The organism is Thiomicrolovo sp. ZZH C-3, assembly GCF_054862725.1.
On sequence record NZ_JBTKXX010000002.1, the window covers coordinates 115344 to 170635 of the forward strand.

The window sequence follows — 55292 nt, forward strand, 5'->3', positions numbered from 1 at the left end:
CTTGCCTCCAGTGTCGTAGCATTCCTGTCCGCTTCGGTGATGTCACCGGAGTTGATAATGCCCTTGACCGTCGTCGTCTTGCCCGAAGGAAGCACGGTCACGGCATCGCCGACCCTTATAGTTCCCGAAGCGATCGTCCCGCAGAAACCGCGGAAGTCGAGGTTGGGACGGTTGACGTACTGGACGGGGAAGCGGAAACTCTCCATCCCGCCGTCGTGGGAGAGATCCATGGTATCGAGCTGTTCAAGCAGGGGTTTTCCCTGATACCACGGTGTTTTGTCACTCTTGTCGACGACGTTGTCGCCGTCCAGGGCACTCATCGGGATATAGATCGTCTCCGGGCGTTTGCCGCCGCCCATCGGCAGCTGTGCCAGGACCTCCTCTTCATAGGCCGCCTTGATCTCGTTGAAACGCGCTTCGGAGAACTCTACCAGGTCCATCTTGTTGACGGCAACGATGATATGCCGGATACCGAGCAGATTGACAATGTAGGTATGGCGGCGTGTCTGGGTGAGGATCCCTTTGCGGGCATCGATGAGAATGATCGCGACGTCCGCAGTCGAGGCGCCGGTGACCATGTTGCGCGTGTACTGTTCATGGCCCGGCGTGTCGGCGATAATGTATTTGCGCTTGTCGGTGGCAAAGAAACGGTAGGCGACGTCGATCGTGATCCCCTGCTCCCGTTCGCTCTGCAGCCCGTCGACGAGCAGCGCCATGTCGATCTTCTCGCCGGTCGTACCGTACTTCTTGCTTTCGCTCTCTGCCGCGGCAAGCTGGTCTTCGAAGATCATCTTCGAGTCATACAGCAGCCGCCCGATCAGCGTACTCTTTCCGTCGTCTACGCTGCCGCAGGTCAAAAAGCGGAGCATATCCTTGTTCTCGTGCTCTTTGAGATAAGCTTCGATATTTTCTGCCGGTGTATGCGCCATTAAAAGTACCCCTCAATCTTTTTCTTTTCCATCGCCCCTTCCTGATCCTTGTCGATCAGGCGGCCTTCGCGTTCGCTGCTCTTGGAGAGGAGCATTTCGCGGATGATCTCCGGCAGGGTGCTTGCCGTTGAATTGATGGCCCCCGTCAGCGGGTAGCACCCCAGGGTCCGGAAACGCACCATCTCATTCTTCGCCTTGGCTTTCAGCGCTTCGGGCACCCGTTCGTCATCGACCATGATCTTGGTCCCTTCATACTCGACCACCGGGCGCTCTTTCGCGAAATAGAGCGACGGGATGGGGATCTGCTCAAGATAGATGTACTGCCAGATATCCAGTTCCGTCCAGTTGGAAATCGGGAAGACCCGGACGCTTTCGCCCCTCTGAATCGCCGTGTTATAGACGTTCCACAGCTCCGGGCGCTGGTTTTTCGGGTCCCAGCGGTGCTGCTTGTCGCGGAAGGAGAAGATGCGCTCTTTCGCACGCGACTTCTCCTCGTCCCGGCGTGCCCCGCCGATGATGGCATCGTAGCCACCCATGTTGAGCGCCTGCTTCAGCCCCTCCGTCTTCATGACGTCGGTATGGACCTTGCTGCCGTGTTTGAAGGGGGAGATATCCATCTTCTCCCCTTCGGGGTTGGAGTGCACCACGAGGTCGAACCCCAGCTCCTTTGCCCGGCGGTCGCGGAATTCGATCATCTCGCCGAACTTCCATTTCGTATCGACATGCAGCAGCGGGAAAGGCACCTTGCCCGGGGCGAATGCCTTCATTGCCAGATGCAGCATCACTGACGAGTCCTTGCCGACAGAGTACATCATCACCGGATTCGTAAATGCGGCGGCGACTTCGCGCAGGATGTAGACCGACTCCGCCTCCAGCTGTTTCAGGTGGGTCAGACGCTTTTCATCAATCATACTAATTTTCCTCCAGAGAAGTTAGTCATATTTTTTTCACTTAATCTTGTTAAACATATATTATTCATCATTTTTCCTTTCCCACGCCAAAGCCGTCTTACAGATAAGTAACAGGTCATCATAACGCGCATGCCACTTCAGCACGTTCTTGATACGCTGATTGTCTGCGATAAGTAGTGCCGGGTCACCGGCTCTTCTTTGGCCCTTTGCAACGGTGAAGTCGACACCGCTTACCTTCTTCATGGTCTCAATCACCTGCTTCACGCTGAACCCGTGCCCGTAGCCGACATTGAAAATGTTGGGTACGCCATCCTCTCCGTCCGTCGCACCAAGGTACTCAAGAGCTCGAAGGTGTGCCGCTGCGAGATCCTCAACGTGGAGGTAATCACGGATACAGGTCCCGTCTTCGGTATCGTAATCCTCGCCGTACACCGTAATGCTGTCGCGTTTGCCGAGAGCCGTTTTGACGACCAGCGGAATGAGGTGGGTTTCCGGTTCGTGCCACTCTCCGATGCGAGGCGTCTCGTTGCTCGTAGTTACGTCCGCACCGGAGACGTTGAAGTAACGCAAAATGACATAGTCGAAATCGTCTTTTACCGCTGCCGTGTCGCGGATAACCCTTTCGCTCATCAGCTTGCTCATGCCGTAGGGGTTGATGGGATCGGTCGGTGTGGTCTCTTTCACCGGTACTTCCCGGGGCTCGCCGTAGACAGCCGCGGTGGAGGAGAAGATAAACTTCCCGATACCCGCTTCGACACACCGGCTGACAAGGTGCGTCGTATTGACGGTATTATTCATATAGTATTTGAGGGGGTTTGCAACCGATTCTGAAACGATACTGCTCGCTGCGAAATGCATGACGGCATCAAACGTCTCTGTCATAAAGAGTTTCGCCACGGCTTTGAAATCGGCCAGGTCCATCTTGTAAAAACGCAACGCACCTCGGTTCGCCTCATGGGCAATGCTTTCAAGCGTCTCCACCGTCTCAAGATGGCCGGTGGAGAGGTTATCGAGAATGCAGACATCGTGGTCCGTCTCTTCCAGCAGCTGCTTGACGACATGCGAACCGATGTAACCGGCGCCGCCGGTGACCAAAACCTGCATTACATCCCTTTATTTTTGTCTTGCAATCATACCCCGCGGGGGGTAAACCCTCTATTAAAATGTGTTACAAATTACTAAAAAAATGGAATATATTCAAGTGTATATCTGATGCTTTATTCTACATAGTTGATACATATTCTATGGGCGTGCATAAAAAGTAGTGTCCCCACGAGGACTCGAACCTCGAGCTAGGCCTTAGGAGGGCCCTGCTTTATCCTGTTAAGCGATGAGGACATAAACCCGTAACAGGCGGCGGAGTTCACCGAATCTGCCTCGATCATTGCCGCATCGAATGCTCTGCAAATTTTCTTGAATTGCACTTATGCAGTCCTTCGAAAATTTACAGAACCTCGCTACAGCAAGCACCGGCGCACCTTCGGCACCCCCCACCGCCTGTTACGGGTTAACCCGAAAAAAGAAGAATTGTATTGTATCGAACGGAGCTTTCAATACTGGTAGACGCACTCTTTGTAGATGATCTTGACAACGGGCTGGACGTTGTTGACGCGCCACTGCTCTTCGATGACGCTCTGGCGCAAGCCGCTGCGTTCGCGGTCCGCCGCGCGGAGTTTGCGCACGATCTCCGTGTACTTGTAATTGCGCGGGTCGTTACGGCACCACGCCATCAGTTCGCTCCCTTTGGCGATGTAACGGTAGTAGTAGTCATAGCGCGACGTCGGGGACTGGATGCGTTTCGCGGCGCGGTACTGCTTATCGAGGGCACTAAAGTCGTTTTCGAGTTTTTCACACAACACCGCACCCAGCAACACCGGAAAGAACATGAGGACAATGATAGATATTTTCATGATGTTCACCTCGGCAAAGGGTGGATGCCCTGCTGAATCGTGCCGCAGCGCACCTCTGTCACCACCGGCGGGTGGGTAATGGCGTAGCGTTTCAGCTCTGCAACATTTTCCAGGTGGAAAGCGGCGACGTCGGCCTTTTCGGGAGAGATCTTTTTGCCGAGCATATACCACTTCGTCGTGCTCATCCGGTCTTTGCATGCTCTATAGATCTTCCCCCCTTCGCTCCTGAACTGCCGTATCACCTTTTCGCTTGTCGGAGAGGGTATTTCGGCCTCCATCACCGCATCATATGCCTTTTCAACCGGTGCGAAGGCTGCAAGCATCCGGGTACACTCCTGCCGTGTCGCGGCAAAGAGCAGCATGGGGACGATCAGGATAAAAAGTTTCATGCGAAGCCTTCTTACGCACGTTGCCGGCAGCGGGGTGTTTCACCCTTAGCTACGCGCTATAATGCCGTTATGTGGTACACCTTCGATAACGACGACCTTATTCTGCAGTTGCGCATCCAGCCAAAAGCGAGTTCCAACGAACTGGCTGAAATTATGGGAGAAGAGCGCAAACTGCGCATTACCGCCCCGCCCGTGGACGGCAAGGCCAATAAACACATCATAGCACTGCTGGCAAAAATGTGCAAGGTTGCCAAAGGGGACGTGACAATAGAGTCAGGTGAACTGGGAAGAAACAAGAAGGTCCGGGTCAAAAGCCCCCGGCTACTGCCTGAGGGCGTCGAACCGCCGGCGCCAGTGTGACTCGCACTACATCTCACAAGAGCTTCGGCACGCCGAAGCGCATCCATCAATAGGCGACCTGTCGTTAAGCGTGCCTTGAAAACCGCTGCGGAGGCATAAAGCCGGGAGCAGCGTGCGATTCGCGCAACGACGATTTTCTTTTGTTTCTTTTCTTTGTAAAAAGAAAAGATAGAGCAGACTGTTCATGCCACTTTTTTAAAAAAAGTAGCGCAAAAAGCGGCCTTTCGCGAATCGCTCATCCCTCCCGGCTTTATGCCTCCGGGATGGCTTACAAAGAGCGCTCAAGGCCAATTTCCAATTTATTGAATGCGCTTCGACGTGTCAAAGCTTTTTTTGAAAAAGAAAGGAATTAGTGGGTACGAAAGTAAGCGCTTGGCTTACTTCTCGTCGGCGACCATCCGGTCTTTGGCCGTGATCCCCATCAGGGAGAGGCCCGTGCGGATGGAGAGGGCGACCATCAGGAAGAGTTTGAGCAGTTTCGCCTCCTCCTCGGTCCCCAGAACGCGGTAGTCGTAGTAGAACTTGTGCAGACGGGCCGCGAGGGACTTGAGGTACTCCGGCAGCTTCTGCACCTGGCGCGATGCGAAGGCGTCCTCGATCACCTCGGGCAGCAGCAGCGCCTCGAAGAGCAGCGCGTCGGCATCGGCATTGAGCCCTGTGAGTTCCGCCGCCATGATCTGCTCTTCGCTCAACTCGCTCTTGGAGAGGATCGTCTGGATCCGCGCATGGGCGTAGTTGATGTAGTAGACCGGATTCGAGTTATCCTGCTTCTTGAGCGTCTCGACGTCAAACTCCAGCGCCGTATCGCTCTTCTTGCTCGCGAAGATGAAGCGCAGGGCGTCTGCGCCGATCTCCTCGACGATGTCGCTCATCAAAATGACGTTGCCGGCCCGCTTGCTCATCTTGTACGGCTCGCCGTCTTTGAGCAGGCTGACCATCTGCGACAGAAGGATCTCCAGCTTGTCGGCATCGTACCCCAGGAAGCGTGCCGCCGCTTTGACCCGGGCAATATAACCGTGGTGGTCCGCGCCCCAGATGTTGATGTAGTGGTCAAACCCCTGCTCGAACTTGCGGTTATGGTAGACGATGTCGCCGGCCAGGTAGGTCGGACGGCCGTCTTCGCGCACGACGACGCGGTCTTTCTCGTCCCCGTGCTCCGTCGAACGGAGCCAGAGCTTCTCTTCGCCTTCGTAGACACCCTCGCCGAGCTTCTTCATGACCCGGTCCCAGTCGTCGTAAAGCGACGCTTCGCTGACGAAGGTATCGAAGTGGATGTTCGCGTCGCCCAGGTCGGAGACGATGAGATCCATCACCTTATCCTTCGCCCAGAGCGCGAGCTCTTTCTGGCGGTCGGCGTTAGTGAGAATGTCGCTGCCGAAGGCGCCGAGCGCCTCTTCGGCCAGGATCGTCATGTATTCGCCGCGGTAGTACTTCTCAGGCCACTCGACTTCCATGTTGAGAACACTGTGCTGCCCTTCAAGCTGCAGGCTGACGCCAAGAAGGTCGATCTGGTTCCCGGCGTCGTTGACGTAGTACTCCGCCGTGATGTCGTAGCCCAGGCGGCGTCCGAGACGCAGGAGTGTGTCGCCGTAGACCGCGCCGCGGGCGTGGCCGATGTGCAGCGGACCCGTCGGGTTGGCGCTGACGAACTCGAGCAGGATCTTGCCTTCGCGGTCGGCATGCCCGAACTGTTCGGGGTTCTGCAGGGCCCAGCCGGCGTACTCGTCCATGAATGCTTCGGAAAGGCGGAAATTGATGTACCCCTTCGTTGCTTCGACCGCGGAGAACATCGCATGTTCGCCGAAGGAGGATGCCAGTTCGTCGGCGATCACCATCGGCGATTTGCGCAGCTCTTTGGCCAGTGAAAAGGCAATGGGGGTGGCGTAGTGCCCGAAAGAGCGGTCTTTGGGCTTTTCGAGCACGACCTCGCGCTCAAATTGCGCTTTGAGAAGCGCCGATACACGCTGTTTCAAATCGATTACGCCTGTTTTTCGGTTTCTTTGGGTGCTTCGGAAGCTGCCGTTGCGTCACCGCCCTCGACTTTTTTGGGGGCCTCGCCGCTGGCGACCTCTTCGGTCCCTTCGTCTTTCATCTCATTCTTGAAGTTCTTGATTCCCTTGCCGATACCCTTGGCAAGATCCGGAATTTTTTTCGCACCGAAGAGCAGGACGATGATCCCGAAAATCAACAGCAGTTCAGTTCCGCTTGGCATACCCATAGTAAATCCTTAGGTGGTTTTTTTGGAAATGTAATAATAGCGAAAAAATGCAGGGATATTGGTTAGTAAAAGCGTTTGCAGCGGCGGGAGGGGCGCTAGTGCGCTTCCCACGCCTGTACGAATTCATTGATCGTGAGGGTCGGGACTTTCAGACGGGCGGCCCTGGCCACGGAAACGAGCACTTCTGCCGCCTCATCGAGATCGTCGTTGATGATAATGTAGTCGTACTCGCTCATGCGCTGAACTTCACGTTTCGCCATATCGATCCGGCGTTCGATCACCTCCGCCGCATCGGTGGCCCGCGCCCGCAGACGCTGCTCGAGTTCGCTCAGGCTCGGGGTCGTGATGAAGGCCGAAGTCGTAATGTCGCCCATGCGGTTCTGGACCGCATCATGCCCCTGGACGTCGATGTCGAAGATGACCAGTTTCCCCTCGGAGAGGGCCGCTTTGACGGGCTTGAGCGAGGTGCCGTAGTAGTTGCCGTGCACGACGGCATACTCAAGGAAGTTCTCCTCCTCGATGTCGCGCTTGAAGCTCTCCTCGTCGACGAAGTGGTAGTGCACGCCATCCACTTCCCCTTCACGTATCGGACGCGTCGTCGTCGAAATGGAGAAGTAGTAGGGCCCGATCGCCTCCGCCACCTTTTTGATCAGGGAACTCTTCCCCGCACCGCTTGGGCCCGACAGGACCAGGATCGCTCCGCCGTTTTTGTTCATGCCTTCTCCCCGAATGAAATATCGATTCTGACGCCCATCGCCTTAAGCGCCTGCGCGACCGATTCGTCGCTGAGGATCGCCATCAGGTCCTGCAGCGCTTCGACGCCCCGGGCATGCAGGTCGATGTCGCTGAAATCCGTCTCTTCCGATGTGCGTTCCGGGGCATCGGCATCATAAAGGACTTCTTCGACCGGCTGTTCCCACTCCCGCCGGTCGAGGTGTTCCATCGCCGCCTCGATCTGCTCGCCGAACGACGGCCCTTCGGCCTCCTCGCCCTCGACGGCATCGAGCAGCTCTTTGAGCTCATCGATCTCGGCACTGTTGAAGACCGGGGTTGCCGATTCCGCTTCCCATGCCTCTGCCGCTTCGTCGGCATCGAAAACGTCGCTGCGTTCGACCAGGGCGCTGACGGCCAGCTCCGCATCATCAAGGGCCTGCCCCAGCTCTTCGGGCAGGAACGGTTTGCCCAGTACCGCATCATACCCCTGGGGCATCGGGTCGAACCGTGAGCCGATGAAAATGGCATAGTGCCCGCGTGCTTTCGCGGCAGCCGCATCGTAGGCTGCTGCGACGCTGTCATCGACGATGGCGACATCGGCCCGCTGCCCGTCGGCACTGTCCGGCTGCAAAAAAGCATCCCCCCGTTTTTGTGCCAGACGTTCGACCAATTTAGCAACAATGGGCGTGGTGTTGAACAGCGCAATGGTCATAACGTCCCTTGAATGCGGTATGAAAATACCCGTAAAAGTGTGTTAACATTGTAACAAAAAAGCATCCCAAATCGAATGAAACCCCTCCTCATCGTCGGCCTGATCCTCAACACCCTCATAGCGGACAGCGCACTTTTGCTTCCGCACCGCTGGCAGGATGTCAGGCACACCCTGGGTGTCATGATCCGCAGCTCCGACGCTCCGCTTCTCATTGTGACTGCAAGTCTGGATGACCCCTATCTGCGCCGCGCCCTACGCCGCGTGCTCGAAGACGGAAAAGCGGTGACGCTCATTACCGGCTCGGAGGAGACCGCTTCGCAGTGGGCCATGTACCGTACGCTGCACGCCTGCCTCCTGCCGAAGGGAACTTCCCTGACTTTCAGCCTGCTCCGCACGCCTGAAAAGGGCTGCATGGTCAGCAACACCCTCGAGACCGACAGGCTCCGCACCGACGACGCTCTGATGCTCTGCGGTGAGCGTACAATGTTCGATGAAACGGTTCGGCTGCTGCGCCAGGAGTGCAAAGGGTATTTCGAACGCTGAGAGACTATTTTACCTGGACCAGTTTGTGATCCTCAAGCTTGTAGACCCGCTGGCAGCGGTCCGCCAGCTGCAGTTCGTGGGTGACAAGCAACAATCCCGCATCATGTTGCTCGATATAGCGGTCGAACAGGTCCATCACTTCGCAGGCCGTCTCCAGGTCCAGGTTCCCCGTCGGTTCATCCGCGAAGATCAGGCGCGGCTTCTTCGTCAGCACCCGGGCGACGGAAAGGCGCTGCTGCTGGCCGCCGGAGAGCTCCGTCACCTTCTGACCCGCAACATGTTCGATCTTGAGGGCCCGGAGCAGTTCGGGTTCGACCGGCTCGTTCGAGAGGATGGAAGCCACCTCGAGATTCTCCGCACCCGTAAAGCCTTTGAAGAGATAGTGCGATTGGAAAATGATCCCCAGCTGCTTCCGGCGCAGTTCCACCAGGCCGCGGTTGGAGAGCCCCTGCATCGGTTCGCCCATCAGCACCACGCTACCGCTGTCGGGAGTAAGCAGGGTGGAGAGAATATGAAGCAGGGTCGATTTCCCGCTGCCGCTGACCCCGATAATGGCCACAGACTCGTGGGGCGCGATCGAGAGGTCCACGCCGGAAAAGAGCGGGTAATCAAAATGGTGGGCAATGCCGCTGGCTTCTAGCAGTTTCATGAGTGCAATGATAGTGCGTTTTGCGTTAGTTCTGGGTTAGTTTGGGGTCATGGGAAAGAAAAGCGGGCGACGGTGTCACCCGGAGGGGGGCAGCAGAGGGCTTACGCCATCTGTGCAGCGACTTCGGCAGCGAAGTCGTCTTGTTTCTTCTCGATGCCTTCGCCGACTTCGAGGCGGACGAATGCGACGACTTCAGCGGTACCGCCGACAGCTTTTGCCGCTTCGGCAACTGCTGCTGCAACCGTTTTCTTGTCGTCAAGAACATAGTTCTGATCCAGGAGCGCCTGCTCTTTGTCCAGGGTTGTGTTATCTTCGATGTAGCGCGCGATTTTACCCGGCAGGATGTTCGGAATGATCTTCTCAGGCTTGCCTTCGGCGATCAGTTCCTCTTTCATCTTTGCTTCAGCCGCTGCCAGGACATCTTCAGTCAGTTGGGACATGGAGATGTACTCCGGCACGTTTTTAAGCGGCTTTTTGAGACGGGCAAGCTCTTCGTTCTCTTTTTTGATCGCTTCGATACGGCCTTTTGTCTCGGCAGCAACGAAATCAGCGTCAAAATCTTTGTAGCTCAGTGTCGTCGGTTTCATCGCAGATGCGTGCATAGCAACCTGCTTCGCCACTGCGACCATGGCGTCAGCCGTTTTCGCAGAGTCACACTCGATCGCAACGATAACACCGATGCGCGTGTTGGAGTGGATGTAACCGTTGACCGCGACATTTTCGCTTCCGCTCAGTGCCGCGATGCGGCGGAGTTCGATCTTCTCGCCGATCTTCGCAACCGCTTCGTCGAAGTAAACGCTGAACGCTTTGCCTTCGTACTCAGTCTCGCGCAGCGCTTCAGCTGTATCCGCTTCCGTCGTGAATGCCTGCTCAACGGTCGTAGAAACGAGGTTCTGGAAGCCTTCGTTTTTCGCAACGAAGTCTGTCTCGGAGTTAACCTCGACCAGGGTAGCACGTTTGTTGTCTGCAGAGATCTTCAGACCGATAGAGCCTTCAGCAGCAACGCGGTCCGCTTTTTTAGCGGCCTGAGCAATCCCGCGTTCACGCAGCCACTCTTTGGCTTTTTCCATGTCGCCGTTTGACTCGGTGAGCGCCTTTTTACAGTCCATCATCGGTGCGTCAGTTGCCTGACGCAGCTCTTTTACCATTGCTGCTGAAATTGCTGCCATGCTTATGCTTCCTCTGTCGTTGTTTCTTCTGCTGTTGCTTCTGCAGTTTCTGCAGCCGCTTCTACCTCTTCGCCTTCCGCTTCCGCGTTGTCGGCGATCATCGCTTTACCTTCGTTGACCGCTGCCGCCATCTCTTTACAGAAAAGCTGGATGGAACGGATCGCGTCGTCGTTGCCCGGGATCGGGAAGTCGATCAGGTCCGGATCACAGTTTGTATCGAGCGGTGCAATAACCGGGATACCGAGGTTGCGTGCTTCTTTGACGGCGATGTGCTCTTTGACGGCGTCAACGACGAACATCATATCCGGCAGTGTTTTCATGTCGCGGATACCACCGAGGTAAGACTCGAGCTTCGCTTTCGTACGTGCCATCATCAGCGCTTCTTTTTTGGTCAGCAGGTTGATCTGGCCGCTCTCTTGCATCTGCTCGATCACTTCGAGCTTGCGCAGAGATTTCTGGATGGTCGGGAAGTTGGTCAGCATACCACCGAGCCAGCGGTTGTCAACGTAAGGCATGCCACAGCTCTCTGCCGCTTCTTTGACAGCGACGCGCGCCTGCTTCTTCGTACCGACGAACATGATCGTCTTGCCTTCGGCAGTAGCATCAACAACGATCTGATACGTGTTGCGGAAGTAGCGCAGTGTCTTCTGCAGGTCGATGATGTAAATGTTCTTGCGGACACCGAAGATGTATTTTTTCATTTTCGGGTTCCAGCGGCGTGTCTGGTGGCCGAAGTGGACACCGCACTCGAGAAGGTCTTTCATAGTTACCATAATAATGGTCCTTTCAGCATCGTGCCTCGGGGCACGATTAAATTAAAAAATACCGGTTCGCTTCAATGCCCCCGGCAGTCCTCTTCTATTTTTTCAGATGAGGCTGCACCGGTTTTTGGGTTTGGCACCTGAGATCTTGTTCTCCGGCAAATGAGTGATATTGCATGGAGAAAATCGCGGAATCTTATCTTATATAGGCTTAAGAGTATGTTAAGCATAGATGTTGCCCCATCATCCCGTTTCCCGTCTGTTCATTTCAATTCCGATTTATATTACTTCTGGTAGGCTGTGTAATACTATTGTGATTAATTTGTTTTTCTTATGTTAAGGATTAGCTGTCCGGAAAAACAATTCACATGTTCAAGGAGATAATAATGAAAACACCGTTGATCCTTTCCGTTGCCGCCGCGGCGATACTGAGCGTCGGCCTCCAGGCCGATGAAACCACCGACCGTATGGAGGCGATGGAAACACAGATCGAAGCCCTTCAGGCAGAGCTTTCAGCCATGAAAGATGCCAAAGCCGATGAAGCGGATGCAGCTGCTGCAGACGATGAAGAAGGCGGTGATGAAGAAGAGGATGAGACCGAAGAACGTCTGACCGACCTCGAAGAGCAGATCAGCACCATCAATAGAAACACGTCAGGAAGCCACCTCAAATTCGGCGTCGATTTCCGTACGGCCATCGACAACCTGAACTATAAGATGGCCGGGAAAGCCTACAACCCCGACACGATGGCCTTTGACGGTGATGATACCCAGAGCAACGACGCCTTTCTCACCAACCGCCTTTGGCTCAACATGGAGTGGCTGGCAACGGAAAATATGAGCTTTACGGCCCAGCTCGCCTATAACAAAGCCTACGGATACCGCAGCGGTTTTGCCGGCGGCTACCCGGGCTTCGAGACCTTTGACTGGATCACGAACGAGAATGCCTACGATGACGTCCTCCGCGTCCGTTCCGCCTACTTCTTCTACCGCAACGACACCTTCCTCGGTGCGGAGATCCCCTGGACCTTCAGCATCGGCCGCCGCCCCTCCACCAACGGCCACCTCATCAATCTGCGCGACGACGACCGCCCCGCCTCACCGATGGGGCACAACATCAACGTCGAATTTGACGGGATGAGCTCCAAGTTCAGCTTTGAAGACCTCACCGGCATCGACGGGATGTACATCAAGTTCTGCGCCGGCCGCGGCGGCACGAACGCCAACGCGAAGTTCTTTACGATTAATATGGAGAACAACAATACCCTGGGCATCGCAGCACCCTATGTCAAGAACGATGCCGACCTCCCGGACATCGACCTCGGTGGCCTGATCTTCGTCCCCTACGATGACGGCCAGTACAGCCTCGGCACGCAGTACTACTATGCAGCGCACCTTATCGATGCTTCCGTCACCCCGACTCCGGGCGGCTATGTCTTTAACGGCATGGAGGACGTCGGGAACATGCACGCCGTCACGGCGAACTTCATGATCAACGGTATCGGCAACGGCTGGAGCGACTTCCTCGACGATACGATCTTCTTCGCCAGCGGTGCGATGAGCATCACCGAACCGAAAAAGAACGGCCAGGGGATGCTCGGATCCACCGACAGCAAAACCGGTTCCTCCTATTGGGTCGGTCTCCAGGTCCCGACGATGTTCACCGACATGGGGCGCATCGGCTTCGAATACAACCACGGCGACAAATACTGGCGCTCCATCACCTACGCCGAGGATACGAACATCGGTTCCAAGGTCGCGGCGCGCGGTAGTGCCTACGAAGCATACTACACCGACTACCTGATCGAGGATGTCTTCAGCTTCCAGATCCGCTATACGTATATCGATTACGACTATGCCGGCTCGAATGGCTTCTTCGGTTCAACGACCAGTGGTTTCTACGACGGCGACGGCGATCCGATCAAGATTGCCAATCTTGCGGCGCCGGAAGCATCCATGACGGTCGACAAAGCCCAGGACATCCGCTTCTACCTGCGCTACCGCTACTGATGCCTGCGGGCATCATAGCGTTAAGCGTAGGATGAGAAGAGGTCATCCTTCTCTCTTTCTTAGCGCTTTCTGCTTAACGCTTGGCACTAATTACCCTGCAATTCCGCCAGCTTCTTCTTGACCTCTTCGACATGCACGATCTCGTATTTGACACCCTGCTTTGAACGCTTCTGACGTACTTTGACGTTCCCCCATGCCGCGGCGACTTTGCCCTCCGGGTCGATAATATAAGTCGTACGGACAATGCCCATGTACTCTTTGCCGTAGTTCTTCTTCAGGGCCCAGACGCCGTAATCTTCCATCATGGTGTGCTCCGGGTCGCTGAGCAGGGTGATCTTCAGCGACTGCTTCTCGATAAACCCGCGGTGGACCTTCGGCGAATCCGCACTGACACCGAAGATCGCGGCATTGAGCCCTTTGAATTCGGGCAGCTGCTCGGTAAAGTCGCACGCTTCGGTCGTACACCCGGGCGTATTGTCCTTGGGATAGAAGTAGAGCACGATCCACTTTCCTTTGAGATCGCGCGAACAGATCTCCACCTCATCCTGGTTTTCCAGGCAAAAATCCGGCGCAACGGTTCCGATTTCAAGCATTATTTTGTCCTTTTCATTTTTGGGGAATCATAGCATAGGTACCAAGTGCAGCAACCATTCCTTCCCCCCAACCCAATCTAATAAGCTTCGGTTCCCGAAGCGCATCAAATCGATAGGCAGCCTGTCGTTAAGCGTGCCTTGAAAGCCGCTGCGGAGGCACAAAGCCGGGAGCAGCGTGCGATTCGCGCAACGACGATTTTCTTTGGTTTCGTTTCTTTGTAAAAAGAAAGGAAAAGGAAAAATGTTCATGCCACTTTTTTCTCACAGAGAGTGCAAGCACAAAGAAAAAGTAGCGCAAAAAGCGGCCTTTCGCGAATCGCTCATCCCTCCCGGCTTTATGCCTCCGGGATGGCTTACAAAGAGCGCTCAAGGCCAATTCCTGATTTGATTGAATGCGCTTCGATGTGTCGAAGCTTTTTTCCAATCGGTTTTGTTTCTTTGTAAAAAGAAAGGAAACGCGCAACGGGACCTATATACTATTCTCGTCAACGATACTGATGTCGGGGAATGCATGCAACAGCAGGTCTGCCGCCACCCCGTTGCCTTTGGCGATCTCATTGCCCGCTTCATCCAAAACAGGCGTCGTGCCGATCCCGCAGCTAGGGGATTTGGACTTGAGAATGATCCCTGTCGCATCCGGATGCGCCTTGATCAGCGCTTCGGTCTGCTCGATGAGCGCATCGGTCACATCCGTACCGTCCGCATCTTTACGGACCCGCAGGCCGTGATCCTCCGTCGCGATGACGCTGATCCGCCCGCGGGGTGTCCCCAGAACCGGGGCTTCGGGACAGAAGGGGATCACCTCTTTGTCTGCAAGAGAGGCGAGAACGCCGTCATCTTTTTTAGTAGCTCCATCATATCGGCATTTTTCGCCCAGCAGACAGGCAGAGACAATCACCTTCTCTTTTTGCATACTGTCTACGCGATAACGACGGATTTGAGTTCCGTCATCTCCTCAATGGCAAACCGCGGCCCTTCACGACCGACGCCGCTCAGCTTGACCCCGCCGTAGGGCTGGATGTCGAAACGCAGGGTCGGCATATCGTTGATAACGACGCCTCCCGCCTCCAGCTCGCTGATCGCACGCTGCGTCAATGCCAGGTCGTTGGTAAAAATGGAGAACTGCAGCCCGTAGGGCGAATCGTTCATCCGGGGAGCGGCGTCGTCAAAACCGTCAACCTTGACCAGGGAGACAATCGGTGCGAAGACCTCTTCACAGACGATCGCCATATCATCCGTAACGTCCGCCATGACCGTCGGGTAGAACATCGTGCCTTCGCACTTCACCTCCGTCATCGGCCGGGCCCCCTCGTCGATGGCGCTCTGTACCCATGAAAGTGCCCGCTCGGCCGACTCTTCGTTGATCAGCGGCCCCATGAAGGTGTCGTCGTCGTAAGGCGAACCGACCGTAAGCTTCTGCGTCGCTTCGGCCATTTTCTGCGCAAATACGTCGTAGACGTCGGCATGGACATAGATGCGCTGCAGCGAGATGCAGACCTGCCCGGAGTTGACGAAGGCCCCGAGCGCACAGCGCTGTGCCGCCAGATCAAGGTCGGCGCTCTTGTCGATGAAGGTCGCCGCGTTGCCGCCGAGCTCCAGGCTCACCTTTTTGATCCCCGCACTCTTGGTGATGATATTGCCGACGGGAACGGAGCCGGTGAAGCTGATCTTGCGCGGGATGTCGCTGCCAACGAGCGTACTGCCCACTTCGGCATCGCCATAAACAACGCTCAGGGCGTCCTTGACCGCGTGGGGGCTTTCGATAAAGAGCTTGGCGAACTTGTAAGCCGTCAGCGGCGCCTCCGGCGTCGGTTTGAGGACGACCGTATTGCCGGCGACGAGGGCCGGGGCGAGCTTGTGCGCCACCAGGTTCAGCGGGAAGTTGAACGGCGTGATCGCCGCGATAACGCCGACAGGTTCACGGATATAGAAGGCCGTCGTTTTGCGGCCGCTGGGCATCGCATCGGTGTTGATCGTTTCCCCGTGCATGGTGCGCATCGTCTCGGCGGCGAGGGTCACCGTTTCGATGCAGCGCTCCACCTCGACCCGGGCGAAAGCGATCGGTTTGCCGACCTCATCCGTGATCGTCCTGGCAATATCCTCTTTCTGCTCCCGCAGCTTTGCCGCCACGTCGTGCAGCCAGTCGCAGCGCTGTGACAGCGTCGACGCTTTGGCCGCTTTTGCGGCCGCTTTGGCGATCTCCAGTGCCCGCTGTGTCTCTTCCGCACCGCAGTGCGGTGCTTGTGAGACCACCCTACTGTCATAGGGGCTGCGGCGCTCCGTCCAGCTCCCCGTCACCGCTTCGTTTGAACCGAAAAATACCTTTGCTTCCATCCTCTGCTCCCACATGTAAAGAGTGTTTCCATTATACAAAGCGCCCCGTTAAGCCATGGATTCTTCCCGGCCTTTACGCTGATTTTAGAAAAAACCTTTTACAATCGAAACAAAAAATGCGGCATTCACAATATGCCGCCGATAGGAAAATGATGCTTAACCTTGAAATCATCCCCGGCCAGCTCGGCGTCCGTCCCCCGGTAACCAAACCCCATCCCGGCTTCTACCCGCAGGTCGGCGAAGATCGCTTCCGCAAGCTCGTCGACGACCACTACGAACTGATCCGTAACAGCGATATCGCCTTTTTGTTCCCCGTCAACGACGAAGACGATTTCCAGCAGGCCAAGAACAATGCCGCCGACTTCTTTATCCAGATCTGCGGCGGCCCGGACTACTTTAACCAGCACCGCGGCGAACCCCGTATGGTCGGCCGCCACGCGCCGTTCCGCATCGATGAGGCCGCCCGCCGCCGCTGGCTGGAGTTTTACGCCCAGCTGCTGCCCCAGCTCGTCGAAGAGGGCATAGACGAAGCGTACGTCCAGTCCTTCTGGGACTACATCAACGTCTTCTCCGCCTGGATGATCAACACCCCCTCTGCCTAAGCGCTACAGATACTAAAAGTAACCGTTTCTTCCGTCAGGTCAGAAACGGTACTTAGCGTGTCAGCCGGATCACCGGGGAGTGGCATGTCCCGAAAGCGGCAGCCTTTTATCCTTTTTTCTTCCCGGTTCGGCTTCTTTTTTGGATAAGCAAAAAAGAAGGGGAACAAAACACCAACAAGAAAACGCCTACTCCTCAAGTAATCCCCCCTTTATCCCATCTATGCAAAAATGTATTCGATTGAAAAGAGGTGCAAAACCATGGTCATCGAATCCAACTACGTCGATATCCGCCGCCGCGAGATCTACCCCGCCAAAATCATCATTAAAAACGGCGTTATCGATTCCGTCACACAGATCGACACCCCCTGCCCCACCTACATCCTCCCCGGCTTCATCGACGCGCATATCCACATCGAAAGCTCCATGCTTCCGCCAAGCGAATTCGCCCGCCTCGCCGTCCTTCACGGTACGGTCGCCACCGTCTCCGACCCCCACGAGATCGCCAACGTTCTCGGCATCAAAGGGGTGGAGTTTATGCTCGAAAATGCCGGGAAAGTTCCTTTCCATTTCGCCTTCGGGGCCTCCCCCTGCGTCCCGGCGACCCCCTTTGAGACAAGCGGCGCGACCCTCGGCGTCGGCGAGGTGAAAACGCTGCTGGCAAACCCGAAGATCGGCTACCTCAGCGAAGTGATGAACTTCCCCGGGGTTGTGAGCGGAGATGCGGAGATGCTCGCCAAGATCGCGGCCGCGAAAGCGCTGGGCAAACCCGTCGACGGCCACGCCCCCGGCCTGCGGGGTGATGACCTGAAGCGCTACATCGCCGCCGGCATCACGACCGACCATGAGGCCTTCACCTACGAAGAGGGGCTGGAGAAGGTGCAGTCGGGAATGAAGATCCTCATCCGGGAGGGCTCCGCCGCCAAGAATTTCGAAGCCCTTGCCCCGCTGATAAAGGAGTACCCCGACATGCTGATGTTCTGCAGCGACGACCGCCACCCCGACGACCTCCGCCGCGAACACATAGATGCCCTTGTGCGGCGTGCCGTCGCCAAGGGGTATGACCTTTTCGACGTGCTGCGTATCGCCTGCCTTAACCCCATAGATCACTACGGCCTCGGCGTCGGAACGCTGCAGCCCGGGGAGAGCGCCGACCTCATCGAGGTCAACAACCTGGAAGATTTCACCGTCCTGCGCACCGTGATCGGAGGCCGCACGGTTGCCGAACAAGGCCAAAGCCTCATCCCCTCCGTCCCGCTGCCGGAGCTCAACAACTTCCATGCAGCGCCTAAGCGGCCGGAGGATTTTGCCCTCCCGCCCTGCGACACCGCGGAGGTGATCGAGGCCGTCGACGGCGAACTGGTCACCCACGAGATGGTTGCCCCGCTGAAAAACGTCCCTGCAGACCGCATCGGCGACCCGGAGCACGACATTCTCAAGATCGCCGTCGTCAACCGTTACGAAGACGTCCCGCCCGCCGTCGCCTATGTGAACGGTTTCGGGCTCAAAGCGGGGGCCATCGCTTCCAGCGTCGCCCACGATTCGCACAACATCATTGCCGTCGGCTGCAGCGACGAAGCTATCGCCAAAGCCGTGAATCTCGTGATCTGTGCCGAAGGCGGCATCTGCGCCTTGAACGCTTCCGAGCAGCATCTCCTCCCGCTGCGCATCGCCGGGATCATGAGCGGGGAGGACGGCTTCAAGGTGGCTGAGCAGTATGAAGCCCTGGACCGCTTCGCCAAAACGGTGCTGGGTTCGAAATTGCATGCGCCCTTTATGACGCTCTCGTTTATGGCGCTGCTCGTCATCCCCGAGCTCAAGCTCAGCGACAAAGGCCTCTTCGACGGGCGGAGCTTCCACTTCATCAAAGGGTGCAGAACAGAACCATGAACCTCTTTCAACTCCAAGACCATGGCACGGACTTCCGCACCGAGATAACGGCCGGATTTACGACCTTCCTCGCCATGCTCTACATCGTCCCCGTCAATGCCGCGATCCTCAGTGCGGCGGGCCTCCCCTTTGATGCGGTCATCACCGCGACGGCGGTCATGACGATCATCGCTTCCGTCCTCAACGGCCTCTGGGCCAACACCCCGATTGCCATGAGCGTCGGCATGGGCCTCAACGCCTATTTCAGCTTCGGGCTCGTCAAGGGGATGGGGCTGGCGTGGCAGACGGCGCTGGGGATCGTTTTCCTCTCCGGTATCCTCTATATTCTTATCAGCATCACCCCGCTGCGGCGCTGGATGATCACGACGATCCCCATGGACATTAAACGCGCCGTCAGCGCGGGGATAGGCGCCTTCATCGCCTTTATCGGGATGGAGCAGCTCCACCTTATCACCGACAGTCCGGCGACGCTGGTCACCTTGGGCAACCTCAAAGACCCCCACCTCCTCATCGGTCTCTTCGGCCTCGCCCTGGCGATCCTCTTTGTCATCAAGAGGGTCCGCGGGGCGTTTATCCTCTCCATCACGCTGACCGCCCTGCTTGCTTGGGTAACGGAAGTAGACCCGATGCCTGAGGCCTTTTTCTCCCTGCCCGCCTCCATGGCGCCGATCGCCTTCGAACTCGACATTGCCTCGGCCCTGAGCCTCTCGATAGTGCCGCTCATCCTCATCTTCCTGATCACCGACCTCTTTGACACCCTCGGTACCCTGACCGGGGTCGGCATGCGCGCAAATCTCTTTCAAAGCAAGGATTCCGTTCCCCTGCAGCGCACCATCGAGGCCGACGCCGCGGCGACGATGCTCAGCGGCCTCGCCGGGGTGACCAGCACGACCGCGTTCATCGAGAGCGCGGCGGGGGTCGAGGCGGGCGGCCGGATGGGGCTGACCGCCGTCGTTACCGGGCTGCTCTTCATATTGCCGCTCTTCTGGCTCCCCTTTTTCCAGGCGATCCCCTCCAACGCCGTCTATCCCGTTCTTATCGTCATCGGCGTCATGATGTTCGGCGAACTGCAGCATATCGACTACAGCGACGCGGCGGTCAAGTACAGCACCTTCCTCATCGTCCTGGGGATGCCCCTCACCTACTCCATCACCGACGGACTCCTGCTGGGATCACTCGCCTACGTCTTCGTCCGCTGCATCCAGGGGCGCTTCAGACAGATCGATATCGCGATGGGCGTGCTGGCCGCCGTTGCCCTGCTCGTGTTCTTCGTCCTCTGACCTGAGGAGGTTTATAAAGATGCCCACTACCCGAAGATGCGTCTGAGCGCTTCGTCCGTATTGGCGTTGAGCGCCACCTTCGGATCGTCAACGGCAACGGCCTCCGCGATACCGGTGGCCTCGATCCATGCATCGAGGCGTCCCGCGTCCGAGGCGAGCAGATCGCTTTTCATCACGGCGCTGATGCGCTGCGGCGGGGCGCGGTGTCCCTCGAAAAAAGCCGTTGCCACGGGGCTTTTGCTGCGGGAGAGTGCGTCAAAGACGCGTTTGTCCGGCACGGGGCGGTCCACCTGGCAAAAGTAGAGCTCCGGGGCATCGAGCGTCTCGAACGCCCTCTTGATCGAGGAGAACATCCCCTCCCCGTACGCTTCATTACGGATCACCCTCACCCCTTCGGGAAGCACGGCGCTGATCCGCTCATAGGCATATCCCAGAACGACGGCGACATCGTAGCCGTAGCTTTGCAGCTGCCGGATCTGCCGGTTGATAAGGTACTCCCCCTCCACCCTGTACAGTGATTTCAGATCAGAGGTGCGGGAGGATCTCCCGGCGGAGAGCAGGACGACCGTCATCTCTCCTCCGGCTGCGAAAGGGCTTCTTTGATCATGTTGAACGCCACCCGGAGCCGGTACGCTTTCGTCGAACGCTGCCCGCCGGAGGGGTCCGTATCGCTCTCAAGGGCTTTTTTGATCGCCGCGTCGTCGTACACGCCTCCGTCCAGCAGCGTCTCGAGGGTTCGGAAGCGGACGGGGTTGGGGCCCAGCGACGCCCCGCTGATGCGGAACCCGCCGTGGCCCTGCGTCAGGGCGATGCTCACCTTCGCAATGTTGAGCCGCTCCCTCATCCCCGCTTTGCGGTAGTACCAACGACCTGTTTGCAGCGGAACGGTAACGGCGGTAATAAGCTCATGGTCAAGTTTCGTGCATTTGTAGCCGCAGAAGAGCGCTTCCAGCGGCACGCTCCGCTCCCCGTCCTGCGACGCCAGCGTCACCGTGGCCTCCAGCGCCACGAGCGCGGCGGTCAGGTCCGCCGCGGGCGAGGCGTTGGCAATATTGCCGCCGACGGTGGCGAGGTTGCGGATCTGGTGCGAACCGAAGGTTTCGGCGCATGCCGCAAGCAGCGGCAGAGAGCTCCGGACCGCACTGCTGCCAAGCAGCTCGTTGAGTGTCACAAGCGCGCCGATCTGCATGGACTTCCCTTCGATGTTGATGCCTTTCAGCTCCTCCAGAGCGTGGATGTCGATGAGGGTGGCGGTGTCTGCAGCCTGCCGCAGCTGCAGCGCCGCGTCGGTACTGCCGCAGAGCAGTAGCGCCTCTGGATACTCTGCCAGCAGCGCCGTTGCCTCATCCAGGTTTGCCGCACGCAGATAGTTCACGACTTCACCTTTGCGATCGCCTCGACGATCTTCTTGTACCCGGTACAGCGGCAGAGGTTGCCGTCCAGGGCCGCCTTGATCGCCTCTTCGCTGCGTTCACCGCCGCGGCTGAGATAGTCATAGGCGCGCAAGACGAAGCCCGGCGTGCAGAAGCCGCACTGTACGGCACCGTGTTCGGCAAAGCTTTCGCGGATCGCCGCCGTCTCCTCCTGCAGCCCCTCCAGCGTCACGATCTCCGCGTCCTGTATCTGCGGGGCAAGCAGCAGGCAGGCGTTGACGAGTCTGCCGTTCACAAAGAGGCTGCAGGCGCCGCACTCCCCTTCGCCGCACCCCGCCTTGACCGACGTCATCCCCGCGTCGCGCACCAGGTCGAGCACCCGGGTCTCCGGGGCGCACTCAAAGCGGTGGATGCTGCCGTTGATCCTGCATGTTATCTGCATGCTTCCTCCACGGCTTCCGGGGTGATCGGCAAAGCGTCGAACGCGCTTCCGAGGGCGTGGGCAAGCGCATTGGCGACGGCGGCGGCCGGACCGTCCATCGGCAGCTCTCCCAGGCCCAGCGAAGGGCCTTCCAAACCGAGGAAACGCACCGAAATTTCCGGCAGGTCAGGTGCCATCGGCAGCGTATAATCGCTGAAACGGGGGCTTCGGACCCGCCCCGCTTCGTACACCAGGCGCTCGAAAAGGGCGTAACCGATCCCCTGGGCCACGCCCCCTTCGACCTGCCCCTCCGCCATCATCGGGTTGACGACCTTCCCGACGTCGCTGTAGGCATCGAACCGGACGACCCGGACGCGGTAGTCGACGGGGTCCACTTCCACCTCGGCGACGTAGCACCCCAGCCCGTACCCCTCGTAGCCGTTGCCGTAAAAGAGATCTTCATCCCAGAGGATGTCGGCGGGCTGTTCATAAGAGGCACCGAACTGCAGCGGGCCGCCGCTTTTGCAATAGTCCGTAACCGCCTCCCGGTACGTATCCGGAGTGTCGTAATCGCCGAGCGCCCTTTTCAGCTTGCCCGCCGCCTGCACGAGCAGGCGCCCGACGATCATCACGGTCCGCGAAGCGACCGTCGGCCCGCTGTCGGCAACCTCGGCCGTATTCGGGGTACGGCAGGAGACCATGCCGACGGGAAGGTCCAGGACATCGGCGACGATCTGCGGCAGCGCCGTCAGCGTCCCCTGCCCCATCTCCACGCTCCCGACGCGGATCTCGATACTGCCGTCCGCCTCCAGGGCGATCGAGACGCTGGAGGCCAGCATGCTCTCCCCCACGCCCGTATACCCGGCACCGTGCATAAAAAGCGCCATCCCGATCCCCCGGTGCGGCGCCGGGGCGTCGTAAAGGAGATCGAAACCGCTCTTACGCCGTGCGGTCTCGAACAGGGCACGCAGCCGGGCATGTTCGACGATCGGCACCCCCGAAACGCTGACCGAGTCCGCACCGGGAAGGTTGCGTTCGCGCACAACTGCCGGCGAGAGGCCGAGTGTGTGGGCGATATCGTCCATATGGCGCTCGATCCCGAAAAGCACCTGCGGGGCGCCGAAACCGCGGAAGGCCCCGTTGGGCGGGGTATTCGTCGCCACGGCGCGGGCGTCGACCCTGAGGTAGCCGCAGTCGTAGAAGCCCGCCGCATGCAGAACGCAGCGCGCGAGGACGACGGGGGAGAGCGTCACATACGCTCCGCCGTCGATAAGAATCTCCACTTCCAGGGCATGCAGTTTCCCCGTCTCATCGAATTGGCTCCGGTAGCGCAGCTGCGCGGGGTGGCGCTTCGTCGTAAAAGCGATGTCCTCTTCGCGGTCATAGACGATTTTGACATCCTGACCCGCCTTTTTGCAGAGCAAGTAGGCGTAACCCGCGATCAGGGAGGGGTAATCCTCCTTGCCGCCGAAGCCGCCCCCCGTCGGGGCCTGCTCCACCTCGATCTTTTCGCCGGCCAGCCCCTCCAGCGCCGCCTCGACAAAGAAGGGGCACTGCATCGAGCCGATGATTTTAATCGTGCCGCCGTTGTAGCGCGCCACCATGCTCTGCGGTTCCAGGTAGGCCTGCTCCTGGTGCGGGGTCGTGTAGGTCTTCTCCAAACTGTACAGCCCCGCCGCTTCCGGGACGCTTCCTGTGACCGTATGAATGGCTTTGAAAACGTTATCCTCGCCGTAGAGCCGCTGCTTGAGGGCCAGGGACTCCGCTATGCTCAGGACCGGCTCCTGCGCGTCGTAGTCGATCATGATATGGGCCGCCGCCTCTCGGAGCCGCCGTTTTGAACAGTGCGCCAGCAGCAGGATCGGCTCCCCGATATGCCGGACCCTTGCCTCCGCGAGGAAGGGCTGGTCGTCGGTGAGGATGACGTTGGCGTTACGCCCCTCGATGTCGGTATGGTCGACGATGACGATGTCGGAAAAGTCGAAAGCGGGGTCAAAGGTGATCGTACGGATCTTTCCGTACGCAATCTCTGAGCGGACAACCGCCCCGTACAACCCGTCAAAAGCCAGATCGTCGGTATAGCGCAGCGTCCCGTCTGCTTTCGATGCGGCATCGACACGAACGACACTCTCGCCTACGACTCCCATCGCCTCCTCCTCGCACATACTGCTCCCTCGGGAGCCACCTTAAACCATTATGCCGAAACATTCGCGAAAGCCCCATTAACGCAGCATTAAACACCTCTTGGATAAAATATCCGACTTTCGTAGAATTACCGATAATTTGGAGAACCAATGAACGAAGCCAAGTACATCTGGATGAACGGCGAATTCCTCCCCTGGCAGGAATCAAAAGTCCACGTACTGTCACATACGCTGCACTACGGCAACGGCGTTATCGAAGGGACCAAGGCGTACAAGACCGACAAGGGGTACGCCATCTTCCGCCTCAACGACCATACCGAGCGTCTGATCCAGTCGGGCAAGATGGTCCTGCTCAACATCCCCTACAGCGTTGAAGAGCTCAATGCAGCCCAGGTCGAGCTGATCCGTAAGAACGAGTTTACCGGCGACAACGTCTACCTGCGCCCCTTCGCCTTCCTGGGCTACGGCGTCATGGGCCTCTACCACAAGGATGCGCCGGTCGAGACGGCCGTCGCCGCATGGGAGTGGGGTGCCTACCTCGGCGAAGAGGGGATGCGCAAGGGGATCCGACTCAAGATCTCCTCGTTCACCCGCCCGGCCAACACCTCCAACATGGGCAAGGCCAAGGCAGTCGCGAACTACCTGAACTCCCAGATGGCCAAGTTCGAAGCAGTGGAGTGCGGGTACGACGAAGCGCTGCTCCTCGATGACCAGGGGTACGTCGCCGAAGCAAGCGGCGCGGGCTTCTTCATGGTCCGAGACGGAAAGCTCATCTCCCCGCCGAATGACAACTCCCTCGAATCGATCACCCAGAAGACGGTGATCGAGCTGGCCCAGGATATGGGCTACGAAGTTGTCCGCCGCCGCGTCACCCGCGAAGAGGCCTACATCGCCGATGAAGCCTTCCTGACCGGAACCGCCGCGGAGATCACCCCGGTCCGCGAGATCGACGCCCGCGTGCTTGGCAACGGTGCCCGCGGTCCGATCACGGAAAAACTGCAAAGCGCCTACTTCGACGTCGTCTTCGGACGCAACCCGAACTACACGCACTACCTGACTTACGTCTAAAAGGAAAGCAAGCATGGCAACAGACATGAACGACTACTTCAACAAGAAAAAAAGCAGCTCCGGCGGCAGCGGCGGCGGGTTCACCCCGCCCAAGCCTCCCAAGATGGAGTTCAATATGGGCAAAGGCAAATCGGCACTGCTCCTCCTCGGCGTCGTGATCGTTGTGTTCCTGCTGCTCGCCAAGCCCTTCGTCATCATTACCGAAGGCGAACGCGGTATTCTCGCAACCAACGGGAAGTATGAGCCCAATGCCCTCCTGCCGGGCCTGCACTTTATCATCCCGGTGATCCAGAAGGTCTACCTCGTCGACACGAAGGTCAGAATCATCAACTACGCCAGCCGCATCGAGCGCGCCGGGGCCGAAGGCGAAGGCCTTGAAGTCCGTCCGGCGATTACCGTCCTCGACAAGCGCGGTCTGCCCGTCTCCATCGAACTGACGGTCCAGTACCGCCTCAATGCGCAGTACGCGGCACAGACGATCTCCAACTGGGGCTTCAGCTGGGAGGAGAAGATCATCAACCCCGTCGTGCGCGACATCGTGCGCAACGTCGTCGGCCAGTACGAGGCGGAGTCCCTGCCGACGAACCGCAATACCATCGCGAACCAGATCGAACAGGGCATCCGTCAGAGTATCGAAGGGCAGGAGAACTCCCCGGCCATCTTCCAATCGGTCCAGCTGCGTGAAATTGTCCTGCCGCAGAAGGTCAAGGACCAGATCGAAAGCGTCCAGATCGCCAAGCAGCAGGTCCAGAAAGCCGAGCAGGACGTCCAGCGCGCCAAGCAAGAAGCCCTCAAACGTGCCGCCGAAGCCCAGGGTAAAGCCAATGCCGTCCGTATCGAAGCGGAGGGTAAAGCCAACGCGATCAAGATCGAAGCCGACGCGACGGCCCAGGCCAACCGTGCCATCAGCGCCTCGCTGACCGACAAGCTGCTCCAGATGGAGCAGATCAAGGTCCAGGGGCAGTTCAACGATGCCCTGCGCGAGAACAAAGACGCGAAGATCTTCCTGACACCGGGCGGCTCCACGCCGAACATCTGGGTCGACATGAAAGATCCGCAGAAACAGAGCGCGATCCGCTAAGCGCTTCCCTCCCCCCCGGAGGGTTGAATCAAGCCGGAGCACTTCCGTTTTGATTCAATCCTTTTTCCTGGAAAAAACATGCAAGAAATACTCAACCGGGTCGACTGGCAAAAACAGGAACTGCTTCCCGTCATCGTACAGGACGTCCATACGAACGAGGTCCTGATGATGGCCTACATGAACCGCGAAGCCCTGCAGCTCTCCCTGGAGACAAAGCTCGCGCACTACTACTCCCGTTCCAAGCAGCGGCTGTGGAAAAAAGGCGAGAGCAGCGGCCACCTGCAGCACATCAAGCAGTTCCTGATCGACTGCGACGACGACACGCTGCTGCTCAAAGTCGAACAAGACGGCGTCGCCTGCCACACCGGCCGCAAATCTTGCTTCTTCACCGAACTCGACAGCGGCAGCGAGACGATGGCCGTCGAAGTCGATACGACCGCGGCCTACGGCGTCATCGACACCCTCTACCACACGATCCTCGAGCGCAAGAACGCCGACCCGGAAACCTCCTGGACGGCCAAGCTGCTGAGCAAAGGGGAGAACACGATCCTCAAAAAGGTCGTCGAAGAGGCCGGGGAGTTCAGTTTCGCCGTCAAGGACGACGACGAAGAGGAGATCGTCTACGAAGCCGCGGACCTTACCTACCACGTCCTCGTCGCTCTGGGCTACAAGAACATCTCCCCCGACCGCATCAAGCAGGAGCTCGCCCGCCGCTTCGGCATGAGCGGCATCACAGAAAAGGCCTCACGCCCATCCTAGCCAAATGGCTATCCTACATCTAAAGTAGATACTGCAAAAATCAATGCCAGTATCTACTTCTTCTATCTAGTCTTGTATGATCATTAGCGTATCGAGAGGATTACCGGGGAATGGAATGCCCCGAAAGCGGCAGCTATTTATCCTTTTTTCTTCCCGGTTCGGCTTCTTTTTTGGATAAGCAAAAAAGAAGGGGAACAAAAAAAACTCAGTATTTCAAGCCGATCTGTTTCAACGCCGCATTGATATGCCGCACCTGCGTATTCCGGTCCCGGCACCACGCCGGCGCAATAAGGGTATCGTTGTCGATCCCAGCGGTAATGCGCTGTACGGAGACACGCTCAGGCTTCATCTCGATCGCCTTGAGCAGTGTATCGAGGTACTCCTCCTCCGTAATCGGCGTAAACTCGCCCCGGGCATACTCATTGGCCAGCGCCGTGCGCGTCACGACATAGAGGGGATGGTACTTCACCGAATCGATCCCCCACTCGTACGCCCTCATAGCCGTCTCCAGCATCATTTCCTGCGTTTCACCCGGCAGACCGAAAATGAGGTGGCCGCAGACATGCAGCCCCGCCGCCTTGCTCTTCTTGATCCAGTGTTCGACATTGGCGCTGTCATGACCGCGGTTGATCCGCTCGAGGGTCTCGTCGTAGACGGACTGGATGCCGTATTCGACCCAGATCTCCTTCGTTTTGGCCAGCTGTGCGAGGTAATCGAGCGTCTCGTCGGTGATACTGTCCGAACGCGTCCCGATGCTGAGCCCCACGACGTCATCAAACGAGAGCGCCTTGTCGTAGAGTGCCTTAAGGGTCTCGAAGGGGGCATAGGTGTTCGTAAAGGACTGGAAATAGACGAGGAACTTCGTCGCGCCGTATTCGCGGCGCAGGCGTTTTGAGAGAACATCGAACTGTTTTTCAAGCTGCTCGAGCTGTTTGGGGAGGTAGGGGTTCTCTTCACTCTGCAGGTTCAGGTGGAAGCCCTTGAGCGGCTGGACCTTGTCCAGGCTCGGGCTGAAGGAGTCGTTCTCGCAGAAGGTACATCCGCCCCGGGCGACGGTACCGTCGATATTGGGGCAGGTAAAGCCGGAGATGGAGATGGAGACTTTGAAAACCTTCTCGCCGAATTTCTCCTGGAGGTAGGTCCCGAAAGTATAGATCTGCTTCGGCTGCAAACGCGTCCCTAGACGATGTACTCGCCGGTAAAGCAGGCGGTACAGTATTCGCTGCCCTCGGCGCGTACCGAACGCATCAGCGCCTCGGTGCTGAGGAAGCCCAGGGAATCCGCCTCGATGTAGTGGCAGATCTCTTCGATGCTCATATTTGCCGCGATCAGCTTCTCTTTGTTCGGCGTGTCGACGCCGTAGAAACAGGGATCCGTCGTCGGCGGGCTGGAGATACGCATGTGCACTTCGGCCGCGCCCGCCTCTTTGAGCATCCGTACGATACGGCGGCTCGTCGTTCCCCGTACAATGGAGTCGTCGATGACGATAAGGCGTTTGCCCTCGATCAGTTCGCGGATCGGGGAGAGTTTCATCTTGACCTTGAGATCGCGCATCTCCTGGGTCGGCTCGATAAAGGTACGGCCGACATAGTGGTTGCGCATGATCCCCATTTCATAGGGAATACCGCTCTGCTGGGAGTAGCCGATGGCCGCCGGCACGCCGCCGTCGGGGACCGGTACGATCATGTCCGCATCGATCGGCTGCTCTTTGGCCAGCTCCATGCCCATATTCTTGCGCTTCTGGTAAACATTCTTACCGAAAACTTCGGAGTCGGGACGGGCAAAGTAGACGTACTCAAAGATACAGTGTTTCGGTGTGCCGTCAAAGATCTTGAGCGACTGCGGCGCCTTCCCTTTTTCGAAAATGAGCATTTCGCCCGGTTCGACGTCGCGGATATAGGTCGCGCCGATCAGGTCGAAGGCGCAGGTTTCGGAAGCGACAACATAGCCGTCGCCGATACGCCCCAGCGCCAGCGGACGGAAGCCGAATCGGTCGCGCACCGCGAACATCTTGGTGCGGCTGAGAAAGACGAGCGAAAAGGCGCCCTCGATCTGCTTGACGGCGTCGATAATGCGGTCTTTGAGTTTGCCCTGGGTACTTCTGGCGATCAGGTGGATCAGGTTCTCCGTATCCATGGAGCTCTGGAAGATCGCCCCCTCTTTGATGAGCTTGTTGCGGACCTCCTGGGCATTGGTCAGGTTCCCGTTATGGACGATGGAGATCTGCCCCAGGTCGTAATTGGCGTGGACCGGCTGCGCATCGAGGATGGAGTCATCCCCCGCCGTCGAGTAACGGGTATGTCCGATAGCCATGTGTCCTTTGAGCGTCGCCAGTTTCTGCTCGTCAAAGACCTGCGTGACGAGGCCGCGGTCCTTGATGGTGTGCAGGCGTTCCCCGTCACCGGAGCTGATCCCCGCCGCCTCCTGGCCGCGGTGCTGCAGCGAATGCAGGGAGAAATAGGCGAGCTTGGAAGCCTCAACATGGTTGAAGATACCGACAACGGCACATTTTTCATTCAGAGATTGACGCATATGACTCCTTTTACTTACAGCCCGAGGCAGTCGGCGATGGAATAGAGACCGCTCGGTTGCGTATGCAGCCACTTCGCCGCGCGGATGGCACCCTTTGAGAAGGTGTTGCGGCTGGTAGCGGTGTGGTTCAGTTCGATAAACTCGCCGTCGTTGTAGAAGCCCACGGTGTGGCGTCCGACGATGTCACCGCCGCGCAGCGCCATGACGGCGATCTCATCAGCCGTCCGTTCGCCGATATTGCCGTTACGGCCGCTGACGCGGACCTTGTCAAGGTCGAGGTCGCGGCCCGCGGCCGCCGATTCGGCCAGGGTCAGCGCGGTACCGCTCGGGGCGTCTTTTTTGTGACGGTGGTGCATCTCCACGATCTCGATGTCGAACCCTTCGAGGCTCTTGGAGGCGAGGTTCACGAGCTTGTTCAGCAGGGCCACGCCCAGGGACATGTTCGTTGCATAGAGCACCGGCGCCACGCCGCTGAGCTCTTTGAGCAGGTTGAGCTGGTGTACGTTCAGGCCCGTGGTCCCGCTGACCAGCGGTTTGGGGGTTTTGAGCAGAGTTTCGAGCAGCGGCTGGGCCGCTTCGGGCAGGGAAAAGTCGATAATAATATCCGATGCCGCGACAAAAGCCTCCACGTCATTGGTCACCAGCGTCCCCTCCGGCAGGGAAGTCTCCAGAGTGTTGCGCACATAGACCGCGGAGAGCTTCAGTGCCTCCTCCGGTGCCAGGTCCTCGATCAGCAGTTTGCCCACACGGCCGGTCGCCCCGTAAATTCCGACGTTTACCATTCTCATCCTCTAAGCGTTTTGTTTTTCATCCACATACGTGATCACCTGCAGCGCTGCCGTCGCACCATCGCCCGCGGCACAGACAACCTGTTTCGGTGCTTCGATGCGCAGGTCGCCCGCGGCAAAGAGCCCCGGAGTGCTGGTCCGCATACTCAGGTCTACAATGACCTGCCCCCAGTCGTTGACATCACAGAGCCAGCTGCCGTCTTCCTGTTTCAGCACGGCGTTATTGACGTTGTGCCCGACAAAAACGAAGACGCCCGGGACCGGCAGGTTACGGGTCGAACCGTCGCGCAGAGCGACGCGCAGCCCGTTCACGCCCATGGCGTCGCCATAGACCTCTGCGGGCGAGGCATCCAGCACCAGTTCGATGTTCTCCGTGTTCATGATCCGCTCGATCGTACTCGGTGCGGCGCGGAAACGGTCGCGGCGGTGTACCAGGTAGACCTTGGAACAGATTTTGGCGAGATAGAGCGCCTCTTCAAGGGCCGTATCCCCGCCGCCGATCACGGCGACTTCCTTGCCCTTGTAGAAGAACCCGTCGCAGGTGGCACAGCTGCTCACACCGCGTCCGAAGAGCTCGTTCTCACCCTCGAATCCCGCACGTTTGGGCGTCGAGCCGGTACAGACAATGACGCTCAGCGCTTCGTCGACCTTGCCGTCTTCGCGGGTGATACGGAAGGTTCCTTCCGCCGTGCGCGCAACGTTGGTCACCGCGACCATCTCGTGTTTGAGCCCGAAACGCATACACTGCTCCGGCCACGGCATCATCAGGTCCATACCGGAGATTTCGCCGGTGACCCCCGGGTAGTTCTCGATCTCGCTGCTGCCCGTGATCTGGCCGCCGGGCATACCCTGTTCGTACATCACGACGTTTTTCAAGCCGCCGCGCGTCGTATAAAGCCCTGCGGTCAGTCCGGCCGGGCCGCCTCCGATAATGGCACAATCGAGCATGGAAAACCCTTTATTCCCTTACGGTAATTAATGGAGAAATAATATCGCTAACATACTAAAGATGGACTTTGACACAGAAGCAGTGAGAAGTTTAAAGTTGGGGTGCAGGCAAGCGCCTGCGGAGTATTAGAGGTGCGCGTTGATTTTTTCTTCGAACGCCTGCTTGGAAGCGGCACCGATCATCTGATCGACAACTTCGCCGTTTTTGAAAATCATGACCGTCGGGATGGAGCGGATACCGAATTTGACAGCGATGTCCTGCTCTTCGTCCGTGTTCACTTTCGCGATGGTCGCTTTGCCTTCGTAATCCTCGGCAAGCTCTTCGATCACCGGTGCGATCATACGACACGGTCCACACCACGGTGCCCAGAAGTCAACCAGTGTAACACCCTCTTTTACAGTTTCCTCAAATGTAGCGGCCGTCAGTTCAACATATTTTCCCATTTTGAATTCCTTTCGTGAATATCGTGTCTTCATTATACCTGTAAATTTTAAAAAGTAAACTTCACATGATAATTTTTATTAGGAACGATCTGCCCCCGACACTTTTAAATCGGAGAAATATTATCCTATTTAAAATAAGCGGATTCTGAAGGATATTTACAAGGTGATATTTTCAAGTAATTCGCATTTTCCGCCGCTGACGATCACCGCATCCAACGCGTAATCGAGCTCCAGACGGTGCTGTTTCATGTAGCTTTCCGCCGTCATCAGGATCTTGCGGATTTTCGCCGGTGTAATGTTGTTGGCCGCCTGCTCGAAGGTCGGCGCGCTTTTGACCTCGATGATGTGGAGCACCTCATCCCGCATGGCCAAGATATCGATCTCGCCGAAACGGCTGCTGACGTTCCTGTCGATGACGCTGAAACCGCGTTCGCGCAGAAAATCGACGGCCTGCTGTTCGGCGACGTCCCCTGCAGCCCGGCTCATACCGCTTCGGCCCGGACCTTGATCGATTTGAACGCGGCGGTGAGGATCAGCTCGTCGCGTTTGTCCCCGAAGAGCGCATTGATGCGGGAGCCCGCATGGTGGAAGGTCGCAAAGAGCGTCCCCGGCTGCACCTTGTCGGTGATCTTGACCCGCAGCGGGGCCGAGGAGCCGTATTCCGTATGCAATACCGCCTTTTCCGTCGGGAAGGCGGCCGCGTCCGTTTCGCTTACCAGCAGGATATCTTCGTCATACCGCTTGTTCAGACGCTCGGAAGCCTTCGTCTGGGCGGCGTTGTTGTAGTGCGCCAGTGTACGCCCTGTTGTCAGATAGAAACCGTCTTCGACCCGTTTCTTGGCGATCAGCTCCGGGACCATGCCGCGGGGCTGGTACTGGTGGTAGTGGAACTGCCCCAGGCCGTCGGGCGTGCGGAAGTCGAGCAGGTGCAGTACCGGGGTGTCCTCGGTGTAGACCGGCCACTGCAGCCCCCGCTTGCGGTGACGCTCGAGACGCATGTAAGAAGCACCGCTGAAGCGGCGGTGGGCGACTTCGCGCACCTCGTCCCACACCTCGGAGCTGTCTTTGTACTCATAACTGCCGCCCATTTTGTTATCGAGCATCTGGATCACTTCCCAGTCATCGGGAAGATCGGACTGTACCAGCGGCTGCGAGAGGTGAAGGCGGCGCATCGCGTTGACGTAGACACCCGTCTTCTCGTAAGCGGATTTGACCCCGACGACGATGTCGGCACGGTTGGCGACGTCGTTCATCATGATCTCCTGGACCATGAGCAGCTCCAGCTGCTCGAACGCTTTGTCGATCTTATTGAGGTTGGGATGGATGTGGGTGATATCCTCGCCCATGTTGAGCACCGCCTTGATCTTGCCCTCAAGCATCGCGTCGACAAGCTGTGGCGTCATCAGCCCCTCTTCCTTGGGCTTCTGGTAATCGGGGTCGTAATAGGGCAGACACCCCATGTCGCAGGCGCCCTGGACGTTGTTCTGGCCGCGCAGCGGCATGAGACCCGCCCCGGTCTGGCCGATGTTCCCCGTCAGCAGTGCGAGGTGGGTGATCGCCATGACCGCGTAGGAGCCGTCGAGGTGCTCGGTGATCCCCAGCCCCCAGAAGATCATCGACTTCTTCACCGCGTATTCGCGGGCGATGTTCGGGATCAGCTTGGCGAGGTGCTCGAAACCGCTGACCTGCTTGAAATAGTCCGGATCCGTGTAGGGGTCACCCAGAATCTTCTCTTTGTACTCTTCGAACCACTTCGTGCGCGTTTCGATGAAATCCTTGTTGTAGAGCTCCTCTTCGATGATGACCCGCGCCATCATGTTGAGAATGAGCAGGTTCGCTTCGTGGGGGATGATCGCCTTGTGTTTGGCGAACTTCATCAGCTTGATGTCTCGGACGTCGATGACGGCAAGGTTATGGTGCTTCTGCGCCGCTTCGACGATACGGTTGGCGACAATGGGGTGCGCTTCGGTCGTGTTCGAACCGATGACGACCATGAACTCCGTCTCGTAGATGTCATTGTAGGGGTTCGTCGCCGCACCCTCGCCGATGGTCGTACGCATCCCCTTGAGGCTGGGGCTGTGGCAGACACGGGCACAGTTGTCGACATGTGGGGAGTTCATCGTGTGGCGGGTGAACTTCTGGAAAAGGTAGGCGCTCTCGCAGCTGGTGCGCGCCCCGCCGATGGCGCAGAAACTCTTCTCTCCGTGTTTCGACTGGATCTCACGCAGCTTCATCGCCGCCGCACTCACCGCTGTGTCAACGTCACACTCGAACCAGGTCTCGTCGAAGTCGTGCAGTTTCCCGCCAACCGCTTCGGCGATGGTCGGGTTCTTCGCCAGGAAACTTTTACGGATGCGTGGGGTACGCAGACGGTTGGCGTCACTCACGAAGTCATATCCGTATTTGCCCTTGATGCAGAGTTTGCCCTGCGAAACGTAGCCGTCCGCCGACGCGCCGATCTTGACGATCTGGTTGTTCTCGACATGCCCTTCGATGTCGCAGCCGACGCCGCAATAGGTACAGACGCTGTCGATCACTTTGACCGAATTGCCCATGTTCAATCCTGGAAAGCAGACGCCGATTCTGACAAAGGGCGTCTGCCTGAAATTTTTAAAAAAGTCTATCGGTTAGGCGCTTAATCTGCTGTGGCCTGACCTCATATGGCATATTGTTTCAACATAGTATAATAAATCAAAAAAGAGAGATAGATTAGATGAATAACAGTCTGCAGGAACGTCACAAACTTCTGGAGATGGGGGCCTTCGCCTACGCCGTCGGTATCGCCAGCCTCGCCGTGGCGCATCTTCCCCTGATACGCTACGGCGCACTGCCGCTTCTGGCCATTTCATTGCTGGGAATAGGGTACGCCATGCTTTTCGTTGCACGGCAATCCAGCCGGCAGGCAACGCTCTTCCAGGGCATCGCCCTGGTCGCCCTCGTCGCCCTCAGCGGTGTTCTCTACACCTTCGGTGCCGAATTTGCCCACTACAAGACCCTGAAGCTGCATCACGCCCTGACCGCGGCGGACAAGGCATCCCATATCAACACCGTCTGGATGCTCGTCGCAGCACACACCGCCGGCGCCCTGCTCTTCGTCGCGGCGCTCTGGGCACGTACCCGTTCGTTTACGCGCACACTTATCCCGCTCTTCGCCATCGCCTGGCTGAGCCTCCCCGTCGTCTACCTGCTCATCCAGCTCTTTGAGCGCCTTCTGCCTCTGCTGGAACAGAGCAGTACCCTCTTCCTCTTTCTTGCCTGGCTCGCCCTTACGGCCGGTGTCGGCTACGGAAGTCACCTGATGACAGGGGGCAAAAAGCTCTATGTCGGCCTGCTGACACTGCTGACCTTCGTGCTGCCGCCCGTCGGCGCGGTTGCGTTCGTGATTTTCCTGTTTGTACGCGGGCTGATGCTGCTCAAAGAGTCGTAAAGCTCAAAAAAGGTGGAGAGAGCCGCTTCGGTTTGAAGCGGTGGGGCGGATGCCGGCTGCGGATCAGACGATGCGGATCATCACCGGTTTGGAAGCGACGAAGGAGAGGGCTTCGATCTGTGAGAGCACCTCTTTCATATTCCCCTCTACCGCGTTGTGTGTCGAGAAGAGCAGGTTCGCAAACCCGCCCGAAGCGGGACGCTGCAGCATTGTCTCGATGGAGATCTCATACTCGCCGAAAAGCTGCGTAATCTTGGCCAGGACTCCCGGACGGTCCTCGACGCGGATGCGCAGGTAGTACTTGGTCTCGATCTCGTCGCTCGAACGCAGTTTCAGCCCGTGTTCCAGCGGCGTATTGTAGCCGAGCATCGGCGAACGTTTTCCGCCGGCCCGGGCGATGTCGATGATATTCGCGACCACCGCGCTCGCCGTCGCATCACCGCCGGCCCCCGGTCCGTAGTAGAGGGTTTCGCCGACACGGTCGCCGATGACGCTGACGCCGTTCATGACGCCGTCGATCTTCGCGATCATCTGCTCCTTGCTGATCAGCGCCGCATGCACCCGCAGTTCGACCGCGTCGCCGTCACGCTTGGCGATGCCCAGCAGTTTGACGGCGTAGCCGAACTCCTTGGCAAAGGCGATATCCTCCTGGGTCACGGACTCGATCCCTTCGATCAGGATATCTTCGGGTTTGGCATCGATACCGTAGGCGATAGAGGCGAGGATCAGCAGCTTGTGTGCCGCATCGAAACCGCCGATGTCGAAGGTGGGATCCGCTTCGGCGTACCCGAGCTCCTGCGACTCTTTGAGGATCGCGTCAAAGGCCACCCCTTCCTCCGTCATTTTCGTGAGCATGTAGTTACAGGTACCGTTCATGATCCCTTTGATGCTTTCGATATGGTTGGCGGAGAGGCCGTCGCGCAGGGCGTTGATGATGGGGATACCGCCGGCAACGCTCGCTTCGTACTCGAAGGCAAGATCTCCGGCGAGTTCCTGGAGCTCATAGCGGTGGTACGCCAATAGCGCCTTGTTCGCGGTGACGACCGCTTTGCCGTTCTCCAGGGCTTTTTTGACGATGTCGAAGGGGCCTTCGACGCCGCCCATCAGCTCTACGACAATGTCGATTTCCGGGTCGTTGACGACCTCGTAGGGGTCGCTGGTGAGGGCGATATCGATCCCGCGCTCTTTGTTCAGGGTGCGGACGACGCCGGTCTTGACGACGACTTCCGTCCCGGCCCGCGCCGTGATCATCTCCTTGTTGTCTTCGAGGATCTGTACTACCGCGGTGCCGACGGTGCCGACACCGATTACGCCGACCTTAAGCATCGGCTTTCTCCTCGAACTGCTTCAGGAACTGCTTGATGTTCTTCGCCGCCTGCCGGATGCGCTTGTCGTTCTCGATCAGCGCGATACGGACATACCCTTCACCGTACTCGCCGAAACCGATGCCCGGTGCGACCGCGACCTGCGCCTCGACCAGCAGACGTTTGGCGAATTCGAGCGACCCCAGGTGCGCCGCGCAGTCGGGGATCTTCGCCCAGACGAACATCGAAGCGCGGTTGCGGCGTACCGGCCACCCCGCACGGTTGAAAGCATCGATCAGCACATCCTGACGGGCGTCGTATTTGTGAATGATCTCATCCACGCAGCTCTGATCGCCGTTGAGTGCGACAGTCGCCGCCACCTGGATCGGGGTGAACATCCCGTAATCGAGCCAGCTTTTGATCTTCTGCAGGGCACCGATCAGTTTCTTGTTCCCGACGAAGAACCCGACGCGCCACCCGGCCATGTTGTAGCTCTTGGAGAGCGTGAAGGACTCGACCGCTACATCTTTGGCCCCTTCAACACTCATGATGGAGGGGGTCTTATAGCCGTCGAAGGTGATGTCGCCGTAGGCGATATCGGAGATAACGTAGAAGCGCTCCCGCTTCGCCATCGCGACGATGCGCTCATAGAACGCCGGCGTCACCGTGGCCGTGGAGGGGTTGTGCGGGAAGTTGACAACCACGTACTTCGGTTTCGGGAAGGCATCTTTGAAGGCCGTCTCCAGGTGTTCGAAGAAGGCGTCTTCATCGACGTTGTAATCCTCATCGAAGATCAGCGGCATCTTCTGAACACTGCCGCCGGCAAGGATGAAGGCGTAGGAGTGGATCGGATAGGTCGGGTCCGGAACGACGGCGACGTCGCCGGGATTGGTGATGGCATAGGCCAGGTGGGCGTACCCCTCTTTGGAGCCCATCGTTGCGACCGCCTCGGTCTCCGGGTCAAGCTCGACATCATAACGGCGCTTGTACCAGTCGCAGATCGCCAGGCGGAGTTTGTAGATCCCCTTGGACTGCGAATAGCCCTGGGTTTTCGTCTTCATCACCGACTCGACCATCTTGTCGCGGATATGTTCCGGGGTGTCGCCGTCAGGATTGCCCATACTGAAATCGATGACATCCGCACCGGCACGGCGTTCGGCCATTTTCAGGTCGTTCACTTCGGCAAAAACATACTTCGGGAGACGGCGGATGCGGTCAAACTGGATTTCGTCAAACATTGTTTTTTTATCCTAAATGCGACTATTGCGCTTTCACACTCAGGCCCGCATTCATGTTCTTCCGGCTGTAGAAATCCGCAATCTTCACGTAGGCGCAGCCGCGGGGAAGGTTGATGGTGATCTGCCGGGTTCGCTTGTCCCTTTTGTAGAGCTTGAGCAGGCGCAAATCGTCGTCGTAAAATGCAATGTAAGGATACCAGTTATTTCCTGACAGGCTCCAAAGGGTGAGTGTACCGGCTTTGGAAACATCCAGCCAGCGCGGGTAGACCAGGCGTTTCATCCGGATCTTCCTGCCCACTTCCAGCGGCGTCAGCTCCAGGTGCGCGTCGCTCATGTCGATGAAATAGCGCCACTGCGTCGCGCTGCCGCGTTCGATATCGAGGATCCCGCATCCCCGGCGCGCCAACGCCTGCTGCAGGGCCGTCGGGTCGGTCGCGTACTCCGACTGCATCTTGATCCGCCAGCGGTAGCCGGCATTGGTCAACATCGCCGAATCCGTCAGGTAGTGGGTGTATCCCATCCCCCGAAGCGTCTCGTTCATCAGCATCATGAAAAACTGCGGGCTGCCGTTGGTCTCGAAAGTCAGTTCCAGCGTTTTCGGGCGGTTGTAAAAAAGGGTCAGCAGCCCGTTTTCCTTGAGGGTCTCCACCACGCTGACGACATCGATCCGCTCCCCTTTGACATAGCGGTCCCGGTCGGAGAAGATGATCTTGACAAAGGCTTCGTTCCGGCTGTAGGCCTGCTCCCCGATCAGTGACTGCACCTTCTCGAACAGCGGCGACTGCGCCCACGCCGACAGCGTGACAGCAAGCAGGATAATGATTTTTTTCACCACACCCGTCCCTTGTTGCGCGCTCTGAATTCCGTCTCGTCAAGCTCGTGGCAGACCCCGCCTTCATAGCTCAGCAGGACCCGTTCGCTCTGCTCGAATTTCTGCTCTTTTCCGCCGCAGTCCAGGGAGAAGTAGCCGTGCCCCGTGACGATCAGCCACGATGTCGTCCCGTCGAGCCGTACCGGCTCCTCTGTCGTATAGACACTGCGTTTATGCGTCTTGGCATCGATGACGCCCAGCCAGATCGACGTCGACGCCGGCCGCACGATCACATCTTCATAGGCATTGCTTTCCGCCAGCACCGGAGCGGCGGCCGCGGCGGCCACCGATCTATTCTCCTCCGCTGCGGTGGCATTCGGTTCGGAAGCGATGTGCTGGTGCGCTTCCTGGATGGCATCGGCTTCTTCCAGCGTACTCGGGGCCGCCGTCGTGTTCATGGCTGCCATGGTCGCACGGGCCTGGTCGATGGCCGTATTGTTCAGTTCGAACTTCTCCGTTTTCCCGCCGGCACCGAGGACAAGGTAGGTGATCACGATAACGGCCACCAGCGCCGCGGCCAGGGCGGCCACCGTCAGGCGCTGACGCTTCTTGGACCTGGCCACGTTGGCGAAGGGGTCCTCTTCGGAAGCTGCCAGCGGCTCCTGGGGTGCGGGCCCCGACGCGGCGAACTGCTGCCGCCACTCGGTCAGGTCTACGTCAAACTCCCGTTCGATGATCGTCACGAACCCGTTGAACTGGATAGCCGAAAAGGCGTCGAAATCCCCCTCCAGCAGTTTCTGTATATTGTCCGGCGAAATATGGGTCCGCATACTGAGGTCTGAAATACCGATCTGTTTCAGCGTTTCGATCACCGATACCGTATTCATGCCGTGCGCATCCTCTCCATCAAAATTGCGCCCGCCGCGCTGACGTTGAGCGAGTCAAACCCGTGTGCCATGGCGATACGGACCCCCTGGTCCAGCCGGCGGACGGCCCGGGCGGGGATCCCCTCACCCTCGTTGCCCAGCAGCAGCGCTCTTTTGCCCTCAAACGACAGCGTGCGGACATCTTCGCCCTCCATGACGGCGCCATAGAGGCTGTGGCCCCTGTTCTTGAGCTCGGTCAGAACATCGTACAGGTTGGTCGTGACATTAAAGGGGAGGTCGAAAAGCGCCCCCGTCGAACTGCGCACGACCGGTTCCAGCGCAAGGGACTTGATGCCGGTCACAATAAGGCCGTCCGCACCGAGGGCATAAGCGCTTCGTGCGATGGCACCGATATTGCCGACATCGGTAATCCCGCACAATACAATGACGAACTCTTTTGCCGCGAGGGTCTGCAGCGGCGTCGGTTCCAGCGCGGCCGTTTCCGCCAGAAAGCCCTGATGGTTTCCGCTGCGGCTCATCTTCTGCGCTGCCTCCGGCGGGATGCGTTTGACCTCGAATCCCATCCGCATCAGACGGTTATACTCTTTCGCCTCCAACTCCTTGGCGAGGTACAGCGTCTCGATCTTTTCGGGATGCCGGGAGATCAGATAGTAAACCGGTTGCTTTCCGTATATCAACATGCTTGGATTGTAACCAATTTTCCGTTAGAAATCGATTGTTATCTGCGCAGAAAGTAGCTTCGTCGAGGCGTGTGTTATTTACCGGTATCCAGCAACCGCTGATAACAGCTTTTGGGAGTTTCACCCGTCAGTTTCGCGATCAGCTTCGCCGCCGCTTTCTTCGGAAGGTCAAGGGCGAGGATCTCTTTTTCGGTAAAGGTCGCATCGCGCAGCTCCCCCGCCTCGATCACGACGACCCACTCCCCTTTGACATTTCCGCCGAGGGTATCGAGAAGGTCTGCCGCCGTCCCGTGCAGGTAGCGCTGATGCAGCTTTGTCAGCTCCTTGGCCGCGAAGAGACGGCGGGAGGGCTCGGCCTCGGCAATTTCGCCCAACAGCTTCTCCAGGCGGTGGGGTGATTCATACAGCACCGTCGTGTAGCCGCTGTAGAGCGCCCGGCTGAGCGCCCCGGCCCTGTCGCTGCCCTTGTGGGGAAGAAAACCGAAAAAGAGCATCTGCGTGTCGACAAAACCGCTGGCGGCAAACGCCGTCAGCACCGCGTTCGCCCCTGGGAGCACATCATAGGCGATGCCGTGATCGATGCAGTAGCGCACCAGCATCTGTCCGGGGTCGCTCACCCCCGGCATCCCCGCATCGCTGGCGTACACGACGTTCTGTTCAAAAAACGACGGGTCGGTTTTTTCAAGAAAACGGTGTTCGCTGTGGGAGTGGACGGATATGAACAACTGTTCTTTTTCTGTTCCCTTGCCATAACGCTCTTTGAGCAGGTGCAGCAGCTTCTTCGTCACGCGGGTATCTTCACACAACAGCACATCCGCATGGACCAGCGCATCCATGGCACGCAGTGAAATGTCGGCAATATTTCCAATCGGGGTGGGGACAAGCGTCAGCATATTCAGAACCTTTATCAGGTGAGCAAAAAGAGGGAAAAGCGCCAAAGGCGCGCCCGGAGGAAGTCTCCCCGGGGTACAGGGCCTGCCGCAGCGGTGAGCCCGGTATTATCGTCGTTGCAGAGCGTACGCTCCTGCAACGGCTTATTTCATGTTATAGCGCTGCTTGAACTTCTCGATACGTCCGGCAGTGTCTACCTGGCGCTCAGAACCGGTGAAGAACGGGTGGCACTCGTTACAGATGTCGATACGCATCGCATCTTTCGTGCTCTTTGTTTCAAATGTGTTGCCGCAGGCGCAAGTGACTGTACAAGCCATGTATTCCGGGTGAATACCTTTTTTCATCGTTAAGCCTTTTGATACACGCTCTGTACGTATATCGGTATATTTTTTAAATCCGTACGGGTGCGGATTTTAAGACCGCAATTATAGCGGAATCTTGGCCGTCGATCAAGTTTTTTACGGTTTAGAGCAGGATCTTGGCGGCGACGGCGACGGCGGCGCTCTCCGAGCGGAGGATAAGCGGCGTATCGAAACGCGCCGTACGGCAACCGGCCAGCCGGGTACGCTCCTCTTCGCTGAAGCCCCCTTCGCATCCGATCAGCACTGTCGCTATGCCGGTGGTATCGTGCAGCGTCTCTTCAGTAAAATCGAGCACCACGGTCTGCGGGTTCGCCGCTATAAATGCTTCGAGCGAATCCACGCTATCCAGCCCCATCCATTCGCTGCGGCCGCACTGCTGCATAGAGGCTTCGAGAATACGCCCGAAGCGCTCGAAATCGGGTTTGAACTGCCGCTGGCTCCGGTCGCAGGAGATAAAAGTGATCCGCCCGACGCCCATCTCGTTGAGCTGCGGCAGCACCTTCTCGACGGATTTCGGGTCGATCACGCACCAGCCGATATGCAGCGGACGGGAGGCCCCGATCCGCAGCGCCTCCTCCGAGAGCAGCCGCAGCTCCGCCCACCGACCGTCGCTCTGTTCGAGCCGGTAGGTGTAGAGTGTTTCACTGCGCTCGGGATGCCGCAGCGCTACGCTGTCCCCGGTACTGTGGCGCCTTACTTTCACGATGTATTTGTATGCTTCCCCTTTCAGGGTAACCTGCGCTGCACCCGCCTCCCCGTGGAAGAGAAATCTCACAGCAGCGACATCCAGAGCGTTATCAGCATCGTCAAGACGAGTTCCGCCCCCAGAAGCTTCAGGGCGAAGGGGCGGTAGAGGGCCAGCGCTTCGGGCAGTTTCGTCCGCAGACGGCGGACGGTTTTGTAGCGGCGCGCTTCGAGCACAATGAGCACGACGGTGATCAGGATCATCGCGATGTTCTCAAGCGTGAAAGCGAGGTGCTTCGCCGCCATCATAACGACACCGGTGAACGCCATCGCCGCGATCGCCATCACCGAAAAAGGCATGGCGATCCGCGCCCGCCGGACGTAATCGGGGGCCTGCACCGCGAACTGGAGCATGGCGGCGTTGAAGAGGATAATGCCGAGCCACACCAGGACAAACCCGAAATGCAGCTGCAGACTCATGCTGTACATTGTTTCCATAATCCGGATTTTACCCCACTTTATCTATAATCGAACCAAAAAAGAGTCTATCCATGCCCGTTACCGTCGAAGAAGCCCTCGCGCGCATTCACGCCCACCGCCCGAAGCTGCGCCGCGAATTCATCCCCATCGAGGAGGCGATCGGACGGGTGCTGGCCCAGGATGTCTCCGCCCGTTACAACCTTCCCCCCTTCGACAACTCCGCCATGGACGGGTATGCCGTTATCTGCGCCGATGCAGGCCAACGCGTGCCGGCCGAACATACGATCTTTGCGGGGGACCGCGAACAGATCCGTATCGCCCAGGGCCAGGCCGCGCGGATCATGACCGGGGCGCGGATCCCCGAGGGTACGGAGTGCATCGTCCCCATCGAGGAGGTCACCGTCGAAGGCGAACATGTCACCCTGCCTGCCACCCTCAAAGCGGGCCAGCACATCCGACTCTGCGGCGAAGATATCCAGACAGACGATACGCTGCTGACATCGGGGGATACCCTCTCGGCGTATCACATCACCCTGCTCGCCTCCCAGGGAGTCACCCACGTCTGCGTCTACCACCGCCCGAGGGTCGCCATCTTCGCTTCGGGGAGCGAACTGAAGATGCACCATGAACAGGTCGCAGACTACCAGCTTTACAACACCAACTCCCCTACTTTCGCGGCCCGGGCGGCGGAGCTGGAGTGCGACGTCCATTTCGTCGGAACGGCGGCCGATACCCTCGACGCCCTGCTCGAGCACATCGACAGTGCGCTGCAGAGCGACCTCATCATTACCAGCGGCGGTGTCAGCGTCGGGGACGCGGACTATACGAAAGAGGCTTTCACCCACTTCAATTTCACCCCGCTCTTTGAGAAGGTCGACCTCAAACCGGGCAAACCGACGACGGTCGGTACCATCGGCGACACGCTGGTGCTCAACCTGCCGGGCAACCCGATGGCGGCCGCACTCTGTTTTGAACTGTTCGGACAGGCCCTGATCGCCTGCCTCAGCGGGACCAACGCCCCCTTCCACAACAGTATCACCGCCAAAATGAAACATGCCTGCAGTGTCCGCCCCGGCCGCCGGACGCTGCTGCCGGGCTATTACGACGGCAGCCACTTCAGTGTCTGCGAGAAGTTCGCCCCCGGGATGATCACCCCGCTGGCCCTCTCAAACGGCTTTATCATGCTTGACGAGACCTGCAGTGCCCTCGACGAAGCGGCCGAGGTCCGCTTTATCCCGACCCGTTTTATCTGGCGGAGCCGCAGCGCCGTCTCTCTGGTGAGTACCCCGTAGGCGTAAACGCTTCAGCCCTCCGGCGTCTCCTCCTGCTGCGTCTTTTTCAGCACAACCGAGAGGTAGAGCGCCCCCACGGCACCTGAGACCAGCGACCCTATCAAAATCCCGATGCGTTCATCGACCAGCGAGAAACAGACCCCTTCGCTGCACTCAAAGGCCAGCGAACCGATAAAGAGACTCATCGTAAAACCGATCCCCCCGAGAATCGCAACACCGAAGAGCTGGGCGTTCGTCACCCCTTCGGGAAGCCTTCCGACCCGCAGCATTACCGCCAACCGGCTGAAGAGAAAGATGCCGATGCTTTTGCCGAAAAAGAGTCCCGCCGCGATGCCGACGGTAACGGAATGGGTGAAGTCACTTGCTGAAACACTGCCGAAACTCACCCCCGTATTGACGAAGGCGAAGAGCGGCAAAATGATGTAATTGACCGGCGCATGGAGGGAGTGTTCCAGGTTATGGAAGCTCTCCCGGTTGCCGCGTAGCGGGATCAGCAGTCCCAGGACGACCCCGGCGATGGTGGCATGTACCCCGGATTTCAGTACGGCGGCCCACATCACCAGCCCGATCAGGATATAGAAGGTGTTGTTCGTCACGCCACGCATGTTCATAAAAAGCAGGATCAGTGCCATTGTCATCGCCGTGCCGAGCGCGGCGAAAGAGAGCCCGTGACCGTAAAAAAGGGCGATCACGACGATAGCCCCGAGGTCATCGATGATCGCCAGGGCCAGCAAAAAGACCTTCAGGGCCGGCGGCACCCGTTTGCCCAGCAGCGACAGGATCCCCAGCGCAAAGGCGATATCCGTCGCCATCGGGATCGCCCACCCTTTCATGGCCCCCTCGTCACCGGCGTTAAGGATGCCGTAGATCAGGGCCGGTACCAGCATACCACCGAGGGCCGCGAAGGCCGGTAGGGCGACTTTGGAGCGTTCCTGCAGGCTCCCTTCGAGCACCTCGCGCTTGATCTCCAGCCCCACCATGAAGAAGAAAACGGCCATCAGGCCGTCGTTGATCCAGAGCAGCAGCGGCTTGGCAATGGCGAATTCGTCAAAACTGATGACGACGGGAATGCTGAGGAAATAGCTGTAAAAGCTGTGCAGCGGGGAGTTGGCCATCGCCATCGCCATCACCGTCGACACGATCAGCAGCACACCGATCGCGGATTCACGCTTCAAAAACTGAAGCAGGGTCTCATTACGCATCACGCTCCTTTTGTGGCAGTTCGAGGATGAAACAGGCACCGGCGCCGCGGTTGTGGACGCTGACGCTGCCGTTCATGCTCTTCTCCATGATCGTCTTGACCATGTAAAGCCCTATTCCCGTGCCCTGGGATTTGAACTTCGTCGTAAAATAGGGGTCGAAGACCCGGTCGATGATCTCATCGGCCACCCCGCCCCCGTTGTCGCAGACCGCCACCATGATCATGGTCCCGCCGGTCTGCACGCGGATGGTGACCTGGGGCTTCTTTGTCCCGTGTTCGAGCATCGCATCCTTGGCGTTGTTCAGAAGGTTGAGCATCACCTGGGAGAACTCGTTCTCATGCCCCAGTGTCACCGGCCGGTCCTCACATTTGAGATCGATCCCGATATTGTACCGGTTCAGCGTCGGCCGGAAGAGCTCCAGCACCTTTTCGATCGCACCGCAGATACAGAAATCCTCCCGCTCCCGGTCGGGCATGAAGAAGGTGCGGAAGTCGTCAATCGTATGCGTCATATACTCCATCAGCGTCTCGGACTGCTCCTGGTAGGTCTGCATCTTCTTCTCATCGAGATGACCGAGCTCATACTCGAAAAAGATATTGCTCTGGATCAGGGAGAGCTGGTTGAGGGGCTGCCGCCACTGGTGGGCGATATTCTCGATCATCTCCCCCATCGCCGCCTGGCGCGACTGCAGGATCATAATGCGGTCCTTTTCCCGGAGTTCGTCGACCTTGAGGGCGATCTTCGCCTGGAGTTCATCATTGAACTCCCGCAGTTTCGCCAGGTGCTCGTGCTTCATCATGTTGATACGGTCTGCGAGGGCGAAGGAGAGCAGGATCATCTGGATGAGCGAACCGACCTGCTGGGTATAGAGCATCGCCGGATGCGTCGGCACCACCCCCAGCTGGTTCAGCGCGACGAGAATCGTCGCCAGCAGGAACACGATCCAGCCGGCCAGGTAGTAGCGGGCGGCGTGATAGTTTGGCAGTACCTTGATCCCGGCGTAGATCAGCACCCAGGGGATGATCGCGCTCCACACGGCCGCCGCCGTGACCGCCGTGTGGTAATCGAGCAGCAGGACCGAAAGAACCCCCAGGAAGGAGAGCAGCTCCGCAAAGGCGATAATGCGCTCCGTCTGCGGGGCGTAGCGTTTGAGCATCAGGAAGTAACGGGCAAAACGGAACCCGAACATCGCCGAGAAAAAGATGAAAAACGCCAGGCCGCTGTTGGCCATCCAGACATTGCCCGGCCAGAGCCACTCCGGCCCCACTCCGTCGAAATTGAGCTGGAAAAGCATGTAGCTTGCCAGAAAGGCGAGGTAGTTGAAGTAGTGGATCTCGCGGACGAAAATATAGAGCACCATATTGTAAACGAGCAGCAGCAGCATCACCCCGTAAAAGAGCCCGAGCAGCAGGTTGGAAAAAGACTCGTCGCGGTAGGCCCCCGAGAGCCGTTCCACTGTCAAAGGGACCTGCAGGGCGCCCTGCGTCTTGACCTGGAGAAAGTAGGTCGTTGTCCCTTCCGTGAAGGGCAGCTTTTCCCAGAACATGCGGCTTGCATAGGGGCGCCGGGCATTCACTATGTCGCCGTCACAGTTCAGCTGTGTCAATCCATCGGCATCCAGACGGTAGAGGGTATACTCGTCAATATGCGAATTGCCGATGCGCAGGACCCACTCCGAACGCTCTCCCGCGGGGCGGGTCAGGTCAAAGCGTATCCAGATGGGCTTCTCGACGAACCCGAAGTTGTAGATGGCCGTTTCTGATTCCTGGAACCGCCCCATCTGTTCCAGGATCGTCCGGGGTGAAAAGGAGACGTTGTTTTCGATCAGATAGGCGCTGTGGGGGACAACATTGATCTCGCCCTTTTGCGAGGCCTCCAGCACGATTCCGCCCGCAACGGCATGAAGCGACAGCAGTAATGCGATTATGATGATACGGATCATGCGTCCCTTCCCCCGTGTCGTTAGGGGTTATTATAGGACGAAATGTTAAAAAGGGGGGTAAAGGCGCCTTTAGGCGCCGGCAGTTACGAAAGCTGCGCGAGGACGGCGTCGGCGGTGAAGCCGAACTTCTTGAAGAGTTCGCCGGCCGGTGCACTGGCACCGAAAGAGTCCATGCCGATCACCGTATCGGCGAAGCGGTACCACTCCATGCCGCGGGCCGCTTCGATGGCGACGCGCTTCGTGCCCGGCTTGATAATGCCGTCGATGTAGGCGGCGTCCTGTTCGAGGAAGAGGTCGAAACAGGGAACGCTGACCACGTTGGCACGGACACCCTGCGCTGCCAGCTTCGCTTTGACCTCAAGGGCCAGCGCGACTTCGGAGCCGGAAGCCATCAGCGTCATCGTCGCATCCGCCGCCTCACTCAGCAGGTAACCCCCCTGCTGTGCGCTCCCCTTGACCGGGGCGTCGAGCAGCGGCAGTCCCTGGCGGGAGCAGACGAAGGCGGAGGGGGCATCGGTTTTCGCCAGCGCCCACTTCCAGGCCTCGACGTTCTCGTTGCCGTCCGCCGGGCGCCAGACGTAGAAGTTCGGCAGGGCACGGAACTGCCCCAGGTGTTCGATCGGCTGGTGGGTCGGACCGTCTTCGCCGACGCCGATACTGTCGTGGGTCCAGATGAAGAAGTGCTGGATACCGCTCAGCGCCGCGATACGCGCCGCCGGCTTGAGGTAGTCGCTGAAGACGAAGAACGTCGCACTGAAAGGCATCAGCGGGCCGTAGAGCGCCATCGCGTTCGTGATCGCTCCCATCGCGTGTTCGCGGATACCAAAGTGGATATTCTTGCCGCGCGGGAACTCACCGAGGTCTTTGAGCTCCGTCTTGTTGGAGGGCCCGAGGTCCGCTGAACCGCCGAGGAAGCCCGGGATCGCCTTGGCCACGGCATTGAGGATCTTCCCGTTCGTGCTGCGCGTCGCGTCGGCCTTGTCGAATACCGGCCACTGGATGCGGGAGAAGTCCGGGTTGCTGAGCGCATTAAGCGCTTCGTTCTGCTCGACCAGCGGCAGCGTCGCGAGGCGGTGTTTCCATTCGCGCTCCGCCAGGTCGCCCGCTTCGACGGCGCAGCGGAAACGGGCCAGGACGTCTTCGTCGACCTGGAATGCTTCGTTGGGATTGAAACCGCAGTTCGTTTTTGCTTCGCAGATGATCTCTTCACCCAGCGGCGCGCCGTGGGAGTGGTGGGAGCCTTCCATCTCGCATGCGCCTTTGGCGATCGTCGTGTCGGCGATAACGAGGACCGGCTTCGTGCGCGTCTTCGCCTCGGTAATCACGGCATCGATCGCCTCATAGTCGTGGCCGTCCACTTCCAGCACGTCCCACCCCTGCGATTCGAAACGCTGCGCGACGTTCTCGCTGAGGCTGAGCTCCGTGGAGCCCTCGATCGTGATGCGGTTGGAGTCGTAGATCATGATCAGGTTGTCCAGCCGGTTGTGGCCGGCGATGGAACACGCCTCGTAGCTGATCCCCTCCTCCAGGTCACCGTCGCCGCAGAGGCAGTAGACATAGTGGTCGATCACCTTTGCCGTTTCGGAGTTCACCTGTGCACCGACGTATTTGGAAGCCATCGCGAAACCGACGGCGTTGGCGACGCCCTGCCCCAGCGGACCGGTCGTGATCTCGATCCCTTCGGTGTGGCCGTACTCCGGGTGGCCCGGTGTCTTGGAGTCAAGCTGGCGGAACTGCTTGAGGTCCTCGATCTCGAGGCCGTAGCCCCAGAGGTAGTAAAGCGAGTAGATCAGGCCCGTCGCATGGCCGCCGGAGAAGACGAGGCGGTCGCGGTTGAGCCACTGCGGGTTTTTGGGGTTGTGGTTGAGGTGCTCGGAGAGCACGACGGCGATGTCTGCAAGACCCATCGGGGCACCCGGGTGGCCGGAGTTCGCCTTCTGGACCATGTCGGCCGCAAGGAAACGGATCGTATTCGCCATTTTGGCGCGCATCGTGTTGTTGCTCATTGTCATCCTTGTTGAAATCATTTATGTCGATTGATATAGCTTAAAAGCATCGGTGAAAGTTCGTCATATAAACGCTCATCGAAACTTTTAAGCCGTTCGGTCAGATCGTCGGCCAGTTTGTCGGCCTCGACCATGGCGCCGTCAAGCCCCAGGAGGGTGACGAAGCTGTTCTTCGCCTCGTCGTTGTTCGTCGTCTTGCCCGCTTCTTCGCTCGTCTGGGTCACGTCGAGGATGTCGTCCTGGATCTGGAAGAGCAACCCCAGGTCGATCCCGAAGGCATATAGCGGCGTTTCCAGCGCCTTCTGCCCGGCGATGACCGCCCCCATCTGCAGTGCACACGCGATCAGCTTCGCCGTCTTGTTCGTGTGCAGGAACTTCACCTCGTCGAGGGCAAGTTTCGTGTGCTCGAAAGTGCAGTCGATCGCCTGCCCGAGCACCATCCCGTCGCTGCCGCCGTTTTTGGCCAGCAGGTTGATCAGTTTCACCCGCGTCCGGTCCGAAAAAGGTGCTTCGGAAAGCACTTCGAAGGCATGGGTATTGAGGGCGTCGCCGACCAGGATCGCCGTCACCTCGTCGTAACGGGTATGCAGGGTCGGGAAACCGCGGCGCAGGTCCGCGTCGTCCATCGCCGGCAGATCGTCGTGGATCAGCGAGTAGGTGTGCAGCATCTCGATAGCCAGCGCCGCATGGTTGGCCGCATCGATCAACAGCGGGTTGAACGCACGTACCACCCCCAGCAGCAGGGCCGGGCGGAAACGTTTTCCGCCGGCGGTCAGCATCAACGAAAGGGCCGTATTGTAGTGGGGGTGAAAACTCTCCGCACGGGGCAGATTGTCCTGTAAAAAGCGCTCAAACTCTTCCATGCTTCTTCCGTGCGTTTTAATGGCGAAATGGTAACATGATTTTGTACAAAGGGAGGTTATGCCGGGTCAGTTGCCGGCGAAGGGGTTCACGCCGCCGAGCATGCCCATAGCGGAGTGTTTTTTATTGTCTTCGACCATCTTGACCGCGTCGTTGATGGCGGCGATCAGCAGGATCTGCAAAGAGGCTTTGTCTTCAAGCAGCGCATCGTCGATCTCGAGGTCGACGGCTTCGCCCCTGCCGTTCATCTCGAGCCGTACCATGCCCCCGCCCGTTTTGACGGTGAAGGTACGTTCGGCCAGTTCCGCTTCGAATTTGGCGGCCTGCTCCTGCATCTGCTCGAGCATTTTGCCCATCTCGCCGAAGTTCATTTTGTCAAACATCAGATCTCGTGCAGTACATCCGTAATGCCGTTGTCGTCGTCAACGAGGACGACAGTAGGCTTGTAGGTGTCCAATTCACTCTCATCATAGGTCGCATAGGCGACGATGATCACCTTGTCCCCCTTGTGCACCTTGCGTGCCGCCGCCCCGTTGAGGCAGATGTCACGCTTGCCGCGTTCACCGAGGATGATGTAGGTTGAGAAACGCTCACCGTTGTTGATGTTGAGGATCTCCACTTTCTGCCCGACCCGCATGCGGGAGGCTTCGAGGAGTTCCTCGTCAATCGTGATGGAACCGACGTAGTTGAGGTTCGCATCCGTCACGGTGGCACGGTGAATTTTGCTGTAAAGCATTTCGATCGTCATGTATGTTTTATCTTCCCATCTGCTGCTGCATTGCTTCCGGCGAGATCGGGGCATCCCACAGTTCGTCCGGAATGATGTACTCTTCGACCGGCGTCCCGCCGATGATGTGTTCATCGATAATGCGCGTGATTTTGTCTTTGTTCAGGCCGGCGTACATGAAATGTCCCGGTTCGACCAACATGACCGGTCCGACGTTACAGCGATTCAGACACGCTGTACGGACCGGTTGTACTGTCGCAATTATACCCTTTTGCATCAAAGTCTGTGCTAAATGCTGGAAAAGGTCCTGTGTCTGCGGGTTTACGCAAGACGGTTTAGGCATTCCCGGGGGAGAGGATTGCTCACATTTGAAAATATAGAAAGCCGGCTGTGGTACACCCATGGTATTCTCCGTTGTGAATAGAATTTGAAAAAACTCGCGTATTATAGCCAACGGTCAAGCCGGCTGAATTTAGCGAAAAAGTTAGTGGGAAGGCTTAAGACAACGCCGGAAGCGCTGCTTACGGCGTGACGGTGACCGTCAGCGAGGCATTGACGTCGTAGCGCGTCACATTGATATCGAGGGTGCCGTTGGCGTCCCCCGTATAGAGGGTGCCGTTCTGCTCCAGGGTCGCGTTGCTCTCCCCGGCGTTGCCCAGTATCCATGTCATGCTCTCGGTCACGTCCAGCGTCGTATTGTCGTCAAAGGTTCCCAGCGCCTGGAGTTGCAACGTCTGTTCCTGCGAGAGGTTTGTCTCGTTGTTCTCAATGGAGAGCGTGACCGATGTCAGGGCATGGACATGCACGACGGCCGTATCGAAAAACTGCTGGTAGCTGCCCGTGATCTCGACGTCCCCGCCGAACTCGCCGCCGCTCAGCAGCCCCGGGGTGGTCGCCGCATCCGCCGAGCTGAAAAAGGCGATGGAGCTGTTCGATTCGCTCCAGGTGAGGTAATCGGTCGCGTTGCTGTCCGGTACGCCGTTCGTATAGGAGACAACGGCGCTCATCTGCACTTTCTGCGTCGCATAGAACGTCGTGGCATTCGCCTCGACGGCGATCGATGCGATATCACCGGCCAGCGGGGTGTTGCTGTTCTCGCCGCAGCCGGCCAGCAGCAGTGCCGTTCCCAAAAGAATCCCTCTAAACATGCCCTCTCCTAAAAACGGTAGTTGATACCGACGTACGGCTCAAAGATCGACGATGACGTCTCCGTCTGGTTGCTGATCATATCGAGGTCTTCCCAGCTCTTCGCCCGGTAGATGACCGATGCCTCCAGATCGAACCCCGCGCCCAGGGGCAGGTACCCCCCGATGCCACCGAAGAAGCTGCCGGAACTGACCGATTTCGTGACCGTACGGCGCACCTCGAGCTCTCCGGAACCGAACCCCAGCTTGAAGAAAGGATAGACACCCCAATCGAAATCAAAAGCCTTGATCAGGCTGATGTCGAAATAGATGTAATCACTGTCGGTGTCGGAGAAGATATTCTTGTCGTAACGGCCGTAGCCCAGGTCCAGTTCGACTGCGTAGGAGCGGATGTCGCCGTATCCCGCTTTAAACTGCACGCCCTGGAGCATCGCCGTCGTTGTACGATCAGCCGTCCCGGGGTTCTCGACACGGAAATTCTCGCTTCCCGCAATGCCCCCCAGACCAAAATGCAGCGTCGCATCGGCATGCAATACCCCGAGGCACAGCGCCGTAATGACCAAAAAACGTTTCACCCTACCGCCTTTTTTAACCGTAATGATAGTCAAACCTCACTTAACAGAGAACGAATGACCTCCCGGTCGTCGAAAGGGAACTGCTTGTCGTAGATGATCTGGTACTGTTCGTCGCCCTTCCCGAGCACGACGACGACCTCGTCACCGCTGCGCGTTTCCAGCGCCATGGCGATCGCCGCTTTGCGGTTCGGTTCGACCACGGCCTTCTCCGGGTAGGTCATCCCGCCCAGGATATCCGCGATGATCGCATCGGGGTCCTCGCTGCGGGGGTTGTCGCTGGTGACGAAGACCTTCTTGGCCAGGTTCTCCGCCACCCGTCCCATCAGGGGACGCTTGGCGCGGTCGCGGTCGCCCCCCGCCCCGAAGACGACCAGCATCTCCTTCTCCTTGAGGGCATTGAGCACCTGCGCCATGCCGTCGGGGGTGTGCGCGAAGTCGACGATGACCAGCGGGGATTCACTGACCACTTCCATCCGGCCACTCACGCCGGCGAAGCCGCTGACCGCGTCGCACACCGCTTCCAGGTCGTCACCGGTGACGAGGTGGACCGCCGCGACGGCTGCGGTAAGGTTGTAGACGTTGAAGAAACCGTGCATCGGGCTGTGGAAGGTGTGGACCTTCCCGAAGTGCTGCACGACGGCACTGATGCCTTCGTTGAGCGAATAGGCCACCACTTTGTAGGTCGCCGGGTTCTCAGCCCCGTAGGTAAAGGCATTTTGAATATTGAAATCCGCCTTCGCCTCATCCTTGTTGATCAGTTTTTTCCCTGCGTCGGCGAAGAAACTGTTCTTGACGCGGATATACTCCTCGAGCGTTTCATGGTAATCCAGGTGGTCCTGGGTGATGTTGGTGAGGATCTTCAACGCGAAGTCGATCCCCTCGGCCCGCGCCTGGACGATGGCGTGGGAGCTCACTTCCATCACGAAGTATTCGCACCCCGCGGCGACCGCCTGGTAGATATGGCGGTAGGTCTCCAGCAGCGTCGGTGTCGTGAGGCTTTTGCCCTCCACGACGCTGTCGTTCATGAAAAAGCCCCGGGTGCCCTGCATCGCCGCTTTATGCCCGAGGTCCAGCAGGATGGAGTAGATGGCGCTCGCCGTCGTCGTCTTGCCGTTGGTGCCGGTAATCCCGATCACCTTGATACGGTCAAGACCGAAAAGGGAGGCGACATCGGAAGGGGAGATGATGGAGTGGGCACCGCGCGCCTTGGCATCGTCAAGGTAGCGGCGGTTCAGTCCGGTAAGAACGAACGCCGTTTCGGCGTCGCAATCCGCGGAGTTTTCCGTTACAAAACGGAACGGTTGATCAGGAAGCGCTATCTTCAACCGGGCGGCTCTTAAGAATGTCGCGCAGCAGGGCGCGCAGTTGATCGTCATTGGGGTACATGGAGAGGGCGGTCTCGATGTAATTCATTGCCATTTTGTGGTATCCGTGGCGGTTGAGCTGGCTGAGGAAATCGATGAACTCCTCTTTTTCGGTGATAAGCACCCGTGTGGAGAACATGATGTTCTCGAAAATCGTTTTGAAATCGCCCTGCTCTTTGACGAGCTGGCGGAAATCGTCGTAAAGGATACCGTCTTCGTAATCCAGACGCTGGCGCATCGGTTCGGTGAAAAGCGATGTCAGCTGTTCGACCGTCCCGTCCATTGTCTGCAGGATCTCGGAGATGACCGTGTCGGCCTGCTCCGCGTCCTCTTCACGCAGCACCTCGTAGTAATCGAACAGGGCTTCGGCCGCCTCTTCGCCGCTCATTGCCATCTCGGCAAGGATCGCGCCGTTAAAGGCCTCTTTTGATTCCGGATAGTCCTGGAGGACCTGCGCGTATTGACGCAACGCCTCCTCGTAGTTTTCCTGATTGAAACTTTCGTTAGCAAGGGCAAGCGTTTTATATTTGTTGACTGGTTTCATGCTTTTCCTTCTTTCAAAAATCGTATGCATTTCTCTCTCTAGAGATAATCTATTATAACGTAATTTTTATTATCCGTCCGCCGCTCACACGGCGTCCATCTGGTTCTCCATGCCCATCGGCAGGTTGACAACGGAGAGTTCGGGATGGATATCCATGCGCAGTTGGCGCTCGACACCGTATTTCAGTGTATTGCCCGAACTGCCGCATCCGACGCAGGCCCCGCCGAGCTGTACGTAGACGATACCGTTCTTGACACCCAGCAGTTTGATATCACCGCCGTCCAGCGCCAGAGAGGGGCGTACCTTTTCAATGACGTTCTTCACCGGTTCGTACAGTTCTTCATCTGTAAACGGGATCATATATGATTGTCCTTTTTTCGACACCTGTCGACATTTTTATGATCATAAAATAGGAAAAATGCGCTTAACAAGTCATAAAGTAAACAAGGAGACACCGATCCCTCAGCCTGCGGGAAAGGCCTCCAGGGTCTGGGCGACATAGCGCGGCTTGCGCATGCCAAGCAGCACCACGTCGATTTCGGGCCGCGCCAGCAAAAAGGCCAGGGCGCACTCCTGCAGCGGCCGGTCACACCCCTCCAGCTGCCCTCCGACGGCATCGCGCACTTTCAGGCTGCACTCATGGGCGACGGCGGCACCGTAGGCCTCCAGGAAGAGTACGAGCTGCTGCGCGAGTGCGCCGCGTTCGGCCTCCCCGAGCTTTTCGAGCACCTGGCGGATATGGGGCATCACCTGACCGTAGAGAAACGACTCATACTCGCCGACCCAGCCGAACCGGTGTTTGACTTCGTCGAGCTGGTGCACCAGGTTGCGCAACGACGCCAGGGCCTCGTGCTCGCACAGCTGCAGCAACTCGTTGAGGTGCGCTTCGTAGGTCTGGGACGGCGGATAATCCGCCAGTCGGAACATCTGCGATCCGTGCTGGGCGTTCAGGGGGCGGTTCGTCATAACCCGCAGTCCGTGCTCCCCGGCCCACGCCGCACACTTGAGTCCCTCCGTCTCCAGCAGGTTAAGCGGCAGCTGGACCGTCGTGAAATGGTTATGGGCGTTACCGGCGCTTTCGGCGGCATGGATCGCCAGGGCCACCAGGTCCTCGTAAGGGAGGTACTCCGGGTCCGTCGGCGCTTTGGCAAAGCTATTCGAACTGACGCCGTACCCCTCGATTTTTCCCTCGGCTGCGGCCTTCTCCAGGGCGACAAAGGCGCGGTAGATACGGTCGTTCATCGCATCGAGCACTTCGCTCCGCTCCCGCCCTTTATTGAGCGCATCGAGCAGAAAGTACTCCGGGTTGTGGATCAGGTAACACTCTAAAGAGGCCGCCTGA

59 protein-coding genes and 1 tRNA gene (2 of these 60 cut by a window edge) are annotated in these 55292 nt (G+C 58.3%); 11 read left to right on the forward strand and 49 right to left on the reverse strand.

Going from position 1 to position 55292, the window contains the following annotated elements:
• The 6 genes from cysN to ACXWTF_RS08990 form a co-directional block, all read right to left on the reverse strand.
• Positions 1–929: the 5' portion of a sulfate adenylyltransferase subunit CysN gene (gene cysN, locus ACXWTF_RS08965; protein WP_461714675.1), read on the reverse strand. It extends 532 nt beyond the left edge of the window; the window shows 929 of its 1461 coding nt (coding positions 1–929); its start codon is at positions 927–929; its stop codon lies off the left edge, out of view.
• Positions 929–1840: a sulfate adenylyltransferase subunit CysD gene (gene cysD / locus ACXWTF_RS08970; RefSeq protein ID WP_461714676.1), complete on the reverse strand. Its 912-nt coding sequence runs from the start codon at positions 1838–1840 to the stop codon at positions 929–931. Before cysD ends, cysN begins: the two co-directional genes overlap by 1 nt.
• Before the next feature lie 60 nt (positions 1841–1900).
• Positions 1901–2944, reverse strand: a complete 1044-nt coding sequence (galE, locus tag ACXWTF_RS08975; RefSeq protein WP_461714677.1) for a UDP-glucose 4-epimerase GalE — start codon at positions 2942–2944, stop codon at positions 1901–1903.
• Between the two features lie 161 nt (positions 2945–3105).
• Positions 3106–3178, reverse strand: a tRNA-Arg gene (locus ACXWTF_RS08980).
• Between the two features lie 212 nt (positions 3179–3390).
• Positions 3391–3750: a hypothetical protein gene (locus ACXWTF_RS08985; protein WP_461714678.1), complete on the reverse strand. Its 360-nt coding sequence runs from the start codon at positions 3748–3750 to the stop codon at positions 3391–3393.
• A gap of 5 nt (positions 3751–3755) precedes the next feature.
• Positions 3756–4139 carry a hypothetical protein gene (locus tag ACXWTF_RS08990; RefSeq protein WP_461714679.1) on the reverse strand — a complete coding sequence of 128 codons (384 nt, stop codon included), beginning with the start codon at positions 4137–4139 and terminating at the stop codon, positions 3756–3758.
• A gap of 69 nt (positions 4140–4208) precedes the next feature.
• Between ACXWTF_RS08990 and ACXWTF_RS08995 the strand changes: the two genes are divergently transcribed.
• The gene (locus tag ACXWTF_RS08995) at positions 4209–4499 is read left to right on the forward strand and encodes a DUF167 family protein (protein ID WP_461714680.1); all 291 of its coding nucleotides are present in this window, start codon (positions 4209–4211) and stop codon (positions 4497–4499) included.
• A 377-nt stretch (positions 4500–4876) separates the two neighbouring features.
• Here ACXWTF_RS08995 and argS read toward each other — a convergent pair whose 3' ends face one another.
• From argS to ACXWTF_RS09015, 4 genes are all read right to left on the reverse strand, one after another.
• On the reverse strand, positions 4877–6472 hold the full coding sequence (argS, locus tag ACXWTF_RS09000; RefSeq protein WP_461714681.1) for an arginine--tRNA ligase: 1596 nt from the start codon (positions 6470–6472) through the stop codon (positions 4877–4879).
• 5 nt (positions 6473–6477) lie between these two features.
• A complete protein-coding gene (locus tag ACXWTF_RS09005) occupies positions 6478–6717 on the reverse strand; it encodes a Sec-independent protein translocase subunit TatA/TatB (RefSeq protein WP_461714682.1) in 240 nt (79 codons plus the stop codon).
• Positions 6718–6812: 95 nt separating this feature from the next.
• A complete protein-coding gene (gene gmk, locus ACXWTF_RS09010) occupies positions 6813–7433 on the reverse strand; it encodes a guanylate kinase (RefSeq protein WP_461714683.1) in 621 nt (206 codons plus the stop codon).
• Positions 7430–8143, reverse strand: a complete 714-nt coding sequence (locus ACXWTF_RS09015) for a hypothetical protein (RefSeq protein ID WP_461714684.1) — start codon at positions 8141–8143, stop codon at positions 7430–7432. The genes gmk and ACXWTF_RS09015 overlap by 4 nt, the downstream gene beginning before the upstream one ends.
• A 75-nt stretch (positions 8144–8218) precedes the next feature.
• Between ACXWTF_RS09015 and ACXWTF_RS09020 the strand changes: the two genes are divergently transcribed.
• The gene (locus tag ACXWTF_RS09020) at positions 8219–8686 is read left to right on the forward strand and encodes a hypothetical protein (RefSeq protein WP_461714685.1); all 468 of its coding nucleotides are present in this window, start codon (positions 8219–8221) and stop codon (positions 8684–8686) included.
• A gap of 4 nt (positions 8687–8690) precedes the next feature.
• Here ACXWTF_RS09020 and ACXWTF_RS09025 read toward each other — a convergent pair whose 3' ends face one another.
• The 3 genes from ACXWTF_RS09025 to rpsB form a co-directional block, all read right to left on the reverse strand.
• On the reverse strand, positions 8691–9335 hold the full coding sequence (locus tag ACXWTF_RS09025; protein ID WP_461714686.1) for an ABC transporter ATP-binding protein: 645 nt from the start codon (positions 9333–9335) through the stop codon (positions 8691–8693).
• Positions 9336–9436: 101 nt separating this feature from the next.
• Positions 9437–10504, reverse strand: a complete 1068-nt coding sequence (gene tsf, locus ACXWTF_RS09030; RefSeq protein ID WP_461714687.1) for a translation elongation factor Ts — start codon at positions 10502–10504, stop codon at positions 9437–9439.
• A 2-nt stretch (positions 10505–10506) separates the two neighbouring features.
• Entirely contained in the window at positions 10507–11277 is a 771-nt protein-coding gene (gene rpsB / locus ACXWTF_RS09035; protein ID WP_461714688.1) for a 30S ribosomal protein S2, read from the reverse strand.
• Between the two features lie 374 nt (positions 11278–11651).
• Here rpsB and ACXWTF_RS09040 point away from each other — a divergent pair, with 374 nt between their 5' ends.
• Complete coding sequence (locus ACXWTF_RS09040) at positions 11652–13274, forward strand: DUF3373 family protein (RefSeq protein WP_461714689.1); 1623 nt, start codon at positions 11652–11654, stop codon at positions 13272–13274.
• Positions 13275–13360: 86 nt separating this feature from the next.
• Here ACXWTF_RS09040 and ACXWTF_RS09045 read toward each other — a convergent pair whose 3' ends face one another.
• The 3 genes from ACXWTF_RS09045 to ACXWTF_RS09055 form a co-directional block, all read right to left on the reverse strand.
• Positions 13361–13867 (reverse strand): peroxiredoxin, encoded by a 507-nt coding sequence (locus tag ACXWTF_RS09045; protein ID WP_461714690.1) that lies wholly within the window; start codon positions 13865–13867, stop codon positions 13361–13363.
• Positions 13868–14336: 469 nt separating this feature from the next.
• On the reverse strand, positions 14337–14765 hold the full coding sequence (locus ACXWTF_RS09050; protein WP_461714691.1) for a 2-thiouracil desulfurase family protein: 429 nt from the start codon (positions 14763–14765) through the stop codon (positions 14337–14339).
• A gap of 20 nt (positions 14766–14785) precedes the next feature.
• Positions 14786–16201 carry an aldehyde dehydrogenase family protein gene (locus ACXWTF_RS09055; protein ID WP_461714692.1) on the reverse strand — a complete coding sequence of 472 codons (1416 nt, stop codon included), beginning with the start codon at positions 16199–16201 and terminating at the stop codon, positions 14786–14788.
• Between the two features lie 152 nt (positions 16202–16353).
• Here ACXWTF_RS09055 and ACXWTF_RS09060 point away from each other — a divergent pair, with 152 nt between their 5' ends.
• The 3 genes from ACXWTF_RS09060 (at position 16354) to ACXWTF_RS09070 (ending at position 19970) form a co-directional block, all read left to right on the forward strand.
• Positions 16354–16803 carry a globin domain-containing protein gene (locus ACXWTF_RS09060; RefSeq protein WP_461714693.1) on the forward strand — a complete coding sequence of 150 codons (450 nt, stop codon included), beginning with the start codon at positions 16354–16356 and terminating at the stop codon, positions 16801–16803.
• Positions 16804–17061: 258 nt separating this feature from the next.
• Complete coding sequence (gene ade / locus ACXWTF_RS09065) at positions 17062–18690, forward strand: adenine deaminase (RefSeq protein ID WP_461714694.1); 1629 nt, start codon at positions 17062–17064, stop codon at positions 18688–18690.
• Positions 18687–19970, forward strand: coding sequence for an NCS2 family permease (locus ACXWTF_RS09070; protein WP_461714695.1), 1284 nt, complete (start codon positions 18687–18689; stop codon positions 19968–19970). Before ade ends, ACXWTF_RS09070 begins: the two co-directional genes overlap by 4 nt.
• Positions 19971–19996: 26 nt before the next feature.
• Here ACXWTF_RS09070 and ACXWTF_RS09075 read toward each other — a convergent pair whose 3' ends face one another.
• The 4 genes from ACXWTF_RS09075 to ACXWTF_RS09090 are packed head-to-tail and all read right to left on the reverse strand — an operon-like array spanning position 19997 to position 23911.
• Positions 19997–20542, reverse strand: coding sequence for a nucleotidyltransferase family protein (locus ACXWTF_RS09075; RefSeq protein ID WP_461714696.1), 546 nt, complete (start codon positions 20540–20542; stop codon positions 19997–19999).
• Positions 20539–21345 carry an FAD binding domain-containing protein gene (locus ACXWTF_RS09080; RefSeq protein ID WP_461714697.1) on the reverse strand — a complete coding sequence of 269 codons (807 nt, stop codon included), beginning with the start codon at positions 21343–21345 and terminating at the stop codon, positions 20539–20541. The genes ACXWTF_RS09075 and ACXWTF_RS09080 overlap by 4 nt, the downstream gene beginning before the upstream one ends.
• Complete coding sequence (locus tag ACXWTF_RS09085) at positions 21342–21785, reverse strand: (2Fe-2S)-binding protein (protein ID WP_461714698.1); 444 nt, start codon at positions 21783–21785, stop codon at positions 21342–21344. The genes ACXWTF_RS09080 and ACXWTF_RS09085 overlap by 4 nt, the downstream gene beginning before the upstream one ends.
• Positions 21776–23911 carry a xanthine dehydrogenase family protein molybdopterin-binding subunit gene (locus ACXWTF_RS09090; RefSeq protein ID WP_461714699.1) on the reverse strand — a complete coding sequence of 712 codons (2136 nt, stop codon included), beginning with the start codon at positions 23909–23911 and terminating at the stop codon, positions 21776–21778. Before ACXWTF_RS09090 ends, ACXWTF_RS09085 begins: the two co-directional genes overlap by 10 nt.
• A 147-nt stretch (positions 23912–24058) precedes the next feature.
• On the opposite strand from ACXWTF_RS09090, the gene ACXWTF_RS09095 reads away from it, so the two are divergent.
• The 3 genes from ACXWTF_RS09095 to hisIE all read left to right on the forward strand — a co-directional run bounded on the left by ACXWTF_RS09095 (position 24059) and on the right by hisIE (position 26816).
• Complete coding sequence (locus tag ACXWTF_RS09095; RefSeq protein WP_461714700.1) at positions 24059–24976, forward strand: branched-chain amino acid transaminase; 918 nt, start codon at positions 24059–24061, stop codon at positions 24974–24976.
• A gap of 13 nt (positions 24977–24989) precedes the next feature.
• A complete protein-coding gene (locus ACXWTF_RS09100; protein ID WP_461714701.1) occupies positions 24990–26057 on the forward strand; it encodes a prohibitin family protein in 1068 nt (355 codons plus the stop codon).
• Positions 26058–26135: 78 nt separating this feature from the next.
• Positions 26136–26816, forward strand: coding sequence for a bifunctional phosphoribosyl-AMP cyclohydrolase/phosphoribosyl-ATP diphosphatase HisIE (hisIE, locus tag ACXWTF_RS09105; protein WP_461714702.1), 681 nt, complete (start codon positions 26136–26138; stop codon positions 26814–26816).
• A gap of 205 nt (positions 26817–27021) precedes the next feature.
• Here the strand turns inward: hisIE and mnmL are convergent, their stop codons facing one another.
• The 7 genes from mnmL to ACXWTF_RS09140 all read right to left on the reverse strand — a co-directional run bounded on the left by mnmL (position 27022) and on the right by ACXWTF_RS09140 (position 34083).
• A complete protein-coding gene (gene mnmL / locus ACXWTF_RS09110) occupies positions 27022–27987 on the reverse strand; it encodes a tRNA modification radical SAM protein MnmL/YtqA (protein ID WP_461714703.1) in 966 nt (321 codons plus the stop codon).
• An 8-nt stretch (positions 27988–27995) separates the two neighbouring features.
• Positions 27996–29348 carry an amidophosphoribosyltransferase gene (gene purF, locus ACXWTF_RS09115; RefSeq protein WP_461714704.1) on the reverse strand — a complete coding sequence of 451 codons (1353 nt, stop codon included), beginning with the start codon at positions 29346–29348 and terminating at the stop codon, positions 27996–27998.
• A 14-nt stretch (positions 29349–29362) separates the two neighbouring features.
• On the reverse strand, positions 29363–30130 hold the full coding sequence (gene dapB / locus ACXWTF_RS09120; protein WP_461714705.1) for a 4-hydroxy-tetrahydrodipicolinate reductase: 768 nt from the start codon (positions 30128–30130) through the stop codon (positions 29363–29365).
• Between the two features lie 9 nt (positions 30131–30139).
• Positions 30140–31084, reverse strand: coding sequence for an NAD(P)/FAD-dependent oxidoreductase (locus ACXWTF_RS09125; protein WP_461714706.1), 945 nt, complete (start codon positions 31082–31084; stop codon positions 30140–30142).
• 126 nt (positions 31085–31210) lie between these two features.
• Entirely contained in the window at positions 31211–31528 is a 318-nt protein-coding gene (trxA, locus tag ACXWTF_RS09130; protein WP_231019273.1) for a thioredoxin, read from the reverse strand.
• 156 nt (positions 31529–31684) lie between these two features.
• Positions 31685–32014, reverse strand: a complete 330-nt coding sequence (locus ACXWTF_RS09135) for a YraN family protein (protein WP_416768610.1) — start codon at positions 32012–32014, stop codon at positions 31685–31687.
• The gene (locus tag ACXWTF_RS09140; RefSeq protein WP_461714707.1) at positions 32011–34083 is read right to left on the reverse strand and encodes a molybdopterin oxidoreductase family protein; all 2073 of its coding nucleotides are present in this window, start codon (positions 34081–34083) and stop codon (positions 32011–32013) included. The genes ACXWTF_RS09135 and ACXWTF_RS09140 overlap by 4 nt, the downstream gene beginning before the upstream one ends.
• Before the next feature lie 158 nt (positions 34084–34241).
• On the opposite strand from ACXWTF_RS09140, the gene ACXWTF_RS09145 reads away from it, so the two are divergent.
• The gene (locus ACXWTF_RS09145) at positions 34242–34955 is read left to right on the forward strand and encodes a hypothetical protein (RefSeq protein ID WP_461714708.1); all 714 of its coding nucleotides are present in this window, start codon (positions 34242–34244) and stop codon (positions 34953–34955) included.
• Between the two features lie 63 nt (positions 34956–35018).
• Here the strand turns inward: ACXWTF_RS09145 and ACXWTF_RS09150 are convergent, their stop codons facing one another.
• From ACXWTF_RS09150 to ACXWTF_RS09190, 9 genes are all read right to left on the reverse strand, one after another.
• Complete coding sequence (locus ACXWTF_RS09150; RefSeq protein WP_461714709.1) at positions 35019–36281, reverse strand: homoserine dehydrogenase; 1263 nt, start codon at positions 36279–36281, stop codon at positions 35019–35021.
• Complete coding sequence (locus ACXWTF_RS09155) at positions 36274–37497, reverse strand: LL-diaminopimelate aminotransferase (RefSeq protein ID WP_461714710.1); 1224 nt, start codon at positions 37495–37497, stop codon at positions 36274–36276. Before ACXWTF_RS09155 ends, ACXWTF_RS09150 begins: the two co-directional genes overlap by 8 nt.
• Before the next feature lie 22 nt (positions 37498–37519).
• Positions 37520–38329, reverse strand: a complete 810-nt coding sequence (locus ACXWTF_RS09160) for a hypothetical protein (RefSeq protein WP_461714711.1) — start codon at positions 38327–38329, stop codon at positions 37520–37522.
• Positions 38326–39195, reverse strand: coding sequence for a hypothetical protein (locus tag ACXWTF_RS09165; RefSeq protein ID WP_461714712.1), 870 nt, complete (start codon positions 39193–39195; stop codon positions 38326–38328). Before ACXWTF_RS09165 ends, ACXWTF_RS09160 begins: the two co-directional genes overlap by 4 nt.
• The gene (locus tag ACXWTF_RS09170) at positions 39192–39875 is read right to left on the reverse strand and encodes a TrmH family RNA methyltransferase (RefSeq protein ID WP_461714713.1); all 684 of its coding nucleotides are present in this window, start codon (positions 39873–39875) and stop codon (positions 39192–39194) included. The genes ACXWTF_RS09165 and ACXWTF_RS09170 overlap by 4 nt, the downstream gene beginning before the upstream one ends.
• 74 nt (positions 39876–39949) lie before the next feature.
• Entirely contained in the window at positions 39950–40768 is an 819-nt protein-coding gene (gene rsmI, locus ACXWTF_RS09175; RefSeq protein ID WP_461714714.1) for a 16S rRNA (cytidine(1402)-2'-O)-methyltransferase, read from the reverse strand.
• A 141-nt stretch (positions 40769–40909) separates the two neighbouring features.
• On the reverse strand, positions 40910–41110 hold the full coding sequence (rpmE, locus tag ACXWTF_RS09180; protein ID WP_231019284.1) for a 50S ribosomal protein L31: 201 nt from the start codon (positions 41108–41110) through the stop codon (positions 40910–40912).
• Positions 41111–41231: 121 nt separating this feature from the next.
• Positions 41232–41903 (reverse strand): 16S rRNA (uracil(1498)-N(3))-methyltransferase, encoded by a 672-nt coding sequence (locus ACXWTF_RS09185; RefSeq protein WP_461714715.1) that lies wholly within the window; start codon positions 41901–41903, stop codon positions 41232–41234.
• Positions 41900–42310: a hypothetical protein gene (locus ACXWTF_RS09190; RefSeq protein ID WP_461714716.1), complete on the reverse strand. Its 411-nt coding sequence runs from the start codon at positions 42308–42310 to the stop codon at positions 41900–41902. The genes ACXWTF_RS09185 and ACXWTF_RS09190 overlap by 4 nt, the downstream gene beginning before the upstream one ends.
• A 53-nt stretch (positions 42311–42363) precedes the next feature.
• Between ACXWTF_RS09190 and ACXWTF_RS09195 the strand changes: the two genes are divergently transcribed.
• The gene (locus ACXWTF_RS09195) at positions 42364–43584 is read left to right on the forward strand and encodes a molybdopterin molybdotransferase MoeA (RefSeq protein ID WP_461714717.1); all 1221 of its coding nucleotides are present in this window, start codon (positions 42364–42366) and stop codon (positions 43582–43584) included.
• Positions 43585–43595: 11 nt separating this feature from the next.
• Here the strand turns inward: ACXWTF_RS09195 and nhaA are convergent, their stop codons facing one another.
• From nhaA to ACXWTF_RS09260, 13 genes are all read right to left on the reverse strand, one after another.
• Positions 43596–44786: a Na+/H+ antiporter NhaA gene (gene nhaA / locus ACXWTF_RS09200; RefSeq protein WP_461714718.1), complete on the reverse strand. Its 1191-nt coding sequence runs from the start codon at positions 44784–44786 to the stop codon at positions 43596–43598.
• The gene (locus ACXWTF_RS09205; RefSeq protein WP_461714719.1) at positions 44779–46728 is read right to left on the reverse strand and encodes a 7TM diverse intracellular signaling domain-containing protein; all 1950 of its coding nucleotides are present in this window, start codon (positions 46726–46728) and stop codon (positions 44779–44781) included. The genes nhaA and ACXWTF_RS09205 overlap by 8 nt, the downstream gene beginning before the upstream one ends.
• 83 nt (positions 46729–46811) lie before the next feature.
• Positions 46812–48734, reverse strand: a complete 1923-nt coding sequence (gene tkt, locus ACXWTF_RS09210) for a transketolase (protein ID WP_461714720.1) — start codon at positions 48732–48734, stop codon at positions 46812–46814.
• 17 nt (positions 48735–48751) lie between these two features.
• Positions 48752–49597 carry a polyprenyl synthetase family protein gene (locus tag ACXWTF_RS09215; protein WP_461714721.1) on the reverse strand — a complete coding sequence of 282 codons (846 nt, stop codon included), beginning with the start codon at positions 49595–49597 and terminating at the stop codon, positions 48752–48754.
• A gap of 66 nt (positions 49598–49663) precedes the next feature.
• Positions 49664–49978, reverse strand: a complete 315-nt coding sequence (locus tag ACXWTF_RS09220) for a YbaB/EbfC family nucleoid-associated protein (RefSeq protein ID WP_461714722.1) — start codon at positions 49976–49978, stop codon at positions 49664–49666.
• The gene (gene panD / locus ACXWTF_RS09225; RefSeq protein WP_461714723.1) at positions 49978–50343 is read right to left on the reverse strand and encodes an aspartate 1-decarboxylase; all 366 of its coding nucleotides are present in this window, start codon (positions 50341–50343) and stop codon (positions 49978–49980) included. Before panD ends, ACXWTF_RS09220 begins: the two co-directional genes overlap by 1 nt.
• A 7-nt stretch (positions 50344–50350) precedes the next feature.
• On the reverse strand, positions 50351–50725 hold the full coding sequence (locus ACXWTF_RS09230) for a (2Fe-2S) ferredoxin domain-containing protein (RefSeq protein ID WP_416768611.1): 375 nt from the start codon (positions 50723–50725) through the stop codon (positions 50351–50353).
• Between the two features lie 118 nt (positions 50726–50843).
• Positions 50844–51470: an Ig-like domain-containing protein gene (locus tag ACXWTF_RS09235; RefSeq protein ID WP_461714724.1), complete on the reverse strand. Its 627-nt coding sequence runs from the start codon at positions 51468–51470 to the stop codon at positions 50844–50846.
• Positions 51471–51478: 8 nt separating this feature from the next.
• Positions 51479–52042, reverse strand: a complete 564-nt coding sequence (locus tag ACXWTF_RS09240; protein WP_461714725.1) for an outer membrane beta-barrel protein — start codon at positions 52040–52042, stop codon at positions 51479–51481.
• Positions 52043–52071: 29 nt separating this feature from the next.
• The gene (locus ACXWTF_RS09245; protein ID WP_461714726.1) at positions 52072–53367 is read right to left on the reverse strand and encodes a UDP-N-acetylmuramoyl-L-alanyl-D-glutamate--2,6-diaminopimelate ligase; all 1296 of its coding nucleotides are present in this window, start codon (positions 53365–53367) and stop codon (positions 52072–52074) included.
• Positions 53348–53950 (reverse strand): hypothetical protein, encoded by a 603-nt coding sequence (locus tag ACXWTF_RS09250; protein WP_416768613.1) that lies wholly within the window; start codon positions 53948–53950, stop codon positions 53348–53350. The genes ACXWTF_RS09245 and ACXWTF_RS09250 overlap by 20 nt, the downstream gene beginning before the upstream one ends.
• A gap of 84 nt (positions 53951–54034) precedes the next feature.
• Positions 54035–54310, reverse strand: coding sequence for a NifU family protein (locus tag ACXWTF_RS09255; RefSeq protein ID WP_461714727.1), 276 nt, complete (start codon positions 54308–54310; stop codon positions 54035–54037).
• A gap of 102 nt (positions 54311–54412) precedes the next feature.
• Positions 54413–55292, reverse strand: partial view of an aldo/keto reductase gene (locus ACXWTF_RS09260; protein WP_461714728.1) — the 3' portion only. 347 nt of this gene lie beyond the right edge of the window; only the last 880 of its 1227 coding nucleotides appear in the window; its start codon lies off the right edge, out of view; its stop codon occupies positions 54413–54415.

Excerpts from the sequence above, each read along its gene's own strand:
- ACXWTF_RS09045 (WP_461714690.1), bottom strand. The coding sequence starts at position 13,867 with ATGCTTGAAATCGGAACCGTTGCGCCGGATTTTTGCCTGGAAAACCAG.
- tkt (WP_461714720.1), bottom strand. The coding sequence starts at position 48,734 with ATGAGCAACAACACGATGCGCGCCAAAATGGCGAATACGATCCGTTTC.
- ACXWTF_RS09150 (WP_461714709.1), bottom strand. The coding sequence starts at position 36,281 with ATGCTTAAGGTCGGCGTAATCGGTGTCGGCACCGTCGGCACCGCGGTA.
- rpmE (WP_231019284.1), bottom strand. The coding sequence starts at position 41,110 with ATGAAAAAAGGTATTCACCCGGAATACATGGCTTGTACAGTCACTTGC.
- cysD (WP_461714676.1), bottom strand. The coding sequence starts at position 1,840 with ATGATTGATGAAAAGCGTCTGACCCACCTGAAACAGCTGGAGGCGGAG.
- ACXWTF_RS09075 (WP_461714696.1), bottom strand. The coding sequence starts at position 20,542 with ATGACGGTCGTCCTGCTCTCCGCCGGGAGATCCTCCCGCACCTCTGAT.
- ACXWTF_RS09015 (WP_461714684.1), bottom strand. The coding sequence starts at position 8,143 with ATGACCATTGCGCTGTTCAACACCACGCCCATTGTTGCTAAATTGGTC.
- ACXWTF_RS09055 (WP_461714692.1), bottom strand. The coding sequence starts at position 16,201 with ATGGAAGCAAAGGTATTTTTCGGTTCAAACGAAGCGGTGACGGGGAGC.
- ACXWTF_RS09190 (WP_461714716.1), bottom strand. The coding sequence starts at position 42,310 with ATGGAAACAATGTACAGCATGAGTCTGCAGCTGCATTTCGGGTTTGTC.
- ACXWTF_RS09060 (WP_461714693.1), top strand. The coding sequence starts at position 16,354 with ATGCTTAACCTTGAAATCATCCCCGGCCAGCTCGGCGTCCGTCCCCCG.
- ACXWTF_RS09095 (WP_461714700.1), top strand. The coding sequence starts at position 24,059 with ATGAACGAAGCCAAGTACATCTGGATGAACGGCGAATTCCTCCCCTGG.
- ACXWTF_RS09090 (WP_461714699.1), bottom strand. The coding sequence starts at position 23,911 with ATGGGAGTCGTAGGCGAGAGTGTCGTTCGTGTCGATGCCGCATCGAAA.
- rsmI (WP_461714714.1), bottom strand. The coding sequence starts at position 40,768 with ATGCTGACGCTTGTCCCCACCCCGATTGGAAATATTGCCGACATTTCA.
- ACXWTF_RS09250 (WP_416768613.1), bottom strand. The coding sequence starts at position 53,950 with ATGAAACCAGTCAACAAATATAAAACGCTTGCCCTTGCTAACGAAAGT.
- trxA (WP_231019273.1), bottom strand. The coding sequence starts at position 31,528 with ATGGGAAAATATGTTGAACTGACGGCCGCTACATTTGAGGAAACTGTA.
- ACXWTF_RS09145 (WP_461714708.1), top strand. The coding sequence starts at position 34,242 with ATGAATAACAGTCTGCAGGAACGTCACAAACTTCTGGAGATGGGGGCC.
- ACXWTF_RS09140 (WP_461714707.1), bottom strand. The coding sequence starts at position 34,083 with ATGGGCAATTCGGTCAAAGTGATCGACAGCGTCTGTACCTATTGCGGC.
- ACXWTF_RS09255 (WP_461714727.1), bottom strand. The coding sequence starts at position 54,310 with ATGATCCCGTTTACAGATGAAGAACTGTACGAACCGGTGAAGAACGTC.
- dapB (WP_461714705.1), bottom strand. The coding sequence starts at position 30,130 with ATGGTAAACGTCGGAATTTACGGGGCGACCGGCCGTGTGGGCAAACTG.
- ACXWTF_RS08990 (WP_461714679.1), bottom strand. The coding sequence starts at position 4,139 with ATGAAACTTTTTATCCTGATCGTCCCCATGCTGCTCTTTGCCGCGACA.
- ACXWTF_RS09125 (WP_461714706.1), bottom strand. The coding sequence starts at position 31,084 with ATGCTCGATTGTGCCATTATCGGAGGCGGCCCGGCCGGACTGACCGCA.
- ACXWTF_RS09135 (WP_416768610.1), bottom strand. The coding sequence starts at position 32,014 with ATGAGCCGGGCTGCAGGGGACGTCGCCGAACAGCAGGCCGTCGATTTT.
- ACXWTF_RS09205 (WP_461714719.1), bottom strand. The coding sequence starts at position 46,728 with ATGATCCGTATCATCATAATCGCATTACTGCTGTCGCTTCATGCCGTT.
- ACXWTF_RS09005 (WP_461714682.1), bottom strand. The coding sequence starts at position 6,717 with ATGGGTATGCCAAGCGGAACTGAACTGCTGTTGATTTTCGGGATCATC.
- ACXWTF_RS09215 (WP_461714721.1), bottom strand. The coding sequence starts at position 49,597 with ATGGAAGAGTTTGAGCGCTTTTTACAGGACAATCTGCCCCGTGCGGAG.
- ACXWTF_RS09040 (WP_461714689.1), top strand. The coding sequence starts at position 11,652 with ATGAAAACACCGTTGATCCTTTCCGTTGCCGCCGCGGCGATACTGAGC.
- ACXWTF_RS09220 (WP_461714722.1), bottom strand. The coding sequence starts at position 49,978 with ATGTTTGACAAAATGAACTTCGGCGAGATGGGCAAAATGCTCGAGCAG.
- ACXWTF_RS09155 (WP_461714710.1), bottom strand. The coding sequence starts at position 37,497 with ATGTTTGACGAAATCCAGTTTGACCGCATCCGCCGTCTCCCGAAGTAT.
- ACXWTF_RS09230 (WP_416768611.1), bottom strand. The coding sequence starts at position 50,725 with ATGGGTGTACCACAGCCGGCTTTCTATATTTTCAAATGTGAGCAATCC.
- gmk (WP_461714683.1), bottom strand. The coding sequence starts at position 7,433 with ATGAACAAAAACGGCGGAGCGATCCTGGTCCTGTCGGGCCCAAGCGGT.
- ACXWTF_RS08995 (WP_461714680.1), top strand. The coding sequence starts at position 4,209 with ATGTGGTACACCTTCGATAACGACGACCTTATTCTGCAGTTGCGCATC.
- panD (WP_461714723.1), bottom strand. The coding sequence starts at position 50,343 with ATGACGATCGAAATGCTTTACAGCAAAATTCACCGTGCCACCGTGACG.
- ACXWTF_RS08985 (WP_461714678.1), bottom strand. The coding sequence starts at position 3,750 with ATGAAAATATCTATCATTGTCCTCATGTTCTTTCCGGTGTTGCTGGGT.
- ACXWTF_RS09100 (WP_461714701.1), top strand. The coding sequence starts at position 24,990 with ATGGCAACAGACATGAACGACTACTTCAACAAGAAAAAAAGCAGCTCC.
- ACXWTF_RS09070 (WP_461714695.1), top strand. The coding sequence starts at position 18,687 with ATGAACCTCTTTCAACTCCAAGACCATGGCACGGACTTCCGCACCGAG.
- tsf (WP_461714687.1), bottom strand. The coding sequence starts at position 10,504 with ATGGCAGCAATTTCAGCAGCAATGGTAAAAGAGCTGCGTCAGGCAACT.
- ACXWTF_RS09020 (WP_461714685.1), top strand. The coding sequence starts at position 8,219 with ATGAAACCCCTCCTCATCGTCGGCCTGATCCTCAACACCCTCATAGCG.
- purF (WP_461714704.1), bottom strand. The coding sequence starts at position 29,348 with ATGCGTCAATCTCTGAATGAAAAATGTGCCGTTGTCGGTATCTTCAAC.
- ACXWTF_RS09235 (WP_461714724.1), bottom strand. The coding sequence starts at position 51,470 with ATGTTTAGAGGGATTCTTTTGGGAACGGCACTGCTGCTGGCCGGCTGC.
- ACXWTF_RS09170 (WP_461714713.1), bottom strand. The coding sequence starts at position 39,875 with ATGTTGATATACGGAAAGCAACCGGTTTACTATCTGATCTCCCGGCAT.
- ACXWTF_RS09195 (WP_461714717.1), top strand. The coding sequence starts at position 42,364 with ATGCCCGTTACCGTCGAAGAAGCCCTCGCGCGCATTCACGCCCACCGC.
- ACXWTF_RS09025 (WP_461714686.1), bottom strand. The coding sequence starts at position 9,335 with ATGAAACTGCTAGAAGCCAGCGGCATTGCCCACCATTTTGATTACCCG.
- hisIE (WP_461714702.1), top strand. The coding sequence starts at position 26,136 with ATGCAAGAAATACTCAACCGGGTCGACTGGCAAAAACAGGAACTGCTT.
- galE (WP_461714677.1), bottom strand. The coding sequence starts at position 2,944 with ATGCAGGTTTTGGTCACCGGCGGCGCCGGTTACATCGGTTCGCATGTC.
- nhaA (WP_461714718.1), bottom strand. The coding sequence starts at position 44,786 with ATGCGTAATGAGACCCTGCTTCAGTTTTTGAAGCGTGAATCCGCGATC.
- rpsB (WP_461714688.1), bottom strand. The coding sequence starts at position 11,277 with ATGGTAACTATGAAAGACCTTCTCGAGTGCGGTGTCCACTTCGGCCAC.
- ACXWTF_RS09165 (WP_461714712.1), bottom strand. The coding sequence starts at position 39,195 with ATGAATACGGTATCGGTGATCGAAACGCTGAAACAGATCGGTATTTCA.
- ade (WP_461714694.1), top strand. The coding sequence starts at position 17,062 with ATGGTCATCGAATCCAACTACGTCGATATCCGCCGCCGCGAGATCTAC.
- ACXWTF_RS09085 (WP_461714698.1), bottom strand. The coding sequence starts at position 21,785 with ATGCAGATAACATGCAGGATCAACGGCAGCATCCACCGCTTTGAGTGC.